The 57,671-nt window shown below is 30.5% G+C and carries 59 protein-coding genes and 2 tRNA genes (1 of these 61 running past the window's edge); 39 read left to right on the top strand and 22 right to left on the bottom strand.

Translation table 11 applies throughout. The annotated features are described in order from the left end of the window. Positions 1–744 carry the 3' portion of an L-serine ammonia-lyase gene (locus L8W55_RS01075; RefSeq protein WP_263676930.1) on the top strand. The gene continues 624 nt to the left of window position 1, outside the view, so only the last 744 of its 1,368 coding nucleotides appear in the window; the start codon falls outside the window, past its left edge; the stop codon is at positions 742–744. 89 nt (positions 745–833) lie between these two features. Then, positions 834–1,589 carry a type I methionyl aminopeptidase gene (gene map, locus L8W55_RS01070; RefSeq protein ID WP_263676928.1) on the top strand — a complete coding sequence of 252 codons (756 nt, stop codon included), beginning with the start codon at positions 834–836 and terminating at the stop codon, positions 1,587–1,589. A 16-nt stretch (positions 1,590–1,605) separates the two neighbouring features. Here map and L8W55_RS01065 read toward each other — a convergent pair whose 3' ends face one another. Genes L8W55_RS01065 through L8W55_RS01055 form a run of 3 tightly spaced genes read right to left on the bottom strand, consistent with a single transcriptional unit; the run spans position 1,606 to position 5,659 of the window. Next, a complete protein-coding gene (locus L8W55_RS01065; protein WP_263676926.1) occupies positions 1,606–3,408 on the bottom strand; it encodes a methyl-accepting chemotaxis protein in 1,803 nt (600 codons plus the stop codon). Next, a complete protein-coding gene (locus L8W55_RS01060; protein ID WP_263676995.1) occupies positions 3,392–4,315 on the bottom strand; it encodes a cytochrome-c peroxidase in 924 nt (307 codons plus the stop codon). The genes L8W55_RS01065 and L8W55_RS01060 overlap by 17 nt, the downstream gene beginning before the upstream one ends. A 54-nt stretch (positions 4,316–4,369) precedes the next feature. Next, positions 4,370–5,659, bottom strand: a complete 1,290-nt coding sequence (locus tag L8W55_RS01055; protein WP_263676924.1) for an MFS transporter — start codon at positions 5,657–5,659, stop codon at positions 4,370–4,372. Positions 5,660–5,794: 135 nt separating this feature from the next. Between L8W55_RS01055 and infA the strand changes: the two genes are divergently transcribed. The 19 genes from infA (at position 5,795) to flgE (ending at position 20,514) form a co-directional block, all read left to right on the top strand. After that, entirely contained in the window at positions 5,795–6,013 is a 219-nt protein-coding gene (infA, locus tag L8W55_RS01050; protein ID WP_012660842.1) for a translation initiation factor IF-1, read from the top strand. A 173-nt stretch (positions 6,014–6,186) separates the two neighbouring features. Continuing rightward, a complete protein-coding gene (rpmJ, locus tag L8W55_RS01045; RefSeq protein ID WP_002781429.1) occupies positions 6,187–6,300 on the top strand; it encodes a 50S ribosomal protein L36 in 114 nt (37 codons plus the stop codon). A 3-nt stretch (positions 6,301–6,303) separates the two neighbouring features. After that, on the top strand, positions 6,304–6,669 hold the full coding sequence (gene rpsM, locus L8W55_RS01040) for a 30S ribosomal protein S13 (protein ID WP_012660843.1): 366 nt from the start codon (positions 6,304–6,306) through the stop codon (positions 6,667–6,669). A gap of 9 nt (positions 6,670–6,678) precedes the next feature. Beyond that, entirely contained in the window at positions 6,679–7,071 is a 393-nt protein-coding gene (gene rpsK, locus L8W55_RS01035) for a 30S ribosomal protein S11 (protein WP_012660844.1), read from the top strand. A gap of 30 nt (positions 7,072–7,101) precedes the next feature. Next, complete coding sequence (rpsD, locus tag L8W55_RS01030) at positions 7,102–7,728, top strand: 30S ribosomal protein S4 (RefSeq protein WP_039617184.1); 627 nt, start codon at positions 7,102–7,104, stop codon at positions 7,726–7,728. Positions 7,729–7,742: 14 nt separating this feature from the next. Beyond that, positions 7,743–8,756, top strand: coding sequence for a DNA-directed RNA polymerase subunit alpha (locus L8W55_RS01025; protein WP_039627711.1), 1,014 nt, complete (start codon positions 7,743–7,745; stop codon positions 8,754–8,756). A 3-nt stretch (positions 8,757–8,759) separates the two neighbouring features. Then, positions 8,760–9,113: a 50S ribosomal protein L17 gene (rplQ, locus tag L8W55_RS01020; protein ID WP_263676923.1), complete on the top strand. Its 354-nt coding sequence runs from the start codon at positions 8,760–8,762 to the stop codon at positions 9,111–9,113. 117 nt (positions 9,114–9,230) lie between these two features. After that, positions 9,231–10,130, top strand: coding sequence for an ATP phosphoribosyltransferase (hisG, locus tag L8W55_RS01015; protein WP_133319147.1), 900 nt, complete (start codon positions 9,231–9,233; stop codon positions 10,128–10,130). Positions 10,131–10,139: 9 nt separating this feature from the next. Continuing rightward, positions 10,140–11,420, top strand: coding sequence for a histidinol dehydrogenase (gene hisD / locus L8W55_RS01010; protein ID WP_263676922.1), 1,281 nt, complete (start codon positions 10,140–10,142; stop codon positions 11,418–11,420). Continuing rightward, on the top strand, positions 11,417–12,484 hold the full coding sequence (hisB, locus tag L8W55_RS01005; protein WP_263676921.1) for a bifunctional histidinol-phosphatase/imidazoleglycerol-phosphate dehydratase HisB: 1,068 nt from the start codon (positions 11,417–11,419) through the stop codon (positions 12,482–12,484). The genes hisD and hisB overlap by 4 nt, the downstream gene beginning before the upstream one ends. A 66-nt stretch (positions 12,485–12,550) precedes the next feature. Continuing rightward, a complete protein-coding gene (locus tag L8W55_RS01000) occupies positions 12,551–13,249 on the top strand; it encodes a hypothetical protein (RefSeq protein ID WP_041570259.1) in 699 nt (232 codons plus the stop codon). Between the two features lie 21 nt (positions 13,250–13,270). Then, positions 13,271–13,852 carry an imidazole glycerol phosphate synthase subunit HisH gene (gene hisH / locus L8W55_RS00995; RefSeq protein ID WP_263676920.1) on the top strand — a complete coding sequence of 194 codons (582 nt, stop codon included), beginning with the start codon at positions 13,271–13,273 and terminating at the stop codon, positions 13,850–13,852. 6 nt (positions 13,853–13,858) lie between these two features. After that, on the top strand, positions 13,859–14,593 hold the full coding sequence (hisA, locus tag L8W55_RS00990) for a 1-(5-phosphoribosyl)-5-[(5-phosphoribosylamino)methylideneamino]imidazole-4-carboxamide isomerase (RefSeq protein WP_263676919.1): 735 nt from the start codon (positions 13,859–13,861) through the stop codon (positions 14,591–14,593). Beyond that, a complete protein-coding gene (gene hisF / locus L8W55_RS00985; RefSeq protein ID WP_039625107.1) occupies positions 14,575–15,342 on the top strand; it encodes an imidazole glycerol phosphate synthase subunit HisF in 768 nt (255 codons plus the stop codon). The genes hisA and hisF overlap by 19 nt, the downstream gene beginning before the upstream one ends. An 11-nt stretch (positions 15,343–15,353) precedes the next feature. Continuing rightward, a complete protein-coding gene (gene hisIE / locus L8W55_RS00980) occupies positions 15,354–15,980 on the top strand; it encodes a bifunctional phosphoribosyl-AMP cyclohydrolase/phosphoribosyl-ATP diphosphatase HisIE (RefSeq protein ID WP_263676918.1) in 627 nt (208 codons plus the stop codon). Positions 15,981–15,985: 5 nt separating this feature from the next. Beyond that, the gene (locus L8W55_RS00975) at positions 15,986–16,858 is read left to right on the top strand and encodes an ATP-binding protein (RefSeq protein WP_114639933.1); all 873 of its coding nucleotides are present in this window, start codon (positions 15,986–15,988) and stop codon (positions 16,856–16,858) included. 9 nt (positions 16,859–16,867) lie between these two features. Further along, positions 16,868–17,215 carry an STAS-like domain-containing protein gene (locus L8W55_RS00970; RefSeq protein ID WP_114639934.1) on the top strand — a complete coding sequence of 116 codons (348 nt, stop codon included), beginning with the start codon at positions 16,868–16,870 and terminating at the stop codon, positions 17,213–17,215. Then, positions 17,215–17,730, top strand: a complete 516-nt coding sequence (locus L8W55_RS00965) for a type II toxin-antitoxin system VapC family toxin (RefSeq protein WP_263676917.1) — start codon at positions 17,215–17,217, stop codon at positions 17,728–17,730. The genes L8W55_RS00970 and L8W55_RS00965 overlap by 1 nt, the downstream gene beginning before the upstream one ends. A 321-nt stretch (positions 17,731–18,051) precedes the next feature. After that, positions 18,052–20,514: a flagellar hook protein FlgE gene (gene flgE / locus L8W55_RS00960; RefSeq protein ID WP_263676916.1), complete on the top strand. Its 2,463-nt coding sequence runs from the start codon at positions 18,052–18,054 to the stop codon at positions 20,512–20,514. Positions 20,515–20,680: 166 nt separating this feature from the next. Here the strand turns inward: flgE and L8W55_RS00955 are convergent, their stop codons facing one another. Beyond that, a complete protein-coding gene (locus L8W55_RS00955; protein WP_263672352.1) occupies positions 20,681–21,262 on the bottom strand; it encodes a zeta toxin family protein in 582 nt (193 codons plus the stop codon). Between the two features lie 128 nt (positions 21,263–21,390). Continuing rightward, complete coding sequence (locus L8W55_RS00950; protein ID WP_263676915.1) at positions 21,391–22,632, bottom strand: multidrug effflux MFS transporter; 1,242 nt, start codon at positions 22,630–22,632, stop codon at positions 21,391–21,393. A 122-nt stretch (positions 22,633–22,754) separates the two neighbouring features. On the opposite strand from L8W55_RS00950, the gene L8W55_RS00945 reads away from it, so the two are divergent. The 12 genes from L8W55_RS00945 to L8W55_RS00890 are packed head-to-tail and all read left to right on the top strand — an operon-like array spanning position 22,755 to position 32,759. Then, entirely contained in the window at positions 22,755–23,024 is a 270-nt protein-coding gene (locus L8W55_RS00945) for an iron-sulfur cluster biogenesis protein NfuA (protein ID WP_039619526.1), read from the top strand. Beyond that, positions 23,011–23,550: a histidine kinase gene (locus L8W55_RS00940; protein WP_263659160.1), complete on the top strand. Its 540-nt coding sequence runs from the start codon at positions 23,011–23,013 to the stop codon at positions 23,548–23,550. The genes L8W55_RS00945 and L8W55_RS00940 overlap by 14 nt, the downstream gene beginning before the upstream one ends. Then, complete coding sequence (locus tag L8W55_RS00935) at positions 23,534–24,817, top strand: UDP-N-acetylmuramoyl-L-alanyl-D-glutamate--2,6-diaminopimelate ligase (RefSeq protein WP_263676914.1); 1,284 nt, start codon at positions 23,534–23,536, stop codon at positions 24,815–24,817. Before L8W55_RS00940 ends, L8W55_RS00935 begins: the two co-directional genes overlap by 17 nt. Then, on the top strand, positions 24,818–25,123 hold the full coding sequence (locus L8W55_RS00930) for a YbaB/EbfC family nucleoid-associated protein (RefSeq protein WP_039667857.1): 306 nt from the start codon (positions 24,818–24,820) through the stop codon (positions 25,121–25,123). Beyond that, positions 25,120–26,199 carry a PDZ domain-containing protein gene (locus L8W55_RS00925; RefSeq protein ID WP_263676913.1) on the top strand — a complete coding sequence of 360 codons (1,080 nt, stop codon included), beginning with the start codon at positions 25,120–25,122 and terminating at the stop codon, positions 26,197–26,199. Before L8W55_RS00930 ends, L8W55_RS00925 begins: the two co-directional genes overlap by 4 nt. Further along, on the top strand, positions 26,199–27,044 hold the full coding sequence (locus L8W55_RS00920) for a polyprenyl synthetase family protein (protein WP_263676994.1): 846 nt from the start codon (positions 26,199–26,201) through the stop codon (positions 27,042–27,044). Before L8W55_RS00925 ends, L8W55_RS00920 begins: the two co-directional genes overlap by 1 nt. A 3-nt stretch (positions 27,045–27,047) precedes the next feature. Then, complete coding sequence (gene tkt, locus L8W55_RS00915) at positions 27,048–28,952, top strand: transketolase (RefSeq protein ID WP_263676912.1); 1,905 nt, start codon at positions 27,048–27,050, stop codon at positions 28,950–28,952. A 1-nt stretch (position 28,953) separates the two neighbouring features. Beyond that, positions 28,954–30,054, top strand: coding sequence for an MlaE family lipid ABC transporter permease subunit (locus L8W55_RS00910; protein WP_412175258.1), 1,101 nt, complete (start codon positions 28,954–28,956; stop codon positions 30,052–30,054). Next, entirely contained in the window at positions 30,051–30,773 is a 723-nt protein-coding gene (locus L8W55_RS00905) for an ABC transporter ATP-binding protein (protein ID WP_263676909.1), read from the top strand. The genes L8W55_RS00910 and L8W55_RS00905 overlap by 4 nt, the downstream gene beginning before the upstream one ends. Next, on the top strand, positions 30,773–31,600 hold the full coding sequence (locus L8W55_RS00900; RefSeq protein ID WP_263676908.1) for an MlaD family protein: 828 nt from the start codon (positions 30,773–30,775) through the stop codon (positions 31,598–31,600). The genes L8W55_RS00905 and L8W55_RS00900 overlap by 1 nt, the downstream gene beginning before the upstream one ends. Before the next feature lies 1 nt (position 31,601). Next, entirely contained in the window at positions 31,602–32,195 is a 594-nt protein-coding gene (locus L8W55_RS00895) for a hypothetical protein (RefSeq protein ID WP_263676907.1), read from the top strand. A 42-nt stretch (positions 32,196–32,237) separates the two neighbouring features. After that, entirely contained in the window at positions 32,238–32,759 is a 522-nt protein-coding gene (locus L8W55_RS00890; protein ID WP_263676905.1) for a flagellar FLiS export co-chaperone, read from the top strand. Positions 32,760–32,791: 32 nt separating this feature from the next. On the opposite strand, the gene L8W55_RS00885 is transcribed toward L8W55_RS00890, so the two are convergent. Next, positions 32,792–33,331: a superoxide dismutase family protein gene (locus L8W55_RS00885; RefSeq protein ID WP_263675564.1), complete on the bottom strand. Its 540-nt coding sequence runs from the start codon at positions 33,329–33,331 to the stop codon at positions 32,792–32,794. Positions 33,332–33,444: 113 nt separating this feature from the next. On the opposite strand from L8W55_RS00885, the gene L8W55_RS00880 reads away from it, so the two are divergent. Both L8W55_RS00880 and L8W55_RS00875 read left to right on the top strand, forming a co-directional pair. Next, positions 33,445–34,323: a helix-turn-helix domain-containing protein gene (locus L8W55_RS00880; protein ID WP_263676904.1), complete on the top strand. Its 879-nt coding sequence runs from the start codon at positions 33,445–33,447 to the stop codon at positions 34,321–34,323. Between the two features lie 65 nt (positions 34,324–34,388). After that, positions 34,389–35,225 (top strand): ATP-binding protein, encoded by an 837-nt coding sequence (locus L8W55_RS00875; protein ID WP_263676902.1) that lies wholly within the window; start codon positions 34,389–34,391, stop codon positions 35,223–35,225. Between the two features lie 20 nt (positions 35,226–35,245). On the opposite strand, the gene L8W55_RS00870 is transcribed toward L8W55_RS00875, so the two are convergent. From L8W55_RS00870 to L8W55_RS00845, 6 genes are all read right to left on the bottom strand, one after another. Beyond that, on the bottom strand, positions 35,246–35,503 hold the full coding sequence (locus tag L8W55_RS00870; RefSeq protein WP_263676900.1) for a zf-TFIIB domain-containing protein: 258 nt from the start codon (positions 35,501–35,503) through the stop codon (positions 35,246–35,248). 49 nt (positions 35,504–35,552) lie between these two features. Further along, on the bottom strand, positions 35,553–36,242 hold the full coding sequence (gene ung / locus L8W55_RS00865) for a uracil-DNA glycosylase (RefSeq protein WP_263676898.1): 690 nt from the start codon (positions 36,240–36,242) through the stop codon (positions 35,553–35,555). Between the two features lie 8 nt (positions 36,243–36,250). Then, complete coding sequence (locus L8W55_RS00860; protein ID WP_263676896.1) at positions 36,251–37,558, bottom strand: sensor histidine kinase; 1,308 nt, start codon at positions 37,556–37,558, stop codon at positions 36,251–36,253. A gap of 1 nt (position 37,559) precedes the next feature. Next, the gene (locus L8W55_RS00855; protein ID WP_263676895.1) at positions 37,560–38,234 is read right to left on the bottom strand and encodes a response regulator transcription factor; all 675 of its coding nucleotides are present in this window, start codon (positions 38,232–38,234) and stop codon (positions 37,560–37,562) included. A 1-nt stretch (position 38,235) separates the two neighbouring features. Beyond that, positions 38,236–38,658, bottom strand: a complete 423-nt coding sequence (locus L8W55_RS00850; RefSeq protein ID WP_263676894.1) for a DUF1104 domain-containing protein — start codon at positions 38,656–38,658, stop codon at positions 38,236–38,238. Between the two features lie 62 nt (positions 38,659–38,720). Next, complete coding sequence (locus L8W55_RS00845) at positions 38,721–39,473, bottom strand: SIMPL domain-containing protein (protein ID WP_263676893.1); 753 nt, start codon at positions 39,471–39,473, stop codon at positions 38,721–38,723. Positions 39,474–39,548: 75 nt separating this feature from the next. Between L8W55_RS00845 and mutY the strand changes: the two genes are divergently transcribed. Further along, entirely contained in the window at positions 39,549–40,592 is a 1,044-nt protein-coding gene (gene mutY / locus L8W55_RS00840) for an A/G-specific adenine glycosylase (protein WP_263676993.1), read from the top strand. Then, positions 40,582–41,439, top strand: coding sequence for a radical SAM/SPASM domain-containing protein (locus L8W55_RS00835; protein WP_263676891.1), 858 nt, complete (start codon positions 40,582–40,584; stop codon positions 41,437–41,439). The genes mutY and L8W55_RS00835 overlap by 11 nt, the downstream gene beginning before the upstream one ends. Here L8W55_RS00835 and L8W55_RS00830 read toward each other — a convergent pair. Genes L8W55_RS00830 through L8W55_RS00820 form a run of 3 tightly spaced genes read right to left on the bottom strand, consistent with a single transcriptional unit; the run spans position 41,423 to position 44,268 of the window. Then, positions 41,423–42,298: a hypothetical protein gene (locus tag L8W55_RS00830; RefSeq protein ID WP_263676890.1), complete on the bottom strand. Its 876-nt coding sequence runs from the start codon at positions 42,296–42,298 to the stop codon at positions 41,423–41,425. The genes L8W55_RS00835 and L8W55_RS00830 overlap by 17 nt on opposite strands. Next, complete coding sequence (lpoB, locus tag L8W55_RS00825; protein ID WP_263676889.1) at positions 42,292–42,912, bottom strand: penicillin-binding protein activator LpoB; 621 nt, start codon at positions 42,910–42,912, stop codon at positions 42,292–42,294. The genes L8W55_RS00830 and lpoB overlap by 7 nt, the downstream gene beginning before the upstream one ends. A 9-nt stretch (positions 42,913–42,921) precedes the next feature. Beyond that, positions 42,922–44,268, bottom strand: a complete 1,347-nt coding sequence (locus L8W55_RS00820) for a hypothetical protein (RefSeq protein ID WP_263676888.1) — start codon at positions 44,266–44,268, stop codon at positions 42,922–42,924. A gap of 52 nt (positions 44,269–44,320) precedes the next feature. Between L8W55_RS00820 and L8W55_RS00815 the strand changes: the two genes are divergently transcribed. Beyond that, positions 44,321–44,408 (top strand) — tRNA-Ser (locus tag L8W55_RS00815). Here L8W55_RS00815 and L8W55_RS00810 read toward each other — a convergent pair. Next, on the bottom strand, positions 44,409–45,059 hold the full coding sequence (locus L8W55_RS00810; RefSeq protein ID WP_263676887.1) for a putative metalloprotease CJM1_0395 family protein: 651 nt from the start codon (positions 45,057–45,059) through the stop codon (positions 44,409–44,411). A gap of 127 nt (positions 45,060–45,186) precedes the next feature. On the opposite strand from L8W55_RS00810, the gene L8W55_RS00805 reads away from it, so the two are divergent. Continuing rightward, a tRNA-Met gene (locus L8W55_RS00805) sits at positions 45,187–45,263 on the top strand. An 8-nt stretch (positions 45,264–45,271) separates the two neighbouring features. Here the strand turns inward: L8W55_RS00805 and L8W55_RS00800 are convergent. From L8W55_RS00800 to L8W55_RS00775, 6 genes are all read right to left on the bottom strand, one after another. Next, the gene (locus L8W55_RS00800) at positions 45,272–45,544 is read right to left on the bottom strand and encodes a hypothetical protein (protein WP_263676886.1); all 273 of its coding nucleotides are present in this window, start codon (positions 45,542–45,544) and stop codon (positions 45,272–45,274) included. Between the two features lie 25 nt (positions 45,545–45,569). Further along, positions 45,570–51,830 (bottom strand): inverse autotransporter beta domain-containing protein, encoded by a 6,261-nt coding sequence (locus L8W55_RS00795; RefSeq protein ID WP_263676885.1) that lies wholly within the window; start codon positions 51,828–51,830, stop codon positions 45,570–45,572. A 631-nt stretch (positions 51,831–52,461) separates the two neighbouring features. Next, positions 52,462–53,103: a potassium channel family protein gene (locus tag L8W55_RS00790; protein ID WP_263676884.1), complete on the bottom strand. Its 642-nt coding sequence runs from the start codon at positions 53,101–53,103 to the stop codon at positions 52,462–52,464. Further along, positions 53,100–54,443: a TrkH family potassium uptake protein gene (locus L8W55_RS00785; RefSeq protein ID WP_263676883.1), complete on the bottom strand. Its 1,344-nt coding sequence runs from the start codon at positions 54,441–54,443 to the stop codon at positions 53,100–53,102. Before L8W55_RS00785 ends, L8W55_RS00790 begins: the two co-directional genes overlap by 4 nt. 96 nt (positions 54,444–54,539) lie before the next feature. Continuing rightward, complete coding sequence (locus tag L8W55_RS00780; protein WP_263676882.1) at positions 54,540–55,874, bottom strand: anaerobic C4-dicarboxylate transporter; 1,335 nt, start codon at positions 55,872–55,874, stop codon at positions 54,540–54,542. An 18-nt stretch (positions 55,875–55,892) separates the two neighbouring features. Continuing rightward, positions 55,893–57,305 (bottom strand): aspartate ammonia-lyase, encoded by a 1,413-nt coding sequence (locus L8W55_RS00775; protein WP_263676881.1) that lies wholly within the window; start codon positions 57,303–57,305, stop codon positions 55,893–55,895. Positions 57,306–57,671: the final 366 nt, after the last annotated feature.

Genomic DNA, 57,671 nt, shown 5'->3' with positions numbered 1-57,671 from the left:
GGAGCTTATTGTTTAGAAATTTGGGAAGTAATGCAAGAGGTTTATTATAATGGTATTCATCCAAGTTCAGATTTCCTTCCAGGAAATTTACATTTAAAACGCCGTGCTAAAGGGCTTAATGAGCGTTTGGCTATGACAAGTGATCCTTTAGGAATTATTGATTTTATTTCTTTATATGCTATTGCTATTGCAGAGGAAAATGCAAGTGGAGCTAGAGTAGTAACTGCACCAACTAATGGAGCATGTGCTGTTGTGCCTGCTGTAATGCTTTATCTTAAAAACCATACGGTTGGTTTTAATGATGAAAAGGCTATTAATTTTTTACTAACTGCTATGCTAATAGGCTCTTTTTATAAGAAAAATGCAAGTATAAGTGGTGCTGAAGCTGGTTGTCAAGCTGAAATTGGTAGTGCGAGTTCTATGGCAGCAGGAGCTATGGCTACTGTGATGGGTTTTGATGCAAAGATAGCTTGTAACGCTGCTGAAATTGCAATGGAGCATCATTTAGGTTTAACTTGTGATCCAGTAAGTGGTTTGGTGCAAATTCCTTGTATAGAAAGAAATGCCTTTGGAGCAATCAAAGCTATTTCGGCTGCTAGAATGGCAATGAGTAGAAAATCAACTCCAAAAGTAAGTCTTGATGAGGTCATAAAAACTATGTATGAAACCGGCAAGGATATGAACTCAAAATACAAAGAAACTTCTTTAGGTGGCTTAGCTACTAATCTTACAAGTGTATGTTAAAACCTTAAGTTTTAGAACTTAAGGTTTTTCCTTAAAGCTTTTAAAAGCGCATAAATGCTAAATTTTTAAAAATTTTAAGGAAAACATAAATGATAGAAATCAAAAAACCAGCAGAAATAGAAAAATTACGCAAAGCAAATGAACTTGTAGCTAGAACGCTTGATTATCTAGAAAGTATCATAGTTCCAGGTATGAGTTTAAAAGAAATTGACATTAAAGCAGAAGAGTTTATACTTGATCATGGTGCAAAACCATCTTTTAAAGGTTTGTATGGTTTTCCAGGTAGTATTTGTATCTCGCTTAATCAAGCTTGTATTCATGGTGTAGGTGATGAGCGTATTTTAAAAGAAGGCGATATTTTAGGGCTTGATGTGGGTACTTGTATAGATGGATATTATGGAGATGCAGCAAGGACTATACCTATAGGTAAAATTTCAGCTACTGATGAAGCTTTGATTGCTTGTGCTAAAGATGCTTTGTATTATGCTATAGATATTATCAAAGAGGGTATGCGTTTTAAAGAGCTTTCTTATGAGCTTGGTGAGTTTATTACTAAAAGAGGTTTTGTGCCTTTGAAAGGTTATTGTGGTCATGGTATAGGTAAAAAGCCACACGGTGAGCCTGAAATTCCAAATTATTTAGAACCAGGAGCTAGCGCAAAAAGTGGACCTAAAATCAAAAATGGCATGGTATTTTGCATAGAACCTATGGTATGTCAAAAAGATGGCACGCCGGTACATTTAAAAGGCAATTGGGAAGCAGGGAGCAAAGATGGTTTAAATGCTGCTCATTATGAGCATTGTGTTGCTATTATAAATGGTAAGGCAGATATTTTATCTAAGTAAGAAAGTTTAATCTTTCTTACTCGAATGTTTTTAGTTTTTCTGAAAGTTTAGAAGCATTTTCTAAAACATCTTGTGAAATTTGTGTTAAATCAAGGGAGTAATTTTTAACACAATTTGCAAGTTCGGTTACTTTTTCTATATTTTGTTCTAGCTCATTCATTTTAGCTTTTGATTCATCGCTTTTTTCTTCCATGATTTTCGTAGAATGAATACTTGTTTTTAATTTTTCTATAGAAGTTCCAACTTCACCTTGTAAGATATTAGCTTTGTTAGAAGTGTCATTCATGGATTGATGAATTCCATCCATTAAGCTTTTATTATCATTGATTTGTTGTACTATAGTTCTTACGGTGGTTTCTATAGCGACTAAAGACTTTGTGGTTTTATCAGCTAGATTTCTAACTTCATCAGCAACCACAGCAAAGCCACGTCCATGCTCACCTGCACGCGCAGCTTCAATGGCTGCATTTAAAGCTAGTAAGTTAGTTTGATCGGCTATATCTTTTATGGTTGTAGTAACTTCTACTATGCTATCAGCGCTTTGCACTAGCATATCCATAGCACTTAAAACACTTTGTTCTTTTTCGCCACTTAGTAATATAAGTTCTACTAATTCTTTAAGTGTTGTTTCAACCTCTCCCATCACTTCTTGCATATCATGCATATCATTTATGGTGTTTTTGGCTAGATTTTGAGTTAAGTCTATATGGCTTTCTAAGATAGAACTTATTTCATGGACATTAGAAATTTGCTCATGCTGTAAAAGTGAGCTTTGCTGTAAAACTTCAGCATTTTGAGAGAGCTTTTGTGAGCTTTTATGGCTTGAATTTGCAGTTTGTATAGCTTCTAAAACTGAATTTTGCACTATTTGTATAAAAGAGTTTATATAGCCAGCACTTGTAGCTAATTCACTTTTTTTGTCAATATCTAATCTTGCGCTTAAATTTGCATGCTCACCAGCTAAGTTTGCACTTAGTTTTTCAAGTAAAGATATAGGTATGATTACTTTCTTTAGTGTTAAAAGTATGAAAAAAATCAACACAGCTAAGGTAAATAAGAAAATTCCTATAGCGGTGTAAAGATTATATTTGTTATTAAGGTTGATTTCTTGTGCAATTAAATTTTTATGAGTAATGATTTCTTTTTGTAATTCTTGATCAAGAAAACTTTGAGAATTATCTTTTAAAATTTTAATCTGACTGAGTATCATTTTACAATGTGTGCTAAAAAGTTCAAATAATTCTTGTGGCAATTGAGAGTCTTTTGCATTCAAATTTGCGACAAGATTTTGTAGTCTATTTTGTGCTAAAGGTTCTAATATATCCATAGTTCCTATAATACTTAATATATCTCCTATATAATCTATTTGTTTAGCTTCTTGGATAGTGAGTGCTATTTGGTTTGTTTGTTTGATGATTTCTTGTTGAATTTCATAAAGATAAAGTTTTGAATTTATAGCAATAGAATTAGCTGATTTAAAATGCTGTAATTGAGCATTTTTTTTCTCAAAAATGGCTTGTATTTTTTTAGTGTCTATTTTATTAGCTTTTAAAATTGCTAAAGTGTTTTCAAAATCTTGTACCAAAGCAACACTAGTATCGTAATTTTGCAAATTGAGTTTGTTTTTAAAAATCTCATCTATTTTGGTATCTAAAATTTCTAATTTTTGAAAAGAACCCATGATGAGTGAATTTCTTTTTGTAGTGTTGTAGGTATTAAAAATAAACAAAGTCAAAGTTAAAAGCAATACCAAAACTACTAAAGATAAAGTGATAAATTGTTTTAAAAAAGAAAAAGATTTTTTATTTGAGTGGGTCATGGTATTCTCCTGTTAAAGAATTTAAAAAAGCAACTATGTCATCGACTACATCTTGCTCTAAAAATTTACCAAGTTGATAATAAGCCATAAATTGCACACAAGCATCAAGGGTTGGCATAGAGCCATCGTGAAAATAAGGAGCAGTTTTAGCTATATTTCTAAGGCTTGGTACTTTTACTACAAATTGATCATGAGGATCTTGAGTAATCTCATAGCGTCCTTTCCAGTTTGTTCCATTATCATAAGGCACAAATACCCCCATTTTTTGATACATATTACCACCTATATTTTGTCCTTGATGACACGCTATACAACCATTTGATAAAAAAGCATTATAACCTCTTTTTGCTTGTTCGCTTATTGCATTTTTATCACCCTTTAAATAGCGATCGAAAGGCGAATTTGGAGTGAGTAAGGTTTTTTGAAACTCAGCTAAAGCATGTGCTATATTATCAAAGGTTATTTCTCCATAAAGTTTTTTAAATTCTTTTTCATAAACTGCGTTAGCTTTTACTATTTGTATCACTTCATTTGCGTCTTTTAATCCCATTTCTTTAGGGTTTAACAAAGGATGTTTGGCTTGATCTTGCAAATCTTTTGCATTGCCTCTCCAAAATTGTGCTAGATTAAAAACAGCATTAAAATTTGTAGGGGTATGGAATGGTTCATCTACTATACCATTAATACCTGTTGAAAAGGTTTTATTATCAACTCCAAAATTTGTAATATCATGACAGCTATTGCAAGATACTTTTTTATCTTTTGATAAACTTGTATCCATATAGAGTTTTTTCCCTAAAATAGCTTTTTCTTTATCATAAGGTATGCTTTCTGGTATAGGTGTGATCATTTCAAGCGCTAAAAGCGGTAGTAAAGAAAATATTAAAACAATAAAAATTTTCATAATCGTTTTCCTTTATTTTTATAAATTTTTAATTAATAATTTTTCTTAATTATAACATTAAAATCTTAATCTCTTATAAGTAAATACAGCAGCTAGCAATGTTATTAATGAAAGAAATAGAATATAAATAAAAATTCCATATACAAAAGGATTTTCAGGTTTTACAGCCAAAGAGTGCAATGCAAATACAAGTTGAGGTGTAAAACCACCTGCTATAGCATAGGCTATATTATAAGAAAAAGAAATCCCGCTAAAACGAATACTTGGTTTAAAAATTTTACACATTAAAATAGGTGCTAAAGCATTAATACCACCAAAAAAACATGCTATGAAATAAAAATATATACTCAAATGTAAAATTTGTGCATAGAAAAAATAAAAATAAAAAAAGCAAGAAAGGCTAAAACCTATTGCAAATACCAAACTAGTCATTAAAAAACCAAATTTATCTACCCAAATTCCAGCAAGCAAGGTTCCGCAAGATAAAATCACTATTGCAATCATTTGTATTAAAATAGCGTCTGTTTTATCAAGAACTAAAACTTCAGGTATAAAATTTGGCATAAGTAAAATAAGTATAATCACACAAGCTGTAAGCATCCATGTTAAAAGCATAGAAGCGATGATATCTAAAAAAATATTTTTTTCTTTAAAAAGTGTTTTTAAAGGAAATTTTTCTAAGTTATTTTCTTGGTGCATTTTTTGAAAAACAGGTGTTTCTTCTAGAAATTTTCTAAGATAGATAGAAATAATACCAAAAATCCCACCTATAGCAAATGGAATACGCCAAGCATAATCATAAATTGATTCTTGATCAAAACAATGATTAATTACTAGCGCAACAACACATCCTAAAAGGATACCAAAAGCCATGGAAGCATTAATGGCACTGATATAAAAACTATCTTTTCCATCAGGTGCATGTTCTTTTACAAATACCCAAGCACCAGGTAATTCTCCGCCTATGGCTATACCTTGAGCTATTCTAACAAGTAGTAAAAAAATAGGAGCTAAATAACCTATGCTTTCAAAAGTAGGTATAAAAGCTAAAGAAAAAGTTGGCACAACCATCAGCAAAATACTAAGCATAAACATTTTTTTGCGACCAAATTTATCACCAAAATGCGCCATAACTATACCACCAAGTGGTCTAGCTAAATATCCTGCCGCAAAAGCTCCATAAGTATTTAAAAGTTTCCAAAAATCACTTAAATCACTTGGAAAAAAATTTCTTGAAATATAATTAGCAAAAAAGACAAAAATTACAAAGTCATAAAATTCTAAGGCCCCACCTAAAGAAGATAAGGAAAGTGTTTTATAATCACTTCTTTTTAAACTTTTTGGCATCTAAATACTTTCTTTTTTGTAGTAATTTTATAATTATAGTAAAAAAATATCATAGTTTGTTAAAAAATATTAAAAAATTAAAAAGAAAAATTGTGTTAAAATAATAGTTTTGTATTTTATAGAAAGGAGAAAGCATTGGCAAAAGATGATATTATCGAAATCGATGGTAATGTAATCGAAGCTTTACCTAATGCAACTTTTAAAGTTGAATTAGATAATAAACATGTAATACTTTGTCATATTGCAGGTAAAATGCGTATGCATTATATTCGAATTATGCCTGGCGATAGAGTTAAAGTAGAGCTAACGCCTTATAGTCTTGATAAGGGTCGTATTACATTTAGATACAAATAAGTCTAAGTTGTTTAAAAGCAAAAGTAAAGTATAATTAGCACTTTTGCAGAAATTGCAATAAAACTGTATGAAGAAGTATTTTCAAAATCACCACTTATTTTGAAAATAGTTGGTTGCTCTAAAAACCTGGTGCAGTTGTAAAAAAGTGGAATTTACAATAACAGGAGTAAAGCATGAAAGTTAGACCATCTGTTAAAAAGATGTGTGACAAATGCAAAGTAGTTCGTCGTAAAGGCGTAGTTCGCATTATTTGCGAAAATCCAAAACACAAACAAAGACAAGGATAATTTATGGCTCGTATTGCAGGTGTGGATTTACCAAAGAAAAAAAGAATTGAATATGGCTTGACTTATATTTATGGTATAGGTTTGCATACTTCAAGAAAAATCTTAGATAAAACAGGAATTTCTTATGATAAAAGAGTTCATGAGTTAAGTGAAGATGAAGCAGCAGCTATCCGTAAAGAAATTCAAGAAAACTACATGGTTGAGGGTGATCTTAGAAAACAAGTTGCTATGGATATCAAAGCATTGATGGATCTAGGAAGCTTTAGAGGCTTAAGACATAGAAAAGGCTTACCAGTTCGTGGTCAAAAAACAAAAACAAATGCCAGAACTAGAAAAGGTAAGAGAAAAACCGTTGGTGCAAAATCATAAGGATAGAAAATGGCAAAAAGAAAAGTAGTTAAGAAAAAAGTAGTTAAAAAAAATATAGCTAAAGGTATAGTTTATATCAGTGCAACATTTAATAATACTATGGTTACTGTAACTGATGAAATGGGAAATGCTATCGCTTGGAGTAGTGCAGGTGGTTTAGGATTTAAAGGTTCTAAAAAATCAACTCCTTATGCAGCGCAACAAGCAGTAGAAGATGCTTTAAATAAAGCAAAAGAACATGGTATTAAAGAAGTAGGTATTAAAGTACAAGGACCAGGAAGTGGTCGTGAGACAGCGGTTAAGAGTGTAGGTGCTATGGAAGGTATTAAAGTAACTTTCTTGAAAGATATTACCCCATTAGCTCATAATGGTTGTAGACCACCAAAACGTCGTCGTGTCTAAGAATAAGATATAAGATTTAGGAGAATTATAATGGCAAGATATAGAGGACCAGTAGAGAAATTAGAAAGACGACTTGGCGTAAGCTTGGCAATGAAAGGCGAAAGAAGATTAGCAGGTAAAAGTGCTTTAGATAAACGCCCTTACGCACCAGGTCAGCATGGACAAAGAAAAGCTAAAATCAGCGAATACGGACTTCAATTAAGAGAAAAACAAAAAGCTAAGTTTATGTATGGAGTTAGCGAAAAACAATTTAGAAGATTATTTAGTGAAGCTGCTAGAAAAGATGGCAACACCGGTGCACTTTTAATTCAGCTTTTAGAACAAAGACTTGATAATGTTGTTTATAGAATGGGTTTTGCTACAACACGCCGTTTTGCTAGACAACTTGTAACCCATGGACATATTTTAGTAAATGGTAAAAGAGTGGATATTCCTAGTTATAGAGTAGAAGCAGGTCAAAAAATTGAAGTGATTGAAAAAAGCAAAAACAATCCTCAAATTTCAAGAGCGATCGAACTTACTGCTCAAACTGGTATAGTTGCTTGGGTTGATGTAGAAAAAGATAAAAGATTTGGAATTTTTACAAGAAAACCTGAAAGAGAAGAAGTTATCATTCCAGTTGAGGAAAGATATATCGTTGAGTTGTACTCTAAATAATAAAGGTTTTTGATATGAGACATATTACAACTTCTGCTTATACACCAACAGAGTTTAGTATTGAAAATATCAGTGATACAGTAGCAAAAGTAAGCGCATGGCCTTTTGAAATCGGCTATGCTATTACTTTGGCGCATCCTTTGCGTCGTTTGCTTTATTCAAGCACAGTAGGTTTTGCTCCAACAGGAGTTAAAATCAAAGGCGTAGCACATGAATTTGATAGTATGCGTGGTATGCTTGAAGATGTAGCATTGTTTATTATCAATCTAAAAAAATTAAGATTTAAACTAAAAACAGATTCTGAAAAAGAAATCGTAACCTTTAGTTTTAAAGGACCAAAAGAAATTTGCGGAAAAGACTTAGACAATGAAGTTGTTGAAGTTGTGAATGCAGATAGCTATCTTGCAACGATTAATGAAGATGCGGATTTAGAATTTACTTTAATCATTGAAAAAGGTATAGGTTATGTGCCTTCTGAAGAAATTCAAAATTTCTTAGATCCTGAATTTATAGCACTTGATGCATTCTTTACTCCGGTAAAACATGCGGTTTACGATATAGAAAAAGTGCTTTTTGAAGATAATCCAGATTATGAAAAAGTTGTTTTTACAATCACAACTGATGGTCAAATTTCACCAAGTGATGCTTTTAAAAATGCTTTAGAAGCAATGTATAAACAATTATCAGTGTTTGATAAAATCACTAATGCACAAAGCGTTGTAAGAAGTCAAACACCAAATAATGAAGTAGAACACGTAAAATTACTTCAAAATATAACTGAGTTAAATTTAAGTGCAAGAAGCTTTAACTGCTTAGAAAAAGCAAATGTGGTTTATATCGGTGAGCTTGCTTTAATGAGTGTTAGCGAACTTGCAGATTTAAAAAATCTAGGTAAAAAATCTTTAGATGAGATTAAAAGCGTAATGGAATCTATAGGTTTCCCTATAGGAAATTCAAAACTCAGTGATAGTGCAAAAGAAACGCTAAAGAAAAAAATTACAGAATTAAAAGCACAAAATGAAGGATAATCAATGAGACATAGACATGGATATAGAAAGTTAGGTCGCACTTCTACTCATCGTGCAGCCTTATTAAAAAACCTTACCATTGCTATTATTAAAGCAGGTAAAATAGAAACAACATTACCTAAAGCAAAAGAATTAAGAGGTTATGTTGAAAGATTGATCACTCGTGCAAGAAAAGGTGATTTCAATGCTCACAGAGCAGTTTTTGCTAGCTTACAAGATAAAGAGGCTACAAATAAACTTGTAACAGAAATCGCACCTAAATTTGCAGATAGAAACGGTGGTTATACAAGAATTATTAAAACAAGAATTCGCCGTGGCGATGCCGCAGAAATGGCTTATATCGAATTCGTAGCTTAATTTTTAGCCTTTTTAAAGGCTAAAAACTTCTTATTTTTATTTATTTACTTACTATTTTTTGTATTTTTATCCATTTTTTGCTACTATTAATCTTTTTAACTACAAAAAAGGAAAAAAATGCAAGAAAATTCAAGATTACGCATAGCTATACAAAAATCAGGTCGTTTAAGCAAAGATTCTATCGCCTTGCTTGAGTCTATAGGTGTAAAACTTCGCATACACGATCAAAGCTTGATTGCTTTTTCTACAAATTTACCTATTGATCTACTTAGAGTAAGAGATGATGATATACCAGGATTAATTTTTGATGGAGTGGTAGATCTTGGTATAGTTGGAGAAAATGTTTTAGAAGAAAATGAGTTAGAAAGAAAATCAAAAAACGAAAATGCAGATTTTATAATGCTTAAAAAGCTTGATTTTGGTGGATGTCGTTTGTCTTTAGCATTGCCAGAAAATAGCGAGTATAAAGGTATAGAAAGTTTTAAAAATTTACGCATAGCAACTTCTTATCCACAGCTTTTAAAGCGTTTTATGGAAGAAAATAACATTCCTTATAAAACTTGTATGCTAACAGGCTCAGTTGAGGTAGCACCAAGTGCAAATTTAGCTGATGGAATTTGTGATTTAGTTTCAAGTGGTGCTACTTTAAAAGCAAATGGACTTAAAGAAGTTATGGTAATTTATAAATCAAAAGCTTGTATTATCCAAAGAAAAGAAAGCTTGGCTTCACACAAACAAGAATTAATCGATAAATTACTCATTAGAATTCATGGAGTTATGCAAGCAAGAGAGTCAAAATACATCATGTTGCATGCTCCTATTGAAAAGTTAGAAAAAATTACAGCCTTGTTACCAGGTGTTGAAAAACCTACGATTTTACCTTTAGAAAATGATAAAGCTAGAGTGGCATTACATATGGTAAGTCAAGAAAATTTATTTTGGGAAACTATGGAAGCTTTGAAAAAAGAAGGTGCAAGTGCGATTTTAGTTTTACCTATTGAAAAAATGCTCTCTTAAAGGATAAAAATGCAAATACTTGATTTTGAAAAATTAAACCAAAACGAACAAGAATTAGCACTCAAGCGTCCTGCTATGAGTGCTAATGCACAGGTTAAAACCATAGTAGAACAAATCATTGAAGATGTTAAAACAAATGGCGATGAATCTTTAAAACAAATGGCTGTAAAATTTGATAAAGTAGAGTTAAATTCCATCAAACTAAGCGATGAAGAGCTTAGTAATTTAGCAGAGCAAATTGATGATGAGTTAAAACAAGCTATTAAAATAGCTTATGAAAATATCTATAAATTCCACAAAGCTCAAGAAAGCCAAACTATAGAAGTTCAAACCTTTGAAGGAGTAACTTGCAAGGTGCTAACAAGAGCCATTGAAAAAGTAGGACTTTATATACCAGGAGGCTTAGCGCCACTTTTTTCAACTGCACTCATGCTAGCTATCCCTGCTAAAATTGCAAAATGTAAATTCATAGCCTTAGCTTCCCCAGCGCCATTACATCCTGCCATTGCTTTTGTGGCAAAACTTTGTGAAGTTGATGCAGTGTATCAAATAGGTGGAGCAGGAGCTATAGCAGCGCTTGCTTATGGAACGCAAAGTGTGCAAAAAGTAGATAAAATTTTTGGTCCAGGAAATGCCTTTGTAACTGAAGCCAAAAAGCAAGTTAATAATCATGGAGTAGCTATTGATATGCAAGCAGGCCCTTCTGAAGTGTTAGTTTTAGCAGATGAGTTTGCTAATGCTAAATTTATAGCTTCAGATTTACTCTCACAAGCTGAGCATGGAGCAGATTCTCAAGCGATTTTAGTTTGTACAAGTGAAAAATTAGCCAAAGAAGTAGATAGTGAAGTTGCTTTACAGCTTGAAAAACTCTCGCGTAAAGAAATTGCTTCAAAATCTTTAGCACACTCTAAAATCATTCTCGCAAAAGATATAAAACATGCCATAAGCATTTCAAATGACTATGCACCTGAGCATTTGATCATTCATACACAAAATCCATCTAGCTTGCTTGATGATATTATGCATGCAGGTTCAGTATTTTTAGGTGAGTATTCTCCAGAATCCATGGGAGATTATGCAAGTGGGACAAATCATGTATTACCAACTTATGGTTTTACTAAGTCTTATTCTTCGCTAGGACTTGCTGATTTTATGAAAAGAATGACCGTGCAAGAACTTAGTAAAGAAGGCTTCAAAAAGCTTGGGCCTGTGGTGGAAGTTTTAGCAGCAGCTGAAGGGCTTGATGGGCATAAAAATGCCGTGAGTTTAAGATTAGAAAGTCTAAAATGAGTGCAAAAATTTTATTTATTGATAGAGATGGCACGCTCATTGATGAGCCAAAAGATGATTTTCAAATCGATTCTTTAGAAAAGCTTGAGTTTGAAAAAGGTGCCATCAATGCACTTTTAAAGTTAAAAAATTTTGGTTTTAAATTTGTTATGGTGAGTAATCAAGATGGCCTAGGCACAAATTCTTTTCCTAAGGAAAATTTTGACAAGGCTCATGAAAAAATGCTAAATGTTTTTCAAAGTTGTGGTATAGAATTTGAAGATATCTTTATATGCCCGCATTTTGAGCATGAAAATTGTGCCTGTAGGAAGCCAAAAACTGCCATGCTTGAAAACTACATTAAAAACAAACTTTATAATAAAAATAAAAGCTTTGTTATAGGCGATAGAGATAGCGATATGCTTTTGGCGCAAAATCTTGAAATTCAAGGTTTAAAATATGATAAAAACGATTTTAACTGGGAACAAATCGCTGATTTTATCTTGCAAAATTACCGCAGTGCCTGTATAGAGCGTAATACCAAAGAAACCCAAATTCAAGTTAAAATAGCTTTTAATGAAAAAGCAAAAGCTAATATAAAAACAAATATCGCATTTTTTGATCATATGTTAGAGCAAATTGCTACGCATGCAAATATATCTTTAGAAGTAAAATGCAAAGGGGATTTAGAAGTTGATGAACATCACAGCGTAGAAGATGTCGCACTTGCTTTGGGCGAGGCTATTAAAAATGCACTTGATCAAAAAATAGGCATTGCAAGATATGGTTTTGTTTTGCCTATGGATGAGTGCTTGGCAAGTTGTGCGATTGACTTTTGCAATAGACCGCATTTAGTTTATAAGGCTAAGTTTAAAAAAGAAAAACTTGGAGAATTAAGTACAGAAATGATAGAGCATTTTTTCTACTCACTAAGTTATGCTATGGGTGCGAGTTTGCATTTAAAAGTTAAAGGCAAAAACGATCATCACAAAGCCGAAGGACTTTTTAAAGCCTTTGCAAGAGCTTTAAAAATGGCTATAAAAATAGAAAATGAAAACCTAGCAAGCTCTAAAGGAGTGATATGAAAAATTTTTTTATAATGCAAGTGTTTGTGAAATATGATCGCTTATTATGTTATATGAGACTTAACAATGAAACAAAAAGATAATGTTATAGAAGCTTTTAAAAATAATAATAACTTTGCAACTTTAAGTCAGCTTTATATGCTGACAGATGTTAGTAAATGGGAAACAAAAACACCTTTTGCAAGCATTAGAAGAATATTACAAACAAATAAAGAATTTTATAAAATCACAGCAGGACTTTGGGGTTTAACAGAGAAAAAGCATGAGATTGAAAAAAAATTAAATTTGATAAATAACGAATGTCAGTTTAGTCATTCTTATTATCAAGGGCTTATTGTCTCAATTGGAAATTTAAGAGGCTTTCAAACTTTTGTTCCTAGTCAAGATAAGAATAAATATTTTATGGATACTAGGTTAGGCGACTTGGCTACTTTAGATTCTCTTTATAGTTTTACATATGATGAATTGACACAAAAAGCTAAATTTAGCGATTGTATTTGGTTTAATGAACGAAAAATGCCTCATGCTTTTTATGAGGTAGAGCATTCTACTAATATAAAAAATTCTATTAACCGTTTTTATGAGCTTCAAGATTTTAGAGCAAAATTTTTTATTGTTGCGCATAAAAATAGATATAGAGAATTTCAAAATATAATTTCAAATTCTATTTATGAAAAAATAAAAGATATTGTATATTTTGCAGATTATGAGAGTATTGCTAAGCAATATGAGAAAGAGAGTGTAAAATATGAAATGGGAATTTAATTTTTCAAGAAAGTGTTTATCATGAAACTAGCTATTATAGATACAGGTTGTGCGAATTTGGCTTCACTTGCTTTTGCGCTCGAGCGTTTAGGACAAAAAAGTATTATCACGCATGATTTAAAAGAACTCTCACAAGCAGATAAGCTTTTACTTCCTGGGGTTGGCACAGCAGCTAAAGCAATGGCTAATCTACAAGCACTTAATTTAGAAATTTTTATCCAAACTACCACAAAACCACTTTTAGGTATTTGTCTTGGTATGCAAATTCTAGGTAAATTTTCAGAAGAATTACACCAAAAAACACTTGGTATTATGCCTTTTGAGACACAAAAATTCCAAGAAAAAGCAAATTTTACTTTCCCGCATATGGGGTGGAATCAAGTCTTTAGCTCACATGAGCTTTTTAAAGATTTAGACGGAGCTTATTTTTATTTTGTACATAGTTATTGTGTGAGCTTAAATGAATACACCATCGCAGAGTGTGAGTACTCTACCAAATTTAGTGCAAGTTTAAACAAAGACAATTTTTATGGTGTGCAGTTTCACCCTGAAAGAAGTGGCGAAGCAGGTGAAGTATTATTAAAAAATTTCATAAATATGTAGGTAAAAATGCAAACTCAAATCATTCCAGCATTAGACTTAATAGATGGCAAAGTAGTAAGGCTTTATAAAGGAGATTATGCTAAAAAGCAAGAATACAGCTTTGATCCTTTAGCTAAATTTCAAGAGTATGAGGCTCAAGGGATTGCTTGGCTTCATTTGGTGGATTTAAGCGGTGCAAAAGATCCTAGTAAAAGACAACTAAAACTCATAGAAAACCTAGCTTCAAAAATTAGAGTAAATCTTCAAGTAGGTGGAGGAATTCGCACTAAAGATGAGGTTAAAGCTTTGTTTGATAGTGGTGTTAAACGCGTAGTTATAGGCTCTTTAGCGGTTAAAAACAAAGCCTTTACACAAGAGCTTTTGAGTGAATTTGGTGTAGAAAGTATAGTCTTAGCACTTGATAGTATTTGCGTTAAAGATGAGTTTTTTGTGGCTGTTGATGCATGGAGTAAAACAAGTGATGAAAAATTATTTGATCTTTTAAATTTTTACAAAAATGTAAAGCACATTTTATGCACAGATATTTCTAAAGATGGCACGATGAGTGGAGCAAATATCACTTTATATAAAACTTTGCATAAGAAATTCCCACATTTACAAACCCAAGCAAGCGGAGGTGTGGCAAGCTTGGAAGATTTTAAAAAGCTAAATGGCATAGTAAGTGGTATCATCGTAGGTAAAGCCTTACTTGATAAAGAATTTAGCATAAAGGAGGCTAAAGAATGCTTGCAAAACGCATAATCGCATGTTTAGATGTAAAAGATGGTAGAGTAGTTAAAGGGGTGCAGTTTAAAAACCATGAAGATATGGGCGATATCATCGAGCTTGCTAAATTTTACTCACAAAATGGCATTGATGAACTTGTGTTTTATGATATTACAGCTTCAGCTAAAAATGAGCGTATTGATAGAACTTGGGTAAGCAAGGTAGCACAAAATATCTCTATACCATTTTGTGTTGCAGGGGGTATAAAAAGTGAAGATGATGCAAAAGAACTTTTAGCAAATGGTGCTGATAAAATTTCTATTAATTCCCCTGCTTTAAATGACCCTGATTTGATCTCACGCCTTGCAAAAAGCTTTGGAGTGCAATGTGTAGTTGTAGGTATAGATACTTTTAAAGATGAAAACAACGAGCTTTTAGTATATAAATACACCGGAGATGAGAGCAAATCTCATCATAGTGGTAAAAAAACACTAGAATGGGTAAAGCAAGTATGCGAGCTAGGAGCGGGTGAAATTGTGCTAAATATGATGAATCAAGATGGCATGAGAAAGGGTTATGATCTTGATCAACTTGCTAAAGTTAGACAAATTTGCCCTGTGCCTTTAGTAGCAAGCGGTGGTGCAGGAGCTAAAGAGCATTTTTTAGACGCTTTTAAGCTTGGTGTTGATGGAGCTTTAGCAGCTTCAGTGTTTCATAAAAAACTTATAGATATTAAAGAATTAAAACTATTTTTAAAAGATCAAGGCATACAAATTCGTATTTAAAAGGAAAAATTATGGGTATAAATGAAGAAGAATTTATAAAAAGCATTAACTGGCAAAAGGTTAATAACCTTGTTCCTGTGATCATACAAGATTATCATTCTTGTGAAGTTTTAATGCAAGGTTTTATGAATGAAGAAGCTCTAAGAGAGAGTTTTAAGCATCAAAAGGTTGTGTTTTACTCACGTACTAAAGAGCGTTTGTGGATGAAAGGCGAGCAAAGTGGGAATTTCTTACATATTATAGATATGGGGCTTGATTGCGATAGAGATTGTATTTTAATCCTTGTAAAAGCTCAAGGCGCTACTTGTCATACAGGCGATACTTCTTGTTTTGAAACGCTTTCTAAAAAAGCTGATTTTGTATTTTTATCGCGTCTTGAAAGGCTCATCAATTCACGCAAAAACACTTGCGCAAGTTCTTCTTACACGGCTGAGCTTTTTTCAAAAGGTACTAAACGCATAGCGCAAAAAGTAGGCGAAGAAGGCGTTGAAACCGCTTTGGCTGCTACTGCTAAAGACAAAGATGAGCTTATAAATGAAGCTGCTGATTTACTTTATCATTTAGAAGTGTTATTAGCTGATGCGGATTTGAGTTTAAATGATGTGATTGCTAAATTAAAAGAAAGAAATTCAAAATAAACAGTATGAATATCAATAAACAGATATTTATTCATCATCTTTTAAAAGATATCCAAAGTGATTTGAAAGGTTATAATAAAATTCTAAAGTTTGGAAAAATATTTTCCGAATATAATTTTTCAGATAATATTATTATCCAAATTGAAGATTCTTTTGATGTAAGTTTATGCGCTTTGTTGGGTGTTTATATAGAAAAATATTTAAAAACTTATAATATTATTATTAAATCAAGTAATTCAAAATTACATAATATTGGATTTTTAGAAAATTTCAATTATGAAAGAAATTTCACAAAACATTCTAAACTTAAACAATACTTCCATATAAAAACAAAAGAAGAATCTAAAAGTGAAGTATTTAAGGAGTATGTTAATTCAGTAATATTAGATCATAAAGAATTTCCAAAAATAAGTAAATTGGTAAAAAAAGAAATTGCAAAATCAATTTTTGAAATCTTTGATAACGCAAATATACATAGCGAAAGTGATAAAATTTATATTTGTAGTTTTTTAGATGAGAAAGAACATGAGTTGCATTTTTCTATTGTTGATTCCGGAATAGGATTTGCTAAAAAATTAAATAATTATTTTGGACAAAAATTTTCTTCTGAAAATGCTATTAAATGGGCTATAAAAGAGGGAAATACAACTAAAAAACAAACAGGAGGTCTTGGTTTTAAACTTATAATGGAATTTATAAAGTTAAATAAAGGAAAGCTGCAAATTTTAAGTGGGGATTGTTTATATGAAATGGGTGGCAATAAAGAAAAATATAATATTTTAGATTATGAATTTTATGGTAGTATGGTTAATATGATATTTAAAACAAATGATACTAACTCATATCAGTTAAAAATAGAAGATGATGATTTATTTTAAGGAAAAAATATGCAAACAAAAACAATAAATATAAATCAGCTTACAAACAGCCAATGTATCTTATCTGAAGATGGGGAAAAAGTTTTTGCAGAGATAAAAAAAGTATTAGAAACTGAAGATAAAGTAGTGTTGTCATTTAAGGATATTAATATTTTGACAACAGCCTTTTTAAATTCCGCTATAGGAAATTTATACAATGATTTTCGCGAGGAATATATAAAAGAAAAACTTAGTGTTGAAAATATGAAAGATGAAGATAAGGCAATGTTAAAAAGAGTAACAGATAATGCTAAAAATTATTACAAAAACTCTGGTAAAATTAGCCAATCTATAAAAGAAATTTTAGAAGAAGATTGATGTCTGTTGTTTATCATTTAAAGGACATTGCTACACTAGATAATAAAAAAATATTTTTCGATACTAATATTTTGATTTATCTTTTTTATGCAAGTGATAGTAAACTACAAGAAGAATGCGCTAGTTTATATAATGAGCTTTTAAAATCAAAAGCTCTGTGTTATACTAGTTTTTTAAATATTTCTGAATTTTATAGTCGTTGTATGAAAATTGAATTTGAAAAGGCAAAAGAGTTAGATGAGCAACTGAAGTATAAAAATTTTAGAAATAGCGAAGAGGGTTCAGAAATAGAAAAAGATATTACTAATATTGTCAAGTTATTGTTAGCAAAATTTTCTCTTGTGATGGTAGATTTTGATAAAAATTTTGTTGCGAAAATTTTAGATAATGAAACTATTGATTTATGTGATAAAGCTTTAGTAGAAATTTGCAAACAAGAAAATATGATTTTATTCACTAACGATAAAGATTTTAAAAATAAAGATCTTGATATTCTTGCATTAAAAAATTTTTAATAAAAGTTAAGCGTGATTTCTCACGCTTAATTAAGCAATATTTTTGAAAAGATTCACTAACTATATCGAGTAATTTTAAAAAAACTTTACACTTTAAAGATATAGTATGCATTTTTATAACAATTTGTTATGAAAATTGTAGACATTAATTTTTGACCAAAAGCTTTATTTTCCATTATTTTACTAAATTACTTTTGTAATATATGTATTCAATTGTATAACATTTTATTTACATTTTTGGAACACTTATTGCTTTATCTTGGCTAAGCAATAGAAGATTGTGAGATATTCACAAAGCAATATTTTTTAAAGGATTTAATTATGATGAGATCTCTTTGGGCTGGGGTTTCTGGACTCCAAGCACACCAATACGCAATGGATGTAGAAGGTAACAACATAGCAAATGTTAATACATTTGGTTTTAAATATTCTCGTGCGGATTTCTCAACGCTTATGAGTCAAACTTCTAAGATAGCTACAGCTCCAGATGGTAACCTAGGTGGTAAAAACCCTATGCAAGTAGGACTTGGTTCTGGTGTAAATTCTACTACTAGAATTCACTCTCAAGGTAATATCCAAACCACAGATAAAAACACCGATATGGCTATTAACGGGGATGGATTTTTCATCGTTTCAAATGATGGTGGTACTACTCAGTATTATACCCGTGCAGGGGACTTTAAAACAGACGCAGTAGGAAATTTCGTAGATAATAACGGCTATACCGTTCAAGGTTGGAACTATAATCAAGAAACAGGGCAAATTGACTCTTCAACCTCAGTAGGCGATATAGTGATCCCACCTGGTATGAGTATGCCTGCTAGACCAAGTACTTCAGTAAGTCTTACAGCAAATTTAGATAGTGGTAATACTCTAGGTGCTAATGCTTCTGCTAAAAGACCTATTTATGCATTAGATTCTACTCATGGTATGAGAAATGACACAGGAACAGTAATAGATGAAAATGATACTGGCCATACTGAATTTTACACTACTTCAAAAAGTGGAGCCCAAGTAACTGAAAAAGGTGTGGATATGGGCGTGGTATTTAACGCTCAAGGTGAGGGTTTAAATTTAAGAAGTGGTCAAGGTATATGGATAAGTTATGCTGATGCTAAACATACTTCAAATGTTAAAATGAATGCTGATTTACCACAAGATCCAGCAAAATGGCAAGCAGGTTCCAACTATACATTTTGGGGTTTTAAACAACCAGATGGAACAGTTCAAAATGCTGTATTAGATATTACTATTAATGGTGTAAATATAAAAGCAGAAGGTGTGGGACAAGAAACTTTTATCAATGCTATCAATGCTAAGACAGCTGAAACTGGTGTTGTAGCTTCAGTTGTTGATGGAAAAATTACTTTTACTAATGATAATAGCACAGGAACTACGGCAAAATCTAAAAATTTAGATATCACTGTAAATGCTGCAACTACGGCAGGTGGACAAGTTAGAGTTCCGCAACTTCCTGCCGATGGAGGCAATGTAACTGGTGATCATTTGCAACTTAATGGTGTTGCCCGTAGTGCTTGGTTGGGAACTACTGGTGTAGGCAATGATCAAGCAAAAACTACTGTCCAGGTAGTTACAGCCCATGAGTATATTTATAGTCCAAATAATGTAGATATAGGACCAAATCCTAATCCAAATGCTGGTAATCAAGCAGATGCGCATATGCCTAGTGTAAATGGACAAAGAGTTTTTCACACTACAGAAGATTTAAGAGAACTCATGCAAAGAGATGCAAGATGGGGTGTGGACTATGATGGAGATGGTTCTTTAGAAAACTGGGCCAATCCTCCTGGGAATGCACAAGATGCAAATGCTGGTGTGGAAGTGGTAGTAGAAAGCGATGGTAGATTTAAAATTACCAATCCTAAAGTAGATAATGCTAAGGATATGACTTTTAAAGTTACAGGCTTTTCAGATGAGGTAAATAAAATCGCCACAAATGACAAATTCACGGCAATGTTTAGTGCCTTAGATGGAAATTTCAATGCAGGCAATAATGAAAAATATTCTCAAGACATGTATTTATCAGCTCATACTGCTAGTATAGAAATTTTTGACTCATTAGGAACTAGACATGAGCTAACTGTGCAATTTACTAAGCAAAGTAAAACAGCAGATGGTGGAGCTGAGTGGTCTATCATCATCTCAGTACCTGAGCCTGCAGAGATTAATTTTAGTGGTGATGGAGCTCCAGGAAATATAGTAGTAGGAAATTTAAGATTTGGTAATGATGGCTCTTTACAAAGCTATACGCCAAATGTGCTAAATTTCACTGGAAATAACGGCTCAAAACCTGATCAAGTTATAAAACTTGACTTTGGTACAACAGGTGGTTTTGATGGTTTAACAAGCTATGATAAAGATTCAGCTACTACTAAACAAGAAACAGATGGTTACACAGGGGGTAACTTAAAACCAGATGCATTAAGAACTGATGAGAATGGTTATATCTATGGAGAATTTACAAATGGTAAAACTCTAGCTCTAGCTAAGGTTGCTCTAGCTACTTTCCCAAATAACATGGGTCTTGAAGAAATGGGTAATAACCTTTTCAAAGCGACAGCAAACTCAGGAACACCTACTATAGGTCATGCTGGTGAAGGTGGTAGAGGGGGCTTAAAAGGCTCAGCTATAGAAATGTCAAATGTGGATTTAAGCCGTGCATTAACCGAGCTTATCGTAATCCAAAGGGGTTATCAAGCAAACTCAAAAACGATTACTACAAGTGATCAGCTTTTAAATACTTTGCTTCAATTAAAACAATAATTCTAACCCAAGGTTTTAAAACCTTGGGATCAAGCTTTACAAGGTTATCAAGGTAGCCTTGTAATACTTGATGACCTTGAAGCCTTCAATCTATTGCTAACTCACTTCTTTTTTGCCTTAAGGAGTGAGTAGCATGATTTGCATATCGACAAGTTAAAATAAAAATTTATAAACTTGGATTTTTAAAATTTATCATTAATGGTTCTAGCCATTTGGTAGTTTCAAATACTTCTAGCTTATTGTTTTTAAATTCTAAGAGTTTTTTGTAATTTTGGGTATTGTCAAAAATAGTAATGTGATTACAGAATTTAGCAACGGTGTTAAAATTTTGTAAAGACTCATAGTATCTTTTTTCTATAAGTTCTTCTTTTATATCATGCCCGCCTTTAGCTACGCGAATTTTAACTCTTTGTTTTGCTGTGTTTGGAGAGTCTAGTCCGATGTAGTAAAGATTTATAGTGTAAGAATTTTTTTGTAGCTTTTTGAATAAAGATAAAATGCTAGTGCCACAAAGTGTGGTTTCTTGGTTAAAATCATAAGCTTTTTTGATATAGTTTTCACGCATTTTAATGGCTATCCTTGAAGCTCTAAATTGATCTTCTTGATTTTTCCAATCCCCAAAGCTACTTACGATTTCATCGATGTTGATTCTAAGTCCAAAGTCTTTGTTTTTTTCAAGTTCATTATAATACAAGGTAGTTTTTCCAGATCCATTAACACCTGCAAAAATAGTAGCTATTTTTTTCATTAATAAAGCCTTTATTGATTGATGAGAAATTTTAACATAAATTGTTTATAAGTGTTTTGAAAATAAATATAAAGTTTTTTGAAAAAGGTTCGATATAGTCAGTGAATCTTTTCAAAAATATTGCTTAATTAAGCGTGAGAAATCACGCTTAACTTCTTTTTGATTTTACTTAACTTTCTTTTATTAATCAAACTCAGATAAGAAATCAAAGATAAAAATGCACAAGTTCCTAAAATAAGCGATAAAAATATAGGTGTATTAGCATTTAAAAGACTTACTAAAAATGCCATCACTCCCGCCATAGCAAATTGCGCTGCTCCTAAGAGTGCTGAAGCACTACCTGCATTTTGTTTTGATCTTGCCATAGCTAAAGTAGTGGTATTTGGCAGGATAAAACCTAAACTTGCTATGATTAAACATAAAGGAATTTCAAAAGCCCAAAAACCTAGATCAAAAGTTGCTCCTAAAATGAGTACAAAAGTTAAAAAAGTAATCATCATAAGCGCTCTTGGTAAAACATAATAAGGTGAGAGTTTAAGAACTATTCTTGCGTTTATATTAGCACATACAACAAAACTTAAAGCATGGGCTCCAAAAAGGGCTGCGTATTGTTGAGGGCTGAGTTCAAAAACACGCGTAAAAACAAAAGATGAACCGGTTAAATAAGCAAAAAAACCTGCAAAGATTAAATTCCCACAAAGTAAATACACCACAAAACGACGATCTTTTAGGATTTTTTTGTAACTTTTTGCAACTTCTTTGTGATTGAATTTTTTATCTTGGGTGTTGAGGTTGCTTTCTTTTAAGGCAAAAATAACAAGTAAAAATAAAATAAAGCCTAAAATAAACAATGTCAAAAATATACTACGCCAAGAAAAAAACTCAAGCAAAATCCCACCAAAAGTAGGGGAAAGCATAGGAGCTAAAGAAGTAAAAACCATCATCAAAGCATAAACTCCCGCTGCTTCTTTAAGCTCAAAAACATCATTTACTATAGCTCTTGCTACAACTACACCCACACAACCTCCCAAAGCTTCAAAAAAACGCAAAGCTATAAATGCATGAATGGAATCAACTAAAACACAAGCAATACTTGAAGAAATAAAAAGAAAAAGTCCTATGTATAAAGGTTTTTTTCTGCCATATACATCACTTAATGGTCCATATAAAAGCTGACCTAAAGAAAAGGCGATGAAAAAACTTGCAAGAGAAAGTTGAGTGTAAAAAGAATTTGTTTGAAAGCTTTTTTCTACTTCATTTAAAGCAGGTAAATACATATCAGTTGAAAGTGGTGCTATGGCAGATAAAAAGCCTAATATAAAAATGAGTTTGAGTTTTTCAAAACCTTTTATTTGGGTGTGTTTTTGCATAAAATTTCCTAAAGTCTTTTTACCATTGTATAGCAAAAAGTCTAAAATAAACAATAATTTACATTTTTTAAAGGCAAATAAGATAAAATTAAACTAAAAATAATCAAGGAAAAATTATGAATATGCCTTTTAGTGATGAGGAATTAATAGAGCCTGTAAAAGCAAGCTTGGCTAAAACTATGCATATTTTAGAAAATGATGGTGGTGGGCTTGATTTTTTAGGGGTTAAAAATGGTGTAGTTTATGTGAAGCTAACCGGAGCTTGTCATGGCTGCCCAGCTAGTGGGACGACTTTGAAATATGGCTTGGAAAAACAACTTAAAATCGATATACATCCAGATATTACTATAGTAAATTTAGCAGGCGGGGAAAGCGAATTTGCAAAATTATAAAAAAATAGCCATAGAATGCTTTTATAAAAAAGATTTTAAAAACGCTAAGATGTATTTTTCTCTTGCTTATGAAAAGCGTAAAAATAAAAGACTTTTAACTTTTATTAATATTTGTGATTTGGCGTTAAAAAGTCCTGAAGAAGCTTTTGTGTTTTTTGAGTTTTTTATGCAAAATTATAAAAATACTAAAGTAGATAAAGACTTAGAAAAACTCATTAATCTTAGTCAAAGTGTGCAATTTGAGGAAGATAGTGAGGATTTTGAGGGCTTGAGTTATCAAGATTTTTTACTTAGTGAAGCAAAAGTTGGGTTTAAACAAGCTTTAGAAAATGTTATAATATCAAATAAACTTATCATTAATGATAAAGAAGATTTTGTGGATTTTTTAGAAAAGCTTTTAGAGCATGGTTATAAAGATATGCTTGTAGCTTATATGGAAGATGTTTCGGTGCATTTTTATTCTAATTATAGATTTATCAAGCTTAGTGAGAAAATCAAGGAATTAAATTATGATAGTAAAGATTGAAAATACTTTCATTTGTGATAATTCTAATGAATGCGAAAAAGATTGTTTTTTCTTAAAAACTACTCAAAATGAAAAATTTCTTCATCAAGCTTTAGAAAAACAAGCAAAAATTATAAATATAACTGAGTGTAAGAAACTTTTAAATATAGATGAAAATATAAAAATCATAGGCATTACAGGCACAAATGGCAAGACAACTACTGCAGGGGCTATTTATTCTATCTTGCTTGATTTGGGTTATAAATGTGCCTTGATGGGAACTAGGGGTAGTTTTATAAATGATAAAAATATCATTCCAAAAGGCTTAACTACTGCTCCTATTTTGCAAACTTTAGAGCTTTTATCTTTAGCAAGTAAGGAAAAATGTGAATTTTTAATTATGGAAGTAAGCTCACATGCTTTGGTGCAAAACCGCATTGAAGGGCTTGAGTTTAAGGCTAAAATTTTTACTAATATTACTCAAGATCATTTAGATTTTCATGGAAACTTTCAAAACTACCAAGCGGCAAAAGAAAGTTTTTTTACCGATGAGTGTATGAAATTTATCAATAAAGATGCAAAAGCTATAAATTTTAATGTCAAAGGTGCTTTTACTTATGGAGTGGAAAATCCAAGTTATTATCATATCAAAGCTTATGCTTTAAAAAATGGCATTGAAGCTGTGGTAAATTTTGGAAAAGAAACCTTTATGATTGACTCTTCTTTGGTGGGGCTTTTTAATCTTTATAATCTTTTGGCTGCAAGTGCTTGTGTGAATGAACTTGTAAAGCCAAATTTAAAAGAGCTTGAAAAGGCCATTAGTAATTTTGGTGGCATTGAAGGTAGAATGCAAGTAGTTGCAAAAGATGTGATTGTAGATTTTGCTCATACGCCTGATGGCATAGAAAAGGTTTTAGATGCTTTAAAATATCGTGATTTGATCGTGGTTTTTGGAGCAGGAGGAGATAGAGATAAAATTAAGCGTCCATTAATGGCTAAAATCGCCAAACATTATGCCAAAAAACTCATCATCACAAGTGATAATCCACGCTCAGAAGAGCCTATGGATATCATTAATGATATTTTAAGTGGTATAGAAAAAGATGAGGGCGTTTTTATAGAATGTGATAGAAAAGAAGCGATAAAAAAAGCATTAGAGTTTAAAACGAAAAATGATTTTGTCGTGATTTTGGGTAAGGGTGATGAAACTTATCAAGAGATCAAGGGTGTAAAATATCCTTTTAATGATAAAGAAGTAGTATTAGAGATATTAAAAGAAGGAAAATAAATGTTTGAAAATATGGATTTTTCTAAAATGGGCGAACTTTTAACTAAGGCTCAAGAAAAAGCAAATGAATTAGAGCAAGAAGCTTTAAAAAAAGAATTTAGTGCAAAAAGTGGCGGTGGTTTAGTAAAAGTTAGTGCTAATGGAAAAGGTGAAATCATCGATATAAATATTGATGATTCTTTGCTTGAAGATAAAGAGTCTATGCAAATTTTATTAATCGCAGCGATTAATGATGTGATGAAAATGGTAGAACAAAATAAAAAATCAATGGCTAGTAATTTATTTAGCGGAATGGGAATGCTATGAGAATTTTACTTTGTATTTTAGGCATAACTTGTGTGCTTTTTGCTGTGCCAAGACCGACTTTTAATGATTTTTTGGGTTGTTATGAAAAAAACAAAGCTAGTATGTTAATTTATGAGGGCTTGCCTGCTTTTGCTTTAAATGAAAATACTTTAGCAGTAGTTAAAACCAAAAATGCGAAATTAAACAGCTATACTAAGTATGATCCTTTTTTAAATTTATATTTAGTAAAAACAGATTTTAGTTTAATCCCTGCTCCTATGGGAAATGAAGAGGAATTAACACGCAATAGCTGGGTGGGAATTTTAGATAGCAATAAAAGCTATATAGGGCATTTGAAGTATTTTGGACAAAGTTTAACAGAACGTGATCAGCTTGATTTTACTTCTAAAATCGGAGAACTTAATTCGCCATGTTGTAAAATGCTTGGTATAAGCTTAGAAGATGGTAAGCTTATAGGCAATCGTTATTTAAAACACTTTGCAAAATATCCTGATGTTTATTGGGGTGATATAGGTGTGGATTTTGATATGCGTGATGGTAAAATTTATGTAAAAAATGTGCGTAAAAATGGACAATTTTTACTTAATGATGAGCTTGTGAGTGTAGATGGGCAAGTTTATGATGATATAAGAAAATTAAATGAGAAAATTTTATTTGCTGATCGTGGTGCAACTTTGTATTTTAATATGCTAAGAGATAATAAAGATGTAAATATTTCTACAACAGTTTTTGATAAAGATTTAGGCGTATTTGCTAAACCTAAAAAAGTAGTACAAGCTAAGCCAACTTCTTTTTATAGTAATCTAGGATTGCGCGTAGATATGAAAATGAATGTTACAGAAGTAACTCCAAATTCTAAAGCACAAATGGCTGGATTTATGAAAGGGGATAAAATTTTAAGAATTAATAATCAAAAAATCAACAATTTTAATGAGCTTCAAACCATATTAACTCAAGCTAATACTTTTGATGTTTTAGTTTCAAGACAAGCAAGTAATATCCCTTCGGCGAAAAATAATGATTTTGAGCATTTTAATAAAGGATACTTTGACTTTTTTATAAGGCTAAATAAGTGATTTTAGAAAAATTCAAACAACATTTAGAGCAAAATTTTCCTAAAACTCAAAGCTTTCATCCATTTTTTAATGAGGCTTTAAAATGGATGTTAGAAGCTGGTGGGAAGCATTTTAGAGCCCAACTTCTTTTAGGGATAGTGAATGCTAAAAATCCTGCTTTGTTTGAAAAGGCTTTAAATGCGGCTTTGGCTTTGGAATTTATCCATACTTATTCTTTAATACATGATGATTTACCTGCTATGGATAATGCTTCTTTGCGTAGAGGAAAACAAACTTTACACAAAAAATACGATGAAACCACCGCTATTTTAGTGGGCGATGCTTTAAATACTCAAGCTTTTTTACTACTTTCAAGACTTGATTTAAAAGAAAATGTCAGATTAAAACTTATAGAAACTCTAGCCTTTAATGCAGGGCTTAATGGTATGATTATTGGGCAGGCTATTGATTGTTATTTTGAAGATATACCTTTAAATTTAGAACAAGTTGAGTTTTTACACATTCATAAAACTGCAAGATTAATCGCAGCGGCTTTAAAAATGGGTTGTGAAATTTGTGAGTTAGATGAAAAAGAATGTGAGCAAATTTATGAAATAGGGCTTTTGATAGGATTAGTTTTTCAAATCAAAGATGATATTATCGATGCGACTTTAGATACTCAAGAAGCAGGAAAGCCAACTCATAATGACTTGCATAAAAATTCTTTTGTAAAACTTTTGGGTTTAGAAGGTGCTAAAAAGGCAAAAGATGATAAAATTGCACTATGTGAAGAAAAAATGAAAAATTTAGACTCTAAGCTTGCTAATGAGCTTCAAATTTTGATTGATAAATATTTAAAAGGTTAAACAATGTTACAAAAACAAGCCAACACTATAAGATTTTTATGTGCGGATATGATACAAAAAGCAAATTCGGGCCATCCAGGCGCACCTATGGGTTTAGCAGATATTATGAGTGTTTTAAGTACCCATTTAGTGCATAATCCAAAAGATCCTACATGGTTAAACCGCGATAGATTAGTCTTTTCAGGCGGTCATGCTAGTGCTTTGCTTTATAGCTTTTTACATTTGAGTGGTTATGATGTAAGTTTAGAGGATTTAAAAAATTTCCGTCAATTACACTCTAAAACTCCAGGTCATCCTGAAATTTTCACTCCAGGCGTTGAAATTGCTACAGGACCTTTAGGACAAGGTATTGCAAATGCGGTTGGTTTTGCTATGGCAGCTAAAAAAGCAAGTTTACTTTTGGGTGAAGATATTATCAATCATAAAGTATATTGTTTATGCGGTGATGGGGATTTACAAGAAGGAATTTCTTATGAAGCTTGTTCTTTAGCAGGACTTCATAAACTTGATAATTTAATCATCATTTATGATAGCAATAACATTTCAATCGAAGGTGATGTGGCTATTGCCTTTAATGAAAATGTAAAAGAGCGTTTTAGAGCGCAAAATTTTGAAGTGCTTGAGATAGATGGGCATGATTTTGAGCAAATTGATTTAGCATTAAAAACGGCTAAAGAAAGTAAAAAGCCTTGTTTAATCATCGCTCATACTACCATAGCTAAAGGGGCTTTAGAGCTTGAAGGAAGTCATCATTCTCACGGAGCGCCTTTGGGTGAAGAGCTTATTAAAAAAGCAAAAGAAGCTTTAGGTTTTGATCCGCAAAAAACTTTTGAAATTCCAGAAGAAGTTAAAATTCGCTTTAGTACCGCAATAGAACTTGGGGATTTAGCACAAGCTAAGTGGAATCAAAAAGTGCAAAATTTAAATGCAGAAAAGCAAGCTTTATTAAAAGAGCTTTTAGAACCTGATTTTTCAAAAATACAATTTCCTGATTTTAAAGGAAAAGATTTGGCTACTAGAGATAGCAATGGTATGATTTTAAATGCTATCGCTAAAGCTTTACCGGGATTTTTAGGTGGTAGTGCAGATTTAGGTCCTTCAAATAAAACTGAACTTAAAGATATGGGCGATTTCCCAAATGGAAAAAATATCCACTATGGCATAAGAGAGCATGCAATGGCTGCTATATCAAATGCTTTTGCTAGATATGGTTTGTTTTTGCCTTATTGTGCTACCTTTTTTATATTTAGCGAGTATTTAAAACCTGCTGCAAGAATAGCAGCTTTGATGAGGGCTAAACACTTTTTCATCTTTACTCATGATAGCATAGGGGTTGGTGAAGATGGCCCAACACATCAACCTATAGAGCAACTTAGCACTTTTAGAGCTATGCCAAATTCATTAACATTTAGAGTTGCTGATGGAGTTGAAAATGTAAAAGCATGGCAGATTGCACTTAAAACTAATATGCCAAGTGTTTTTGTTTTATCACGCCAAAAATTAAATGCTTTAAGTGAGTCTGTTTTTGGAGATGTGGAAAATGGGGCTTATTTGTTAGAAGAAAACGCAAATGCACAATTTACACTTTTAGCAAGCGGTAGTGAAGTATCATTGTGTTTAAAAGTAGCTAAGAATTTAAAAGAAAAAGGTGTGATTGCTAATGTGGCTTCTATGCCTTGTTATGAATTATTTATCGCTCAAGAAAAATCTTATAAAGAAAGAATTTTACAAGGTAAAGTTATAGGTGTGGAAGCTGCAAATTCAAATGAACTTTATAGAATTTGTGATGAGCTTTATGGCATAGAAAGTTTTGGTGAGAGTGGTAAAGATAAAGATGTATTTGAGCATTTTGGATTTAGTGAGGAAAAATTAAGCTCATATGTTTTAAGTTTATGTAATGAAAAATAAAATCATCAAAGACATTAAAAATCAAGAATGCATTTTTAGCGTCTTTGGTATATGGGATAAAACTAACGTAGGAAAATTAGAAAAATTAGATTTTCCTACTCAAAAAAATATTATTTTTGATTTTGCAAATTTAGATTTTATAGACACTGCTGGGATTAGGTATTTTCTAGCTTTAGAAAATGAACTTAAGCAAAAAGGTTTTGAGCTTAGTAGGATAAATCTTAAAAGCGAGCATACTAAGCTTTTTGAACTTTGTCAAAAACACTATAAAAGCTTTTATAATTCTCATGAAGATAAAAAAACAATCAAAGAATTTTTTGAAAATTTAGGAAAAAAGGTTGTTGAATCTTTTGCGCTTTTAGTGCAGTTTTTAAATTTCATAGGGCTTATCATTTATACTTGTTTTAAAACATTTTTAAATCCTAAAAAACTTCGCTTTAAGGCATTTTTATATCATGTAGAAAATAGTGCTATTAATGCTTTGCCTATTATTATGCTAACTTCATTACTTGTGGGTGTGGTGCTTGCTTATCAAGCTGCGTATCAACTTGCACAATTTGGAGCTAATATTTATATTGTCGATTTAATGGGAATTTCTGCTACTAGAGAGCTTGCGCCATTAATTAGTGCCATTGTTATAGCTGGTAGGAGTGCAAGTTCTTATACAGCCCAAATTGGAGTAATGAAACTTACTGATGAAATCGATGCGATGAAAACTATGGGTTTTAAAGAGAGTGAGTTTATCATTTTACCTAGAGTTTTAGCCTTAGCGCTTGCTATGCCTTTAGTGGTAATAGTAGCTGATATTTTAAGCATTATAGGTGGAATTGTAGTTGCTTGGTTTAGTTTAGAAATTAGCATGAGTGAGTTTATGAGTCGTTTCAAGGAAGCAGTGGAGCTAAAACATATTATCATAGGGCTTATAAAGGCACCTATTTTTGGATTTTTGATTGCTTCTATTGCTTGTTTTAGGGGATTTTTTGTACAAAAAACCACTGAAAGCATAGGTGTTTATACGACAAAAAGTGTGGTAAATGCTATTTTTTGGGTGATAGCTTTTGATGCGATTTTCTCTGTATTTTTAACAAAGGCTGGATTTTGATTATAAAGGCTAAAAATATCAGCACTTATTTTGGAAGTAAATGTGTACATGAAGATATTAGTTTTGAAGTGCAAGATAATGAAATTTTTGGCATTTTAGGTGGCAGTGGCAGTGGTAAATCTGTGCTTTTAAGACAAATGTTAATGCTTGAGCATTTTGATAAGGGTGAGTATGAAATTTTAGGCAAGAGATTAAAAAATATAAGCGATGAAGATGCTTTGTTTTTGCAAAAACAATGGGGTGTTGTTTTTCAATATGGAGCATTATTTAGCTTTTTTAATATACTTGAAAACATTAGCATACCTTTGGTTGAATACACAAAACTTAGCAAAAACGACATTAAAGAAATAGCTATGATGAAGCTTAAGATGGTAGGACTTGATGAGAGTGTGGCTAAACTTTATCCAAGTGAATTAAGCGGGGGTATGAAAAAAAGAGTGGCCATAGCTAGAGCTTTGGCGCTTGATTCTAAATTGCTTTTTTTAGATGAGCCAACTTCAGGGCTTGATCCTTATAGCTCGAGAGAATTTGATGAATTGCTTTTGAGTTTAAAACAAAGTTTTAAATTATGTGTAGTTTTAATTACTCACGATAAAGAAAGTATGAAAAATGTATTAAATCGCTTTTTGATTATAGAGAATAAAAAAGTTGGTTTTTTGGGAAATGTTGAGGCTTTACAAGAGCAAAATCCAAGACTTTATGAGAGGTTTATGCAATAATGGAAAATAAAGCAAATTATATTTTGATCGGAATTTTTGTTTGTGTGTTATTTTTTATCAGCTTATTTTTTATCGTTTGGTATGGGAATTTAAAAGATGAAAAATCTTTTAATTATTATGAAATTTATATGGAAGAATCAGTTGCAGGGCTTAGCGTCAAAGCTCCGGTTAAATTTTTAGGAGTGGATGTTGGTAGTGTTGAAAATATCAGCATAGATAGCTCGAGCAAGCAACTAAGAGTGAAAATTTTAGTTAAGCTTGATTCTAGTTTAGTTGTTAAAACAGATACTTATGCAAGCTTACAAATTCAAGGTATAACAGGGTTTAAATTCATTCAGCTTGCAGGGGGTAGTGAGGAAGCTAGTGTTTTAAAAGCAGATGATGATGTTTATCCTATCATAAAATCAAAAGAAAGTTTTTTTACGAGTATAGACAAGCAAGCAAATAATCTTTTAGAGCTTATTAATGTTTCAAAGCTTAAACTAGAAAATCTTTTAAGTGATAAAAATTTAAAAAATATCGAGCAAATTTTACAAAATTCATCAGAATTATCCGCACATTTAAATGCTAATGCGCCAGCATTTTTAGAAAATTTAAATAAAACAAGTTCTAAACTTGGTAAAAGTGCAGATGAATTTTCAAATTTTTTAAACAATGCTAATAGCCAACTTAACGAGCTTAATAAAAGCAGAATGCTTTTAAATGAAAATTTAGATATTTTAAGAGTTTTATTTTTAGATTTTACGCAATTATTAAAAAATTTAAAACAAAATCCTTCCGATGTAATTTATAAAGATAAAGCCATTCAATATGCTCCAGGAGAATAAAATGAAATTTTTATATATTAGTTTAGTAGCTATTTTTTTTAGTGCTTGTTCTTTGATTAGTCCAAGTCAAACTTTGCCTGCAAATAAATATTTTAGTATTAATTTAGAAAAGCTAGAGCAAAGTCAAAATAAAATGAAAAATGCAACTATTATAGTTTCTTTACCTAAGGGCTTAGCTTATACTAATGAAATTTTTTATAAAAAAGATCATGTTGTTAATGCTTATGCTTATCATTTTTGGAAAGAAAATCCTGCTTTGATGATTAAAACTTTTTTGGAATTTCATTTGCAAGATTTGGGGGTGTTTAAAGCAGTTTTAAATCAAGATAGTCTAGCTAGTGCTGATTATGTTTTAGAAAGTAAAGTAGATATTTTAGAGCAAGATTTTAGCGATGAGGTGTATTCTAAAATAAAATTAGGCATTAATTTAAATTTAGTGCAAATAAACACTAAAAAACTTATAGCAAGTAAGTATTTTTACTACGAAAAAGAATTAAATGATAACAATCCTCAAATTTTAATCCAAAATTACGATGAGGTTTTTTTGCTTTTTGCTAAAGATTTTAGAGTTTGGGTAGATCAAAATTTGGAATAAAAAATGCTTTTCTTGTTGTAGCAATAACAAGGAAGGTGTATTATGAGAGATGAATTAGAAATCTTACAAAAACATTTAGGACAAGTAGGTTCAAGTATAGATGGTGCGAATTTAAAACACCAAACACAAAAATTTAGTGAAGATATTACCGATGCAAACGATTTTGTTGGTGCTTTGCAAATTTTAGATTCTTCGTTGAAAAAAATTTCAAAACTTTTAGAAGATAAAAATTATGAAGATGTGCAAGATAAAGTATTAATCGCAAGTGAGAGTTTGAAAATAGTAGATAATTGCTCATTTTTAGGCAATGCTTTATTTGATAATAATTATAATGTAAATGTAGGTTCAAAGGCTTTTGCTTTTGAAATTTACAACCCTTTAAAAATTTTAGAAACTAGTGATTATGAAGGTATGAAAGCTTATATAATAGATAAAAGAGAAGAAATAGCTTCTATGCTTAGCGAGCTTGCAGTGGCTATTGCTACTTATAGTCCTAGTCAAAGTTTTGGCGGATCAAGCCACGATTTTATGAATGATTTTGATTTTACTAAGCTTTTTAAATAATACTAAAGGCTAAAAAGCCTTTAGTATGTGTTTTATTTAATTACCCCACAAGCCATTCTAGCGCCACCGCCACCAAGCGCTGCAGGATGATCGCTATGATTGTCTCCTCCAAAATGTATCATTAAAGAGTGATTTTTAAGCTCATTAAGAGTTTTGATTTTTGGTGCTAATACAGGATTAGTTGCTTTACCGTCTTTTTCTACATAAAGTGGTGGTAAATCACCTCTATGGCCTTTATCATCCCATGGACTTGAATGTGCGTCAGTTTTTTCAGGATCCCAGTGACCACCTGCTTTCATACCTAAACCTTTATCAGTTGCTCCGCAATCAGCGTTTGCATGAACATGAAAACCATGAATTCCACTTTCTAAACCTTGAAGATTTGGGTAAAATGCCACTCCATAAGGAGTTTGTACCGCTACTACTTCACCTGCATTTTTGTTGGCATTTTTATCAAGAATTTCCATTTTGATAACTAGATGATCTTTTTGTGCTTTTGGATCAAAATTTTCTAAATTTGCTCCAATTAAAAAACTTGATGCTAGTAAAGAACCTAGAATGATTTTTTTCATTTTCTCTCCTTTTGTTAAAAATTACTTTATTGTAGCATATATTTTTAATGAAAAATTATTCTTTATTATTTTTTATAAAATATAATAATCAAAAAACTTATAAAAAGGTCAAAATGTTAGTTTTTCCAAAAGACTTTGGTAGAGTTAGTTTCAATGTGTTAGAAAATTCTTTATTTTCTTTGTGTTATTATCAAAAAAATTCTTCAAATGATAAAAATCAAGAAGTTGTATTTAAAGACTATGCTTTGGTTTTTATATTAGAGGGTTCTAAAAGTATTTATACTATTGATAATCATTTTAGTGCAAGGGAAAATGAGCTTGTTTTTTTTACCAAAAATTCCTTTTCTATTAGAGATTATTTAAATAGTGAAAATACTTATAAGTCTATTATTTTATGCTTTAAAGAGTGTATTTTGATAGAGCTTGTTTTTAAATATCAAGATTTAATTTCTAAATTAAACTCTTTAGAGTATTCTAAAAGTTTATTTAGTTTAAAATCAGATTTTGTAACTAAGAGTATTTTTCAATCATTTTTACCTTATATAAACAGTTCTAAAAATAACGAATATTTGCTTAAGTTAAAATTTGAAGAATTATTTTTATCTTTACTGTATAGTGAAGACAATGCAGAATTTTTAACCTTTTTAAAAGCAATTTTAAGTGGTTTTAAATTAGATCTTTATCAGATGTTTGCGTATTGTAAAAACGATTTTGAAAATGTGGCTTCTATGGCTAAATTTAGTAAAATGGATATGGCAAGCTTTAGTCGTAATTTTAAACAAAGTTTCGGGATAAGTCCTAAAGAATGGCTTGATAATAAGCGTTTTGAAAAGGCTAAATTTTTACTAGAATTTTCCACTAAGAATATCACTCAAATTTGCCATGAGCTTGGATTTAATTCCCCTGCTTGGTTTATAGCAAGATATAAAAAAAGATATGGCATTACACCAAAACAAGAGCAAAAATCAAAAAACTTATATTTTTTGTCTTAAAAGTGATAGATTTTAATTTTAAATTATATTAAAATTTACTAATAATAATTAAGAAAGGTAACAGTATGAAAAAAAGTATTTTAGCTTTAGCTTTATTTGCATTTTGTAGTGCAAATGCTTTAGAGGTGCAAGAATTTAAAGGTTTTGCACATCCTGAAAGTGTATATGTAGATGAAAGTGCGGTTTATGTGTCTAATGTAGGAAAAGAATTGACTCCACTAAATAAAGATAATGATGGTTTTATTTCAAAGTTAGACAAAGATGGAAAAGTTGTAGAACTAGAATTTATCAAAAACCTTAATGCTCCAAAGGGTATGTCTAAAATAGCTGATGTTTTGTATGTTGTAGATATTGATGTTTTATATGGTTTTGATGTAAAAAGTAAAAAAGAAATTTTCAAGCTCCCTATAAAAAATGCAGTATTTTTAAATGATATAGCAGTTTTGGATAATAATACATTGTTAGTGAGTGATACAGGTACAGGATATATTCATAAAGTATTTTTAAAAGAGAAAAAATACGAAAATTTCATCCATTTAGATTTAAAATATGGTGGCCCAAATGGATTGTTGATAGAAAAAAATACTTTATTTGTAGCAGGTTATGATCCAAGTGATAAAGCAGGTGGAAAAATCATTAGTATTGATTTAAACACAAAGAAAATTCAAGAATTAAGTAACAAAATAGAACAGTTTGATGGTGTAGTGTTTGATAAAGATAAAAATCTTTTAGTGTCAAGCTGGGGTAAAAATCTTCAAGGGTATATTTATACTTTAAAAGACAACAAAGAGATAAAGCTAGATCTAAACCCTATAAAAGGTCCTGCAGACATGTTTTTTGATGGTGAGTATTTATGGGTACCAAAAATGGCAGAGAATGCCTTGATTAAAGTAAAATTATAAAAACTTTTAAGCCAAAAGGCTTAAAAGTCAAATAATTCTCCAAGCCAACTTTCTTTTTTCTTGTATTTATAGCCATTATTGTGATGATAGTTTGCTTGTTGGCTGTAATTTTGTTGATGAGATGGTTGTGGCGTGCTTTGAGAAGAACTTCTTTCTATGATTTTATCAAGTTCACCACGATCAAGCCAAACGCCACGACATTTTGGACAATAATCAACCTCAACTCCATTTCTTTCACTCATTAATAAAGCTGTATTTGCACAAACTGGGCAATTCATATTTATCCTTTATAAAAAAATTCATTAAAGTATATAGATTTAAAGTAAATTATGAGTTTAAATCCCAATCAATAGGACTTTTACTAAGCTTTAATAAAATTTCATTACTTTTTGAAAAATGCTTGCACCCTAAAAAAGCATTCCTTGCTAGAGGTGAAGGATGTGCCGCCTCTAAGATGAAGTGTTTTTGGGTATTGATTAAAACTTTTTTGTTTTTAGCATAATTTCCCCAAAGTAAAAATACCAAACCCTCTTTTTCGTTGCTAAGTTTTGATATAACAGCATCGGTAAATTTTTGCCAGCCAAAATGTGCGTGCGAAGCAGGTTTACTTGCTTCTACACTTAAAATAGAATTTAAAAGTAAAATTCCTTGTTTGGCCCATTTGCTTAAATCACCATGCTTTGCTATGGGGATATTTAAATCATCTTGCAATTCTTTATAGATATTAAGCAAAGATGGGGGAATTTTAACACCCATTGGCACGCTAAAGCTTAAGCCCATAGCTTGATTTGGGTTATGATAAGGGTCTTGTCCTAAAAGTATGATTTTTAAATCTTGTAAAGGAGCTAGATTAAATGCATTAAAGATTAAATTTGCTGGTGGATATATGATTTTTCCTTTGTTTAGGGCATTGATATAATGAGTTTTTATCTCTAAAAAATAAGGTTTTAAAAACTCATCTTTTAAAAATTCTTTCCAAGTTTGTTCCATTTTTATTTTTTCTAAACAAATATCCATTTTTATCCTTACCAAGAAAGTATAAACTCACTTCCTTCATTTTCTTTGCTTAAAACTTTAATGTTGATATTATTTTTATCAGCTATTTGCTTGACTAAGTTTAAACCTATGCCAAAGCCACCTTGGTCTTGATTAAAGCGCTTATAGCGTGTAAAAATTTGAGCTATTTCCTTAGCACTCATACCATGACCCTCATCTTTAATGCTAAGTGTTTTTTCTTTTAAACAAATATAGATTTTTTTATGAGCATTGGTGTATTTTATAGCATTGCTTAAAATATTGTCGATTAAAATTTGTATTTCTTCTTTATTAGCATAAAAGCTTTGCTCTAAAAGATTTCTTTCAATGATGAGATTTTTTTGTGTGATTAAAGTTTCAAAGTACTCTAGCCTTTGTTCTAAAAGCTCTTTTAAATTGATATCTTCTTTGAAATTTTCTTTTTGTAAGAAAAAATTTAAGGCTATGAGATTTTGATAGATATGGTTTAAATTTTTACTTGCTAGTTTGATATGGTTTAGTTTTTTAGTGTTATTTAGGTTCAAATTTGTATCATCAAATTTTTTAATACTAGCTAAAATCACACTTAAAGGCGTATTAATTTCGTGCGTGGTGTCTTTGATGAAATCATTAAGTGTTTTAAATTGTTCTTTGATGTTTTTAAAAACAAGCATGATAAGCACATAAGCAATTATAGCAAGTAGTATAATACATATAAGAGTATAAAAAATGGTTTTTAATTTTAATTTCCAAAGTTCATTGGCAAAATCATTGATGTCTAGATTGTTATAATTATCTTTGCGGTATTGTTCTTTTTTAAAACCAAGATCATCAGTTTCTATAATGATATGAATATTTCTGTGTTTTAAAAATTTAAAATAATGTCTAGGTTTTTTCATATCAGTTCTATCTATATAAGCATCAAGATTACGAATTCTTAAAAAATCTATAAATAATTTTTTATCTCTGCTGTAGATAAAGTCGTTGTTTTTTAAATGATTGAAAATATTTATAGCATCAAATGAAAGATTACTAAAAATGACTTTTTGATCTAAGATAATAGCGAAGGAAGTGTTGAGTTTATCAGAAATTTCTGTGAAGTTGATTTTGTCTAATGAAATTTGATTATGTTTTGACTCTATAATATTTTGCAAGATGTAATTGTGATGAGTATACATATGTGTTAATTGGTTTAAGCGTATATAGCTAGCTTCTTTTTGATAAAAAGTAATAAAAAAAATTGTAAGAAAAGTACCACTTGTGATGATATAAAGAGCTAGAATTTTAAAAATAGTATTATTAAAATTTTCACTTTTCATTTTATAGCCTTATGGCATAACCTATGTTTCTTTGATTGATGATAAGGTCTTTACCAAGAATTTTTCTTAAATTTTTCACATAAACTCTAAGGCTCATAATTACAGGTTCTTCATCTAAACTCCAAATTTCATCAAAAATGGTTTCTATGCTTACAAAATGTGGACGCTTTTTTAAAAGTAAAGCTAAAAGTTCTTTTTCTTTGTTGGTAAGATTGATGATTGTTTTATCTTGATAAAGAGTTTTATTGAGTGGATCAAAAGAAATATTTTTTGAAGAGCTAAGTAAAATCAAATCTTCTTTTTGGTGGCTAAAATTTCTTTTAATGATATTTTTTACACGGATAATTAATTCATCTATATCAAAAGGCTTTTTAATATAATCATCACAGCCTGATAAAAATCCTTGTTTTACATCATCAAGCATAGATAAAGAAGTTAAAAATATAGCAGGGGTGTTTTTACCACTTTCTCTTAATTCTTTTAAAACTTCAAAACCATTACCTTTTGGGACTTTAACATCAAAAATCCAAAGATCAAAATTTTCTTCATAAGCTTTTTCTAGTGCCTCTTGTGCATCAAATACACAAGAGACTTTAAAACCCTCATCATTTAAGGCTTCATTTATAATTTCATTTAAACTTAAATCATCTTCTAAGAGTAGGATTTTTGCTGCCATTTTATCTCATTGGACAATTTGCATGGCTTCCATGGTTTTGATGATCCATTTTGTGTGTTTTGTGTGAATTTTTACCATGCTGATGCAAATTTAACTCTCTTATTTCTTTGCCGCTCATTTCATCAGTTAGTTTTTGCATGTCTTCTTGAACAATAGCCTTTCTTTGGTTTCTTTCTTGCGCAGAAAGTTTAGAGATATTTTCGCGCAAATTACTCTTAAATTGTTGATGAAAATCTCTTGCATCTTTGTATTTCATCTCATTCATTCTTTTTTTCATTTCTATAACCAAATCAGCTTGATCTTGCGCGCTAACGGTTTTTGCAAGATTTAAAATCTCATCATTGCTTTTTTTGGAAAAATCAGCTCCTAGTGCAAATGAAGCAGCCAAAGAACTTACGATAAATAAACTTATAATTTTTTTCATTGTTTCTCCTTTAAATTAATGATGAGAAATTATAAAAGCTCAAAATAAAGCCAAAATGAAATTTATTGACAAATAAAAAGCACATTAGCTCTTAAGTTTTGTTTTTCACTTTTAATAATAGGCAATACAATACTATCTGCACTAGCTGCTAAACTTGGAGCATTGTGTTTGATGTTGTAACTATCAAAATGAATGTTTTTTATCACGCAAGTTTTTGCTAGAGTTTTAGAATAATATTGAGCCTTTTCAAAAGCTTTTTTAAATGCAAGATCATATAAATCTTCTTTGTTTGCTTCTAAAATAGTCTCATCAAAGCTAGCTTGCAAAGCTTTGGTGTTAAAAGAAATTAAAGCATTAGTAGTGCTAATACTTTCTATATCTTTTATAAGATTTTCATAGTCTTTACTTTTATTTTGTGGAATTTGGCAAGTAAAATTAGAGTGCAATCTGTATCCATTAAGTGTTTTTACTCCTTGATAATAATTATAATTTGGCTCTAAAGTATAACTTCCACCTTTGCAATAATTTTCTTTAGCAATACGATCTGAGATTTCTTTAAATGTTTTAGCAATATGATTTTTTTCTTCACTAGAAACAATGGTTTTTTTACTAAGTTCTTCGCTGGCACTAAAATTTAAAGTAGCATTGAAGATATTTGGCATAATTTCATTAGATACTTCTATATTTCTTGAAAATTCTATATTTTGTTTATTATGATTTTTTAAACCTAAAAATTCAGTGTTAAAAATCACTCCTAGTACAAATAATACCAAACAAAGTAATCCTAAACCCAAACCTTTTAAAAAACTTTTCATTTTTGCTCCTTTTTAAAAATATTTTTTTATTTTAACATAAAGCCTTTAAGAATAGATTGTATAATTTTTTTAAAAATAAAGAAAGTCTTAATGCAAAAAATTCATGAAAATATTTTGAAATGGTATAGCGAAAACGGTAGGAAAAGTCTTCCCTGGCGTATTTTGCATGATGAGTATAAAAAATACGCTAAAGCAGATGATTTAGAAAAATTAAAAAACATTGATATTGCTTATGCGGTTTATGTCAGTGAGATTATGTTGCAACAAACTCAGGTAAAAAGTGTTTTGCAAAATTATTATTTTCAGTTTTTAGCTAAATTTCCTTCTTTAAAAGAACTTTCTATGGCAAGTGAAGATGAGGTTTTAAAAGCTTGGCAAGGACTTGGGTATTATACTAGAGCTAGAAATATGCACAAATGTGCAAAAATTTGTGAGCAAAAATTTAATGCAAAATTACCATTTGATATTAAAGAGCTTCAAAAACTTCCTGGTATTGGAGAATATACAGCTGGCGCTATAGCTTGTTTTGGTTTTTTGCAAGCTAAGTCTTTTGTGGATGCAAATATAAAAAGAGTTTTGAGTAGATTTTATAGTTTGCAAAATCCAAATTCTAAACTTTTAACACAAAAGGCAAAAGAATTTTTAAACTATGACAATGCATTTGATCATAACCAAGCTTTGTTGGATATAGGGGCTTTGGTTTGCTTGCCTAAAAATGCAAAATGTGAAATTTGTCCTTTAAAAGACTTTTGTAGTGGAAAAAATGAATATAAAAAATTTAACCCAACTAAAAAAATTCAATATGAAAATACTATTTTAAAAATACTTATAGTGCAAAAAAACGAGCAGTTTTTACTCATTAAGAGTCAAGAAAAGTTGTATTTTAATTTATATAATTTTTTAGAATACAAAAACCAAAAAAAAGCAAAATTTATAGGAGAATTTAAGCATTCTTATACCAAATATAAAATCAATGCTAAGGTGTATTTTTTAAAAGATGATGATTTTGAAGACTTTCAAGCTAAAGCCTTTGCTTATAAAGAATTAGAATATATCACGCTTTCAAAACTTGCTTTAAAAGCATTTGAGCTTTTTAAAAAGAGTGATTATGTATTTTGAGAAAATTTATATAGAATTAAGTGATATTTGTGGTTTAAAATGTGATTTTTGTCCTAGTCAAAAAGCCCAAAGAAAACAAATGAGCCTTGAAGACTTTGAAAAAATTTGTAAAAGCGTGCATAATCATGCCAAGCTTTTTACATTTCATGTGCTTGGAGATCCTTTAAGGATTTTAAATTTAAAAGAGTATTTAAAAATAGCTTTAAAATTTAATATGCAAATAGAACTTACTACGAGTGGATTTTATTTTGATGAAGAAAAAATCAATCTTGCTTTAAGTTTTAAAAATATACACCAAATTAATATCTCCTTGGGTGCTTTTTTATCTCAAAGTAGAATGAGCTTAAAAGAATACTTTGGGCCTATTTTGAAGCTTATTTTTTTACACTTAGAAAATAAAAATAATTCTTTTATCAACTTAAGACTTTGGAATTTAGATAAAAATTTCAACCCACCTTTAGAAAATGAAAAAATTTATGATTTTTTAGAACAAATTTTTAAAATAAAAATTCAAAAGCAAAAAACTAAAAATCGCCTAGAAAGGCATATTATCTTACACCAAGCTAGACTTTTTAAATGGCCTTCTTTAAAAGATGAGGTTGTTAGAGAGAAGGGGTGTTGTCATGCTTTAAATGGACAAATTGCTATTTTAAGTGATGGAACTTTAGTGCCTTGTTGTTTGGATGTTAAAGGGGATATAAAACTTGGAAATTGTTTTGAAAAAGATTTTAGTGAGCTTTTAAATTCCTCTTTATATATAGAATTAAAAGAAGGTTTTAAGCAAGGAAATTTAAAAGCTGAGCTTTGTAAAAGGTGTGAGTTTTTAGAGGCTAAAAACCTAAATTAACCCCACCTTCATTGTTGATTTGATAGTTTGCATCTAAACCTTGCTCTATTTCTTCTTCTTTGTCATTGTCTTTAGAATGTTTAAAAATATCTTCTGTAATTTTTGTAGCAATACCTCTAAGGGCTTTTTGTTTGCTTGAATTACTTGTAGAACTCATTTTAAACTCTAAAGTATTAGAAGCTTTGATTTGAGTTGTAGCAAATTCTATCAAACGATAATCAATGTTAATATTATAAGTTTGAGTGCTAATTTCATTTTGAGTTTGTTTTATTTTAGGATTTAAAATGAGTAAAAAATCAGCACCCAAAACATTGTAAAGTTTAACAAGTTCATCATCACTTGCATTTTTTATAAGCAAAGATTTTTCTTGATTATAAAGATCAAGATTTGCTCTATCTAAAATTCTAAATTTTTTACTTTGGAGTAAAACGCTTAAAAGTTCTTGTTCAAATTTAGCCGAAAGCTCATCTTTAACTTTGTTGATGATAATTAGCGAACTTTTATCCTCAAGGTTTTTTTCATTGTAAAGTTTTTTATAAATTACAACTTTTGCATGAAATTCATTTTGATTTGTTTGAGTTAAAGATTTAATATCATAACTATTAAAAACTCCATTACTAACAAAATCAATTTCCTCATCATAGCCTATATTAAAATTTCCATTAAAATTAAATTCAAATTTTTTAAGTTTGACTTGTTTTAAACCTTCCATTTTTCCTAGAGCTTCATTGATAGCATTTTTTATTGCTTCACTTCTTGTATTTCCAAAACCCTCGCCATAGCTTTCTTTGTTTAAAGCACTTTGTGCTTGACAAAGACAAACGAGGGTTAAAAAAAGAATTAGTAGTTTTTTTACCATGTTACACTTTTGCCTTTGCCTGTTTTATTGATGGTTTTTTCATCTTCCCAAAAGGCTAATCCACTAGTTAAATCCGTAAGAATTAAATGGAAAAAATACTCGGTTTGAATTTTGCCATTGTAAAGTTTGACAGTATCTTGTCTGATTTTACCTGAAAGTGAGAAATTTGGAGCTAAAAGTGTGCCTTTTTTAGCAATGGAGTTTTGATTAAATTCTTCATTGTCTCTTAAGTCTCTTACATCATGAGATAAGCTATCTTTTGCTCCGCCTGCTGCTATAGCGGTTGTTAGTATAAATTTTCCAGATTTTCTTAATGCTATGGTAATTTTTGAAGTGAGTTTGTCTGTGTCTATTCTTTGTGGGGTGTCATTGATGATTTTTCCTATGGCAACAACTTTTCTATTAGAGCTATTTAAATTTGCAAAAGCAGGATCACTAAGCAAACTTTGTATCATATCTTCGGCAGTTTTTTCAAAATCTTCTCTATCAAGTCCCAAAGTAAGTGCATCGCCTTGTACTTTTTGAGAAACTTTACCATCGGTATATTTTGGCTGTGAAGAGCAAGCACTGAAAACTAAAAGTGCAAAAATCATAAAAAATAAACTTTTTTTCATTTTATCTCCTTATTGTTCTTTAATTTTATAAATAATATTTGAACTTGGTATAAAAGATCTGATAAGTACAATATAATTTTTATCTTTTTCTAACGCATCTTCAAAGATTATTTTTTCTTTATCATCATAAATTTTAACCAAACCTTCATTTTTTAGCATTAAAATACTAGCACTTTTTGGTAAAGCTTGCCACATTCTAAGATCGGCTTTATTAATTAAAGCAGTGCTAACAGTGCTAATAAATGATAAAAAACCACTAGAATCATTATTGGCTATGGCTAAATTAATTGAGGTTTTAAGCGCGCTTGAGGCTAGGGTTTTCATTACCATAGAAGGTAAAAGGGTTTTAAACTCACTTGCTATAATATCATCAAAATAAATTAAATTTTGAGTTTTTTCATCTTGGCTTTGCAAGAATTTATAAGAAGTATTTCTTGATTTTAAATAAGCAAAAGCTACGCTAATATTTGCAAGATTATCATTAAAAACAAATGGCAAAGTAAGATTAAATTCTTCTTTTGTAGCGCTAAAACCATTTTCATAAATGATAAAAATATATTTTTGTTGAGGGAAGGATGTTTTTAAATGAGTGAATTTTTCAAATACTTGAAATTGCTTTTGAAGTTGCTTGTTTTTCACATTGCTTAATGCTACTTCTTTTAAAAGCTCATAAGCTTTAATATAATCTTTATCAAAAAAGAAAAATAAAGCACTAAGATAGCTAGCATAGATATTAGTATAATTTTTATTTGCGTTAAATGTGCTAAGAAGATTGTCATATTGTTTATAGATAGGGCTTAAATTTTGCTGAAAACTTGTATATATTTTTTTATCTTTTTGAAGTTCTTTTTGGTATTCTTCTTGAGCTTTTTGTATATAATCATAAAAATATTCTTTCATTCTATCTTGTCTGTATAAAGCTCGGTTAAACTCTACTCTTGCGTTTTTAAAATCACCTAAGCTCATATAATTTAAACCTTTGTAAGTATTTAGCATAATCCTTTCATAAAAATAACCTTGATAGTCATTGATGGTATCATTAAGTAAAATTTCACTAAAATTTCTAGTGGCTTTTTGAAGCCCATTTTGTAAATCTACATCATATTTATAAGCTTCTTCTGCTTTATCAAAAAAAGCATTACTTTTTTCATAATCTTTACAAACTCTTGCTAAAGAAGCTAAATTTAACCCTGTATATATGGTGTCTTTATTTGCATTTTTTAAAGCTAGGATATTTTCATCACATTGTTTGTTTATAAAGGCTTTTTCATAAGATAAATTAACATTAGCATGATTTGAACAAGCACTTAAAAAAAGTAAAATAAAAAGATAAAAACAAGAGCAAAAAAGCTTCATAAAACCCCTTTTTAGTGTAAATTTAAAAAAATAAGTTATAATTTTCATTTTTAGAGAGGTGTCCGAGCGGTCGAAGGAGCACGCCTGGAACGCGTGTGTGGGGCAACTCACCGAGGGTTCGAATCCCTTCCTCTCTGCCACTATGCGCTTTTGTTATACTGACTTCCTATGTAATCTTGTGATACATTTTGTGTGTATGATTTTATAGCTTTGGAATTTGAATTTGTTTTTTCCTCATTCTCATTTTCGCTTTTTTCATTTTGTGCTTTTAGCTCTTCTGCTTTTATTTTAGCTTGTTCGGTGCGTGCATCATTTTGCATTTGCATAGCATTAGCTGCTACTTTATAATCTTGGGGGCTAGGATCAGCTGGTGCCATAGCTGCAGCAATTACTTGCATAGCATTTGCTATAGTTTCTTCAGGAGTATTGCCTTTTTGCATTCTTATAGGCACTTCTCCTTCAACTGCATACATTTTATTATCAGGGCCTCTTGTATAGCCAAAACTTGCAGCACCTGCTAAGGCTCCACCTGCTGCTTGATGGGCTGCTTCATGAGCTCTTACTTCTCTGTCGATTTTTTCAAGTTCTCGTACTTGTTTTACTTCCTCGTTGCTTAAGTCTTTACCATTGACTTTTTGAGTTTTTTCATCTTTTTCTTGATTGTTATCATTTTCTTTTGTTTGCTGTGGATTTTCTTTTTCTGAAATGTTTTCTTTGGTTTGTTTTTTATCTTCGTTTTGATAAGGATTTTGCGTGTAAAAGGCATTGCCATAACTTGAGCTAATTTGCATTAAAATCCTTTTTTAATATAGTTTTATATTTGTAGCACAAAAAAGTTAAAAAATATATAAAAAATTACAAAATAAGCATTTTATAAAATGTTAAGCAAAATAAAGTATAATTTTAACTTCTTTTTATGTCAGGGTAGCTCAGCTGGCTAGAGCGCTGGTCTCATAAGCCGGAGGTCGGGAGTTCAAGTCTCCCCCTTGACACCATTTGGCTTTCAAAAAAACATTTTCCAATGATTTTTTAGTATTTTGATGATATTTTTGCAAATTTCTTTCTTTTTACTTTCTTCTATTTGAAGTTTATCGAAAAAAGTTTCTTCAAGGGTATCAATAAGTCGTACACATTCTTTTACATCAAATGTTTTTGATTCATTTAAAGATGACAATGCTTTTAATAATAAATCTTTATATTCTATAAGAGTTTTAATTTCTACCTCTGAAAGTTGAGCTAACAGAGATAGAAATTGCATAAAATTGTAAAATGGCATATTCCCGGTCTTTACTTATATAAAACTACTCAAGAGTACTATTGTAAGAATCACTTGACCAAGAATCCCACTCAAAGCCTTTATATCCATATCGCGTTACAGCTGTTAAAGAATATTTTTTTCCATCTACATATAAATCCATATAATAAAGATCCCCAACATTCCCAACAGTACACCATATAACACCCTCTCTATAGGTTGCTTTTCCGTTTCTATCAAATTTTGCATCTTTTTGTAAAACTTTATAACTGCTCATCCCAATCATCCATGTCCATTGTGGTTTTACTTCTATTGGTGCATTTGGCATTCCATTGGAAAAATAAGAATTTGCTGGAACCCAGCAACCGTGTTGTAAATCATTAATACTTTCAAAATGAATATTAATTACATCAGGTGGTCTCACGAAAGATGAGATTGTTTTTTCAGCAGTAGGTTCATTATTGCTTTTTCTATAAGTAAACTTGACTCTAAAAAATCTATTATCATAATCATCCGTATTAACAGAAGAAACAGGATTAAAATGTAATTTAATCTCCCCGTTTTTATTGGCGTTCAAAATTCTACCGCTTTCCTCTAAAGCAGTATAATACAACTTTTCTAAACCAATAACAACTTCACTGTTAGGTTTTAAACCGGTTATTGTTATTACCCCTCCTTTATCAAAAGTAATTTTATCATCATCATGTATAATAGGGTCAAAGCTATAATATATGGTTGTGTTTGCTTTTTTACTATCAAATTCTGCTTCAGCTTCTATTTTAACATCATCGTATGGAGCTTTTGCAGCCAAAATTATAGTGCTTTCTCCTTTGTCGTTAAAAGTTGTTTCATTGTGCGATAAGACACCACTACCACTTATAATTTTCCATTTTACTTTTGTTTTAGGTTTCCCATTAATCGCCTTCAAGGTTAAAACTTTTCCTTGCTTAGCTTCGATTATACCAAGACTTTCAATATTTAGACCATATTGATATAGATTTATAATATCTGTTGTAAAGATTTCTTCTGTATCTTTTGTTTTATTATATTTAAATTTAACTTGAAAATCTTTAACACTATAATCTGAAATTGGTCTAAAATGCAATTGCGCTTTTCCATGCTCATCAACTGCTAAAGTGTATGAATGTATCGGTTTTGCAGTTTGATTTTTAAGAATCTCAATGTAAGAATTTGGCATTAATCCGCTAATAGGAATTTCAAAATCAGTTTCATAATCTATTGTTTTTTCTTTTCCTTTAAAGCTTGGGTAGGTTATTTTTGGGGTATAAATTTCTTTATCTGAATAAGCTATAGTTTGACTTAATCTTTGACCTATAGTTTCTACGCTAATTACAGGATTAGCTTTAAATGGAGCTTTAGAAGTAATAGTTGCTTTAGCTTCACCACTAGCATTAAATACTTTATCAGCTTTAGTTAAAGTAGCATCCCCGCTTAAACTCCACTCTACTTTTTCATTAGCTTTACCACCTTTTAATACAGCATGAGCTTCTTCTCCTTCTCTTTTTAAGAAAGAATCTTTGTCAATATCCAAAACAATTTTAGTATCTTGTTTATATATATAAATCCAATCTGTTGAAAAATCCGCTGATTTGCTTTTTGTTTTCATATACTTAAATTTGATATAGAATTTATCGACTGTTGGTATCCATACTCCATTAAATTCTAAAGTAGCTCTACCAAGAGAATTTACTTTAACATGATCTTGTTTAGGTTGAGCTTCAGACAGTATATTATGATAAATTTCAATTTCTGTATTTGGAATTAAATTGCTTACCTCAAGATTAAAATCTTGGTTTAAGTTTACTGTTTTTTCATGACCTTTATAATTAGGATAAACAATACTAGGGATATATTCTTTATCTACATAAGCAATAGCAGTACTAACGTTTTGTCCGATGGTTTCTACACTAATTACAGGATTAGCTTTAAATGGAGCTTTGGAAGTAATAGTTGCATATGCATATCCACTACGATTAAAAGTTGTATCATGACTACCTAAGGTAGCATCACCATCTTTTAAACTCCATTCTACTTTAGCACCTTTTTTACCACCTTTTAGTGTAATATTAGCTTGTGCATTTTCTTCTGTGTATATTGTCTTATCTCCTTCAAATTTTAGTTCTCTTTGATAAAGATTGATTTTATCTGTGGTAAACTCTGCTTTGCTTACTCCTGTGTTCATATAACTAAACTTAATAGTAAGTTCTTTAACACTATAATCACTAATACCATTAAATTCTAAAGTAGCTTCACCTTTATCATTAACATTAAAGCTTTCTTTTTTAGCTTTTACTCCTTTATTTCCACTGATTTTATCAATGGTTGAATTTGGTAATAAACCGCTTACTTTTAACACATAATCTGAGTCATAGTCTATAGTATTTTTTAAAGTATCAAAAGGGAGCCAGCTTGGATCATATGCAGGATATTTTACTTCAGGGGTATAAATTTTTTTATTATACTTAATACTTTTTGTAAAAGAACTACCTAAAGCATTGACTTTTAACATAATATCATTCTCAAATGGAGCCTTAGAAGTAATAGTTGCTTTAGCTTCGCCATTAGCATTAAAAGTTGTATCATGACTACCTAAAGTAGCATCCCCACTTAAACTCCATTCTACTTTAGAACCTGTTTTTCCACCTTTTAATACAGCGTGTACTACTTCTCCTTCTTGAGTATAAAGTGTTTCTTTGTCAAGTTCTAAATTCAATTCTCTTTGATAAAGATTGATTTTATCTGTGGTAAACTCTGCTTTGCTTACTCCTGTGTTCATATAACTAAACTTAATAGTAAGTTCTTTAACACTAGGATCACTAATACCATTAAATTCTAAAGCAGCTTCACCTTTATCATTAACATTAAAGCTTTCTTTTTTAGCTTTTACTCCTTTATTTCCACTGATTTTATCAATGGTTGAATTTGGTAATAAACCGCTTACTTTTAACACATAATCTGAGTCATAGTCTATGGTTTTATCTAATGTTTTCCAAAAACTTACTTTATAAGAAGGATATTCTATTTTAGGAGTATATATAGTTCCATCTGCATAAGTTAATGTTTTAGCGAGGTTTTGTCCTAGGGTGCTAACATTAATGATAGGATTAGTTTTAAATGGAGCCTTAGAAGTAATAACTGCTTTAGCTTCACCGCTAGCATTAAATACTTTATCAGCTTTAGTTAAAGTAGCATCCCCGCTTAAACTCCATTCTATTTTTTCATTAGCTTTACCACCTTTTAAAGTTACTTCAGCATTTTTATTAGGTTCTGCAATAATAGTACTTGGATCAGCATTAAAGGAAATAGTGTATTGATAAAGTTTGATTTTATCTAAATTAAGCTCCTCTTTAACGCTACCTTGTTTGGTATAACTAAACTTAATAGTAAGTTCTTTAACACTATAATCACTAATACCATTAAATTCTAAAGTAGCTTCACCTTTATCATTAACATTAAAGCTTTCTTTTTTAGCTTTTACTCCTTTGCTTCCACTGATTTTATCAATGGTTGAATTTGGTAATAAACCGCTTACTTTAATATTAAAATCATCTATATAATCTATAGTTTTTTCTTGATCTTTAAAGCTTGGGTAAGTTACACTAGGTGTATATGTTTTTACATCATAAGTAATAGTTTTACTTAGGTTTTGGCCTAGGGTGCTAACATTAATGATAGGATTAGTTTTAAATGGAGCCTTAGAAGTAATAACTGCTTTAGCTTCACCACTAGTATTAAATGTTGCTTCTTGATTACTTAAACTAGCGTCTCCACTTAAACTCCATTCTATTTTTTCATTAGGTTTACCACCTTTTATAGTTACTTCTACATGATCAAGTTTTAGATCTTTTAAAGCTTTGTTGCTATCACTTTCATAAGCATGGATTTTATCTTTACTAAAATTAATGCTTGGGGTGTATTGGTGGAGTTTGATCTCTCCGTTTATTTCTTGAGTGCTAGCTGTGCTTTGATTATAAGTAGCAATGATTTGCAATCTTTTAATATTAAAATCTTTTACTCCTTCAAATACTACCTTACTCTCACCTTTATTATCAGCTGTGCTTTCTTTATCATTGCTAATTCTTAAAGTCTTATTGCTTTGTATATCTTTAGCTTTCCATGAAACTTTTGTTTTTGGCATTAAGCCTTTAAGTTTTACTTCAAAATCGCTTTTATAATCAATCATTCCTTTTTCAAAGTCTTGATGAGTCACAGGGTCTTTTCCAGTAGGAAGTTCCATAGTAGCTGAATAGTTTTTGATTTCTAAATCTTTACTTTTTGCTTTTACTAACTCATCGCTCATATTCTTAGCAATGATTTTTACTTTTTCATTTCCACTAAGTCCTATGATTTCTACATTGCTCTCGCCATTTTCATTAGCTATTAAATTAAGCTCTTTAGAGGTTTTATCTTTATCTATAAATAAAGCATTATCTCCTTGTATGCTCCATTTAACCTTAGTAGTTTTAGCTTGTAAGTTTTTATAGCTTGCATGAGCTTTTTCTTTATTACCTATAGTGGTTTTATCTAAGATAATATCATCATCTCCATAAATTGCTATTTGAACAAAGGCTTTTAAAGTAACTCCTAATACATTGGCAATAATTTCAGCCTTTTCTTTATTTTTCATACTTGCATCAGGCTTATAGATGATATTTGAAATTCCATCTTTATCAGTTTTATCTGAATTTGGAGTTTTTTCTAAACTTCCTTTGCCGATTAATTTCCAATTTATATCTAAATCACTTGCTAAATCACTTCCTGCAAATGTGATTAGAGATTTTTCATGTCTTTGTATATTAGAAGGTTTGGCAAATACCCTAAAGTCTCCTTTTGGAGTTACAATAGTAATAGGAAAACTCTCTTGAGCATTACCTGCTTTAGCAATTAAATTGGTTTGATGGACTCCATAAGCATGGATTATTTTTACAAAAACCTTTCCATTGTCATCAGTAATATAATGATTTCCATTCTTTAATATTACACTTTTTTGTTCAGGAGTTACATTTATAGCAACATTTTTAACTGCTTGGTTAAAGCCATTTTTTAGCATAATGCAATGAGTATTATCTCCTAAATTTCCACAATAAGAAATATGATAAGCATTATTAATGGCTTTATATTCAAGCACCATAGAATAATCTCTATCGATAAAATGAGTTCTAGAGCCTTCAATAGTATTATTTATACCTGCAAATTTAGGATCAAAAGCATGTTTGAGGGCATCTTTATCTAAAGGTATACTAAAATTCATAGCTATATTTGTACCTTGTTTATCACTTTCATTGCTTCTTTTATGACTTAGCGAAAAAGTTAATGCAGGACAAGGTGAATAAGTAATACCTCCTTCATACACTAAAGGATTTTTTTCTAAATCTTCATAACAATTTGCATTGCCAAATGGAGCAACCTTTTCTCCATACCATTTACTCATATTAGCAAAGATAGCTACATTACTCATAGAAGGAAAAGCGTATTTAATACCCATGTCCCAACCATTAGCAGGGCGCTCTAAGAAAGTTAGATTATTATTAGTATTTTTAAAATCATAACTATCAACCCAATCACTTAGTCTTTGATAAATATTAGCATGAAAAGCGAGTGTATCTAGCATACTTTCAAAACCTAAAGACATTCTTTTATGTTCCCTGCTAAAATCATGATCATAAACTAAATTTAATCCTAGCATGATATTTCCTGAATTATTTAATGCTAATGCATTAGGATAATATCTTATACCACCACCAAAATGACCTATGATTCTATTATTATCATATCCACCTATACCGCTTTGTAAAAAATAAGATATTTTTGGATTATCTTCACTCATAATAGGTAAAAGTGCTTTAGCACCACCGCTTAAACCACCTCTGTCGTTATAGCTTAAATTAAACTCACTATTAATGGAGTGATTAAGAGATTGTAAATATTCTTGGATTAAAGTATTAGCTTGTAAGCTTAAATAATTACCTGCTAAGTCTCTAACAATTTCATCTCTTTCTTTGCTATCTTTGGCATTATATACATTACCTATGGTTTGGATGGTGTTAATAACCTTATTAGATAATTCTTTATCTTCTTTACTAAGATTAGAATCTTTCTTTGGTTTTTCTTCTAATAGCCTTTTGACTTTTAGATCAATATTGTTATGATCTTTAGCCTGACTTAAGCTATTAACCGCAAGAGTTTGATTGTTATCTATAATGATTTTATCTTGATTTTTTAAAATCATTATTTGAGAAAAAAGAAAAGTGTGAATGAGTAAAACAAATAAAAGCGTTTTTTTCATATACTCCCCCTAGAATCCTTTCATAAAGTTTGATTTGTGATGAGAATATGATAACACAAAAAATACAAAAATGATAAAAAAGTTATAAATATATTGAAAAATAGCTAAAAAACTATCAAATATAATAATTATTTATAAACTATAATCAAAATTACTTTTATTTTTTATTAAAAAAATACATATAGATTTGTTATTATTTACATATCATCAAAATTCACTTTTATTTACTTTTTTAAAATAATGCAAAAATAGACTTTTGTAGCTTTTATATTTATACTTTGTTATATTGTTTAATATATGTGCAGATATGAAAAAATAGTGTTTATATAAGAATATAAATTGTATTTATTATATTTAATATATAAAAAATAAATACTAAGCTTATATATAGTAATAAATAAAGAGTAAAAATATCTTATTATACTCTTTAGATAATTAGAATATAGAGTTTTTTATAAAGTTGATAATAGTTATTATAATCTTAAAATAACTTATTAAAAAAATATATTTAATTATAGTTTATATGTTTTTATAAATTAGGTAATAGGTAAAATAATATATGGAATGTTTAATGAAAAATGAAAGGTGGTTTAAATATAAGGCTAAAGCTTAAAAATAAGCTTTAGATTTTTTAATATTCATATTGATTTAGTTCTTCTTGGGTGCCAAGTAGCATTAGTATATCATTCAAATAAGCGGTAGTTTCTAAATTTGGCATAATACTCCAAGTATCATGCTGTTTATGTGCAATGACTTTTAAATTTTGGCTAATAGACTGCAAGGTTTTTCCCGCCAAGTTTTCATCCACTAAAAGTTTTGCTACTTTGATGGTATTAGCTGAAAGATCTATGATTTCAAAATTTGGATTAGTGATAAGAATTTTAGCCAAACGCTTTGCAGATTCTTTTTCAGGATAGATGACTTTATTAACCCCAAGTTTTGAAAGAATTTGTCCGTGTGTAGAAGAATTTGCTTTAGCTATGATATTTTTTACCCCTATTTCTTTTAAAGCCATGAAAGTAAGTATGCTTGATTCTAAATTTTCACCTATACTAAGTATGACAACATCAGCATTTGCATAACCTGCTTCTTTTAAAGCTATGGTATGGGTAGAATCTAAGATATAAGCAAAATCCGCATGATCTTGCAATTCTTTAACCGCTTCTTCATCAATATCTGAAACAATAACTCTTTTACCTTGATCAATAAGTTCTTTTGCTAAAACCGAGCCAAATCTTCCAAGTCCTATAATACCATAAGTTTCTTTTTTCATAATATAATTTTTCCTTTTGGATAATTTAAATATTTTTCTTTTTCTTTAAAAAATATACTAAATAAAAATGCAAGCACACCCACTCTACCACTAAGCATAAGTAAAATGATAATTAACTTACTTTCAGAATTAAAAAGCGCGCTAAGTGATAAAGTCCCACCATCACCCACTGAAACTCCTACTGTAGCAAAAGCTGAGCTTGTTTCAAAAAGCAAGGGTAAAAAGCTTTTATCATCCTCAATTAAGGATAAAATTAATACACAAGCGATGATATATACGATAGAACTTACCGCTATAATAAAAGCTTTGTTGATAGTTTCTGTAGGAATTTCAAAGTTAAAAATTCTTGCATTGCTATCTTTGATACTCCAATAAGCATAGATTAACAATACAGCAATAGTAGTTACCTTAATACCTCCAGCTGTTCCACCAGGTGCACCACCTACAATCATAAACAAAGATCCAAAAAATAAACTTGCATCTTTAAAAGTGCCAAGATCAAGAGTATTAAATCCTGCTGTTCGGTAATTTACTGCTGTAAAATAAGCACTCATGATTTTATCAAAAAGTGAAAATTCGCCTATACTTTTTGGGTTATGGTATTCAAATAAAAAAACCACTAAGCTTGCAAAAATAATCAATATAACAGTAGAAATTAAAACAAGTTTTGTATGTAAGCTTAAGCTTGCAAAACGTTTTTTAGAAAAAAAGTATAATTCTAATAATACAAAATAACCCAAACCTCCAATGATAATCAAAGAGGTAATAATAAAATTAATCCAAAAATCATCTCTATAAGGCATTAAACCACTTTCAAATACACTAAAACCAGCATTATTAAAAGCAGAAATGGAGTGAAAAATACTAGCCCATAGAGCTTCGCTTAAATTCATATCTAATTTAAATCTTAAAAATAATAATACTGCACCTATAAGCTCAATAGCAAAAACAAAAAATAAAACCTTTTTTAAAAATCCTACAAGTCCGTCAGCACCAGGATAAATCAAGGATTCTCTTAAAAGATTTTTTTCTCCAAAACTCATTTTTTTGCGTACTAAAATATATAAAGCCATAGCTATACTCATATAGCCTAAACCGCCTATTTGGATAAGCAATAAAATAACAAGTTGGCCATAAAAGCTAAAATCTAATGAAGTGTTTAGTACAATAAGTCCTGTCATACTTACAGCTGAAGCGCTGGTAAAAAATGCATCTAAAAAAGATATGGGCTTAGTGTGCATAATGGGAAGCATAAGGATAAAAGTACCAAAAAGTGCTATAAGTATATAGCCTATGAATAATATTCTTATATTTTTTCTATCTAAGGATAATTTTGTCATATTAATTCTTTAAAACTAAAAAAATATTCTACTTAAAATTGGTTAATATAGATAAAGAAGGAAGCTTTCCACTTTTAAGTGGAAAGCCAAAAGATATTAAAGCATTCCTACTGCTAAGAAGCCTAGAGCAACAGCTATAGCTATAGCTAGAACACCAGGGATAAAGAATGCATGGTTGAATATGAATTTTCCAATTCTTGTTGTACCTGTATCGTCCATTTGAACCGCACCTAATAAAGTAGGGTAAGTTGGAAGAACGAAAAGTGCTGAAACAGCAGCAAAGCAAGCAACTAGCATATAAGAATCTGCAGGATTTGTAGCTGAAATTCCTAATGCAGCAACGATAACTGGAACAATAGCTTTTGCAGTAGCTGCTTGAGAGTATAAAAGCATACTAGCAAAAAAGAAAGCAACCGCAAGCATAGCTGGGGTTTGTTTAACCCATTCACCTGCTACTTCTTTAATACCTGCTTCATGACCTGCAACGAAAGTGTTTCCAAGCCAAGCAACACCAAATACACATACACAAGCTGTCATACCTGATTTAAATACACTTGTATCTAAAATCTTAGCAGGTTCAACTTTGCAAAGCCAAGTGATTAAAGTTGCAGCGGTTAATAAGAAACTCATAATCGCAGCATCTCTTGGAATAACTACAGGATCAATCCATTTGATATTGTTAGAAATTGCTGTAGCATAAAGAACAACTGCTAATACTGTGAATAAGAAAATAGCAACTGAAAGTTTTGCGCCTGGTTTATCTTCGCTTTGTAAAACATCAGAAGCGCTTTTTACAAGGCCAGCTTTTAAACGTTCTTGATATACAGGGTCTTTGCTAAGATCCATAGGAGTGATTAAACTTACAATAAAAGCTGTAATCATACAAGCAACAAAAGTAGTTACAATCCAAATTCCAATTAATGTTGGATAATTCCAACCAAGTGGTTCTAATACACCAGTCATATAAACAACAGCAGCACTAACAGGAGAAGCTGTAATACCAATTTGTGAAGCAACAACCATTAATGAAAGCGGAGCTGATGGTTTAATGTTTTGTGATTTTGCAACATCAATAACAACAGGCATTAGTGAAAATACTGCATTACCAGTGCCTGCTAAAATAGTAAGCAACCAACCGCAAGCTGGTGCAAGATAGTTAATAAATCTTGGATGTTTACGTAAAATTCTCTCAGTAACTTTTACCATATAATCCAAACCGCCTGCTTGTTGCATTGCTGAAATTGCAGCAATGGCTGCAGCGATGATTAAGATAACATCCCAAGGAATATTACCTGGTTTCATACCCAAAACAAGACCTAAAATAACAACACCTAAACCTCCAGCATAGCCTATTGCTATGCCACCAAGGCGGATACCTATAAATATTGCCCCAAGGAAGACAACAAGTTGTAAAATAATCATAATATCCATGATTAAACTCCTAAGTTATTAAGCTTTTCTTTTTTCTGTCATATGAGGATTTAACATATTTTCTGGTGTCAAAATCTCATCAATTTTTTCTTTTGGCAAATAACCTCTTTCAAGACAAATATCGCCAACTGCTTTACCAGTTTCTAGAGCTTCTTTAGCAATGCTTGCAGATTTTTCATAACCTAAAACAGGATTAAATGCTGTCACGATTCCGATTGAATTTAATACAAGTTTTTTACAGTTTTCAGGATTTGCTTTTAGTCCTTTGATAGCTTTTTCAGCTAAAGTTTTCATAGCATTTTCAAGTAATACTATAGAATTGAATAATCCATAAGCAATGCCCGGCTCAAATGCATTAAGTTCAAATTCTCCTCTTTCAGAGCAAAGCATGATAGTAACATCATTACCTATAACTTCATAGCAAGCTTCACCAACTGCTTCACAAATTACTGGATTTACTTTACCTGGCATGATAGAGCTACCTGGTTGCATAGCAGGCAAGCTAATTTCAGCTAAACCACATCTTGGACCAGAATTCATTAATCTTAAGTCATTTGCAATTTTAGATAGTCTTACAGCTGCAGTTTTTAACGCACCGCTTACATGTACAAAATCAGCAGTGTCTTGAGTAGCAGCAATGAAATCTTCTGCTGGTTTAAATTCAACACCAGTAATTTCTTTTAATTTTTTCTCAACCACAAATTTATAATCAGGATGACAGTTAATTCCTGTGCCAATAGCTGTTGCACCAAGATTTAAATAACTCATTGACTCACGAGCTGCTGTGATTTTTTCAATATCACTTTTAATATAGCTAGCAAAAGCATTGAAAGTATTTCCTAAAGTTGTAGGAACTGCATCTTCAAGCTCTGTTCTACCCATTTTGATGATATCTTTGTATTCTTTAGCTTTAATTTCTAATTCGGTTTTTAAAAGTTCCATAGCTTTTAAAAGATCAGTAAGTTTTGCGTAAGTTGCTACTTTGATTGAACTTGGATAAGTATCATTTGTAGATTGACCTAAGTTTGTATGATCGTTTGGATGAAGGTATTGGTATTCACCTTTTTTATGCCCCATACTTTCAAGAGCAATATTAGTGATAACTTCGTTAGTATTCATATTTGTACTAGTACCAGCGCCACCTTGGATCATATCTACTACAAATTGATCTAAAAATTCACCAGCAATTAATCTGTCGCAAGCTTTAGCAATAGCATCAGCTTTGTCTGCATCAAGAACTCCAACTTCTTTGTTAGCAAGCGCAGCTGCTTTTTTAACTTGAGCGAAAGCTTTTACAAAATATGGATAATCTTGTAATCTTCTACCACTCATATGGAAGTTTTCTAGTGCTCTAAAAGTTTGCACTCCATAATAAACTTCGTCAGAAATTTCCAACTCACCAATAAAGTCGTGTTCTTTTCTTGTTCCCATGATGTACTCCTTGTGGGTTTTATTTAAGTTTTGTTTATAAACTTAATGAGTATTATATAACAATTTTTTATAAAAGTTTCATAAATTTTTCTAAATTTTTAAATATTTTAATAAAAAATATATAAGAATTAATTATAAAATTAAAAATTATTTCTACTGGTAAAATGTTTTTATAGATATTTATGATTTGTAATAACTTTAAAAATATAAAGATAAGGCAAATAAAGTGAAAATGAAGCTATAAGAGTTGTAAGTCAATTAGCAAACTCTAGCTTACCAATTACCATCCCCCTAAATCCTTCATCAATTAAACCAAACCCATTAAGGGTTTAGTCAATTATTTAAAATTTTTTCTTTCTAGCATCT

It is taken from the genome of Campylobacter sp. FU_520 (assembly GCF_025772385.1).
Lineage (GTDB): Bacteria > Campylobacterota > Campylobacteria > Campylobacterales > Campylobacteraceae > Campylobacter_D > Campylobacter_D lari_C.
Note: the sequence above shows the minus strand (reverse complement) of the source record. Positions and strands in the feature narration are given on the sequence as shown.

Coding starts and splice junctions, on each gene's coding strand:
- map (WP_263676928.1), top strand. CDS start 834: ATGATAGAAATCAAAAAACCAGCAGAAATAGAAAAATTACGCAAAGCA.
- L8W55_RS01065 (WP_263676926.1), bottom strand. CDS start 3,408: ATGACCCACTCAAATAAAAAATCTTTTTCTTTTTTAAAACAATTTATC.
- L8W55_RS01055 (WP_263676924.1), bottom strand. CDS start 5,659: ATGCCAAAAAGTTTAAAAAGAAGTGATTATAAAACACTTTCCTTATCT.
- rpmJ (WP_002781429.1), top strand. CDS start 6,187: ATGAAAGTTAGACCATCTGTTAAAAAGATGTGTGACAAATGCAAAGTA.
- rpsM (WP_012660843.1), top strand. CDS start 6,304: ATGGCTCGTATTGCAGGTGTGGATTTACCAAAGAAAAAAAGAATTGAA.
- rpsK (WP_012660844.1), top strand. CDS start 6,679: ATGGCAAAAAGAAAAGTAGTTAAGAAAAAAGTAGTTAAAAAAAATATA.
- rpsD (WP_039617184.1), top strand. CDS start 7,102: ATGGCAAGATATAGAGGACCAGTAGAGAAATTAGAAAGACGACTTGGC.
- L8W55_RS01025 (WP_039627711.1), top strand. CDS start 7,743: ATGAGACATATTACAACTTCTGCTTATACACCAACAGAGTTTAGTATT.
- rplQ (WP_263676923.1), top strand. CDS start 8,760: ATGAGACATAGACATGGATATAGAAAGTTAGGTCGCACTTCTACTCAT.
- hisG (WP_133319147.1), top strand. CDS start 9,231: ATGCAAGAAAATTCAAGATTACGCATAGCTATACAAAAATCAGGTCGT.
- hisD (WP_263676922.1), top strand. CDS start 10,140: ATGCAAATACTTGATTTTGAAAAATTAAACCAAAACGAACAAGAATTA.
- hisB (WP_263676921.1), top strand. CDS start 11,417: ATGAGTGCAAAAATTTTATTTATTGATAGAGATGGCACGCTCATTGAT.
- L8W55_RS01000 (WP_041570259.1), top strand. CDS start 12,551: ATGAAACAAAAAGATAATGTTATAGAAGCTTTTAAAAATAATAATAAC.
- hisH (WP_263676920.1), top strand. CDS start 13,271: ATGAAACTAGCTATTATAGATACAGGTTGTGCGAATTTGGCTTCACTT.
- hisA (WP_263676919.1), top strand. CDS start 13,859: ATGCAAACTCAAATCATTCCAGCATTAGACTTAATAGATGGCAAAGTA.
- hisF (WP_039625107.1), top strand. CDS start 14,575: ATGCTTGCAAAACGCATAATCGCATGTTTAGATGTAAAAGATGGTAGA.
- hisIE (WP_263676918.1), top strand. CDS start 15,354: ATGGGTATAAATGAAGAAGAATTTATAAAAAGCATTAACTGGCAAAAG.
- L8W55_RS00975 (WP_114639933.1), top strand. CDS start 15,986: ATGAATATCAATAAACAGATATTTATTCATCATCTTTTAAAAGATATC.
- L8W55_RS00970 (WP_114639934.1), top strand. CDS start 16,868: ATGCAAACAAAAACAATAAATATAAATCAGCTTACAAACAGCCAATGT.
- L8W55_RS00965 (WP_263676917.1), top strand. CDS start 17,215: ATGTCTGTTGTTTATCATTTAAAGGACATTGCTACACTAGATAATAAA.
- flgE (WP_263676916.1), top strand. CDS start 18,052: ATGATGAGATCTCTTTGGGCTGGGGTTTCTGGACTCCAAGCACACCAA.
- L8W55_RS00955 (WP_263672352.1), bottom strand. CDS start 21,262: ATGAAAAAAATAGCTACTATTTTTGCAGGTGTTAATGGATCTGGAAAA.
- L8W55_RS00950 (WP_263676915.1), bottom strand. CDS start 22,632: ATGCAAAAACACACCCAAATAAAAGGTTTTGAAAAACTCAAACTCATT.
- L8W55_RS00945 (WP_039619526.1), top strand. CDS start 22,755: ATGCCTTTTAGTGATGAGGAATTAATAGAGCCTGTAAAAGCAAGCTTG.
- L8W55_RS00935 (WP_263676914.1), top strand. CDS start 23,534: ATGATAGTAAAGATTGAAAATACTTTCATTTGTGATAATTCTAATGAA.
- L8W55_RS00930 (WP_039667857.1), top strand. CDS start 24,818: ATGTTTGAAAATATGGATTTTTCTAAAATGGGCGAACTTTTAACTAAG.
- L8W55_RS00925 (WP_263676913.1), top strand. CDS start 25,120: ATGAGAATTTTACTTTGTATTTTAGGCATAACTTGTGTGCTTTTTGCT.
- tkt (WP_263676912.1), top strand. CDS start 27,048: ATGTTACAAAAACAAGCCAACACTATAAGATTTTTATGTGCGGATATG.
- L8W55_RS00900 (WP_263676908.1), top strand. CDS start 30,773: ATGGAAAATAAAGCAAATTATATTTTGATCGGAATTTTTGTTTGTGTG.
- L8W55_RS00895 (WP_263676907.1), top strand. CDS start 31,602: ATGAAATTTTTATATATTAGTTTAGTAGCTATTTTTTTTAGTGCTTGT.
- L8W55_RS00890 (WP_263676905.1), top strand. CDS start 32,238: ATGAGAGATGAATTAGAAATCTTACAAAAACATTTAGGACAAGTAGGT.
- L8W55_RS00885 (WP_263675564.1), bottom strand. CDS start 33,331: ATGAAAAAAATCATTCTAGGTTCTTTACTAGCATCAAGTTTTTTAATT.
- L8W55_RS00880 (WP_263676904.1), top strand. CDS start 33,445: ATGTTAGTTTTTCCAAAAGACTTTGGTAGAGTTAGTTTCAATGTGTTA.
- L8W55_RS00875 (WP_263676902.1), top strand. CDS start 34,389: ATGAAAAAAAGTATTTTAGCTTTAGCTTTATTTGCATTTTGTAGTGCA.
- L8W55_RS00870 (WP_263676900.1), bottom strand. CDS start 35,503: ATGAATTGCCCAGTTTGTGCAAATACAGCTTTATTAATGAGTGAAAGA.
- ung (WP_263676898.1), bottom strand. CDS start 36,242: ATGGATATTTGTTTAGAAAAAATAAAAATGGAACAAACTTGGAAAGAA.
- L8W55_RS00860 (WP_263676896.1), bottom strand. CDS start 37,558: ATGAAAAGTGAAAATTTTAATAATACTATTTTTAAAATTCTAGCTCTT.
- L8W55_RS00855 (WP_263676895.1), bottom strand. CDS start 38,234: ATGGCAGCAAAAATCCTACTCTTAGAAGATGATTTAAGTTTAAATGAA.
- L8W55_RS00850 (WP_263676894.1), bottom strand. CDS start 38,658: ATGAAAAAAATTATAAGTTTATTTATCGTAAGTTCTTTGGCTGCTTCA.
- L8W55_RS00845 (WP_263676893.1), bottom strand. CDS start 39,473: ATGAAAAGTTTTTTAAAAGGTTTGGGTTTAGGATTACTTTGTTTGGTA.
- L8W55_RS00835 (WP_263676891.1), top strand. CDS start 40,582: ATGTATTTTGAGAAAATTTATATAGAATTAAGTGATATTTGTGGTTTA.
- L8W55_RS00830 (WP_263676890.1), bottom strand. CDS start 42,298: ATGGTAAAAAAACTACTAATTCTTTTTTTAACCCTCGTTTGTCTTTGT.
- lpoB (WP_263676889.1), bottom strand. CDS start 42,912: ATGAAAAAAAGTTTATTTTTTATGATTTTTGCACTTTTAGTTTTCAGT.
- L8W55_RS00820 (WP_263676888.1), bottom strand. CDS start 44,268: ATGAAGCTTTTTTGCTCTTGTTTTTATCTTTTTATTTTACTTTTTTTA.
- L8W55_RS00810 (WP_263676887.1), bottom strand. CDS start 45,059: ATGCAAATTAGCTCAAGTTATGGCAATGCCTTTTACACGCAAAATCCT.
- L8W55_RS00800 (WP_263676886.1), bottom strand. CDS start 45,544: ATGCCATTTTACAATTTTATGCAATTTCTATCTCTGTTAGCTCAACTT.
- L8W55_RS00795 (WP_263676885.1), bottom strand. CDS start 51,830: ATGAAAAAAACGCTTTTATTTGTTTTACTCATTCACACTTTTCTTTTT.
- L8W55_RS00790 (WP_263676884.1), bottom strand. CDS start 53,103: ATGAAAAAAGAAACTTATGGTATTATAGGACTTGGAAGATTTGGCTCG.
- L8W55_RS00785 (WP_263676883.1), bottom strand. CDS start 54,443: ATGACAAAATTATCCTTAGATAGAAAAAATATAAGAATATTATTCATA.
- L8W55_RS00780 (WP_263676882.1), bottom strand. CDS start 55,874: ATGGATATTATGATTATTTTACAACTTGTTGTCTTCCTTGGGGCAATA.
- L8W55_RS00775 (WP_263676881.1), bottom strand. CDS start 57,305: ATGGGAACAAGAAAAGAACACGACTTTATTGGTGAGTTGGAAATTTCT.